Source organism: Microbacterium altimontanum, from assembly GCF_058349865.2.
Map to the genome: position 1 here is coordinate 281,043 of NZ_JBYRJB020000006.1, position 54,729 is coordinate 335,771.

The following is a 54,729-nucleotide window of genomic DNA, read 5'->3' on the forward strand; positions in this document are numbered from 1 at the left end:
CTCGACGGCGCTCGACAAGGTCGCCGACTTCGGCATCGACACCGACAACGCCTTCGGGTTCTGGGACTGGGTCGGCGGCCGCTACTCGGTCGACTCGGCGATCGGCCTCTCGCTCGAGCTCGCGCTCGGCCCCGACGTGTTCGAGGACCTGCTGGCCGGGTTCCACGACATCGACGTGCACACCGCATCCGCTCCCCTGGAGCGCAACGTGCCGGCCCTCATGGGACTGCTCAACGTCTGGTACACGAACTTCCTCGATGCGCAGACCCACGCGGTGCTGCCGTACGCGCAGCTGCTGCACCGGTTCCCCGCCTACCTGCAGCAGCTCACGATGGAATCGAACGGCAAGTCGGTGCGGTGGGACGGCTCCCCCGTCACGACCGACACCGGCGAGGTGTTCTGGGGCGAGCCGGGAACCAACGGACAGCACGCGTTCTACCAGCTGATCCACCAGGGAACGCGGCTGATCCCGGCGGACTTCATCGCGTTCGTGAACCCCGCGTACCCGCTGAAGGACGGCGATCGGGATGTGCACGGGCTGTTCCTCGCGAACTTCCTCGCGCAGACGAAGGCGCTCGCGTTCGGCAAGACGGCCGACGAGGTCGAGGCCGAGGGCACCACCGGCCCGCTCGTCGCGGCGCGCACGTTCAGCGGCAACCGGCCGACGACATCGATCTTCGCCCCCGCGCTCACTCCGCGCGTGCTCGGACAGCTCATCGCGCTGTACGAGCACATCACGTTCACCGAGGGCACGGTGTGGGGCATCAACTCGTTCGACCAGTGGGGGGTCGAGCTCGGCAAGCAGCTCGCGCTGCAGATCGCACCCGCGATCGAGGGCGATGAGGACGCTGTGGCCGCACAGGATGCCTCGACCCGCGGGCTACTGGACTACTACCGCGCGCATCGGCGCTGAGGCGGGCATTGGGGCGTGATCCTGCAGCCCGCGCCGCAGGATCACGCCCCGAACGCAGGGATCCGCCCCGAACGTCTCGACAGCGCGGCGCCAGTAGGCTGACCGCCATGTACCCGCCGATCGAACCGCACGCATCGGGGTGGCTGGCGCGCCCCGACGGCGCGGAGATCTACTGGGAGGCGTCCGGCTCGCCCACGGGCATCCCGGCGCTGTACCTGCACGGCGGCCCGGGTGGCGGGCTCGGCGCCGGCGGCTACCGGCGCCGATTCGATCCGGAGAAGTACTTCATCGTCGGCGTCGATCAGCGCGGGTGCGGCCGCAGCCGCCCGACCGTGATCGACGACCTCGCGCACCTCGACGCGAACACCACGCCGGCGCTCATCGACGATCTCGAAGCGGTGCGGCAGCATCTCGGCGTCGACGGGTGGCTGCTGCACGGCGTCTCGTGGGGATCGACGCTCGCTCTCGCCTACGCCCTCACCCATCCCGAGCGCGTCACCGGCGTCGTGAACGCGGCGGTCACGACCACCTCTCGCGAGGAGGTCGAGTGGATCACTGAGACGGTCGGCGCGCTGTTCCCCGAGGAATGGGAGCCGTTCGCGGCGGTCCGCCGTCCCGGCGAGCGCGTCGTGGCGGCGTACGCGCGGCTCCTCCGCGACGCCGACCCCGACGTGCGCGCCGAAGCCGCCGCCGCCTGGGACCGCTGGGAGGGAGTGCACGTCGGCCTCGACCCGCTGCGACCGGCCGGGCCGCCGCATCCGGCCGACCCGAGACAGCAGCAGACGTTCGCGACGCTCGTCACGCACTACTGGGCGAACGACGGATTCCTCGAGGTGCCCATCATCGACCGGGCCGGGGAGCTGGCAGCGATCCCGGGCGTGCTCATCCACGGCCGCCACGACGTCAGCGGTCCGGCGGTGACGGCCTGGCGCCTCCACCGCGCGTGGCCAGGCAGCCGCCTGCATATCGTGGAGACCGAGGGTCACGGCGGTCCCGAGATGATGGACCTCGTCGCCCGAGCCACCGACGAGGCCGCGGTTACTTCACGCTTCCCGCGGTGAGTCCTCCGACGAGTCGCTTCTCGATCAGCATGAACAGGACGACGACCGGAACGATCGCGACGACCGACACCCCGAAGACGTACTGCCACGCGGCGTCGTACTGACCCACGAACTTCGTCAGGGCCACCGAGAGCGGCTGGTTGGCGTCGGTGGAGAGGATCACGAGCGACGCGGCGAACTCATTCCAGGACGCGACGAACGTGTAGACGATCGCGGTGACGATGCCCGGCCACACCAGCGGCAGCTGCACGCGGAAGAGCACCGTCCACTTGCCCGCGCCGTCGATCTGCGCCGCCTCGTCGACCTCCTTCGGCACGCCGGCGAAGAAGTTGTGCATGATCCAGATCGCGAACGCGAGATTGAACGCGGCGTTGATGAGGATCATCGCGAGCCACGTGTCGTTGATCCCGAGGGTCACCATCTCCTTGAACAGACCCGTCGCGAGCACCGTCGGCTGCAGCATCTGCGTCACGATCACGAGGAAGAGGAAGACGCCGCGACCCGGAAACCGGAAGCGCGCCGTGTAGTACGCCGCCGGCACGCAGACGATGAGCACGAGCGCCGTCGCGAACACCGAGATCACGATCGTCGAGATCATGTTCAGCGGCAGCGGGGTCTCGGGCGTCGACCACATCGTCAGGTAGTTCTCGGGATGCCACGTGGTCGGCAGATACGTCGGCGGAACGGCGAGGATGTTCGACCGGCTCTTGAACGAGCCGATGAGCATGATGAGGTACGGGATGAGGAAGACGAACGCGATGATGACGCCGGCGATGACGCGTCCGGTCATGCGCGCGGTCGAGACATCCCGCCCCCGCGGCCTGCGGTGTCCCCGGCGCGGCTCGATGAGCGTGGCGGTCGCGGTCATGACACGTCCTTCATCGGCTTGACGATCCACAGGTAGAGGCCGACGACGACCAGCACGATCAGGAAGTTGATCACGCCGAGGGCGCTCGACAGGTCGATGCGCTGCTCGTTCTGCAGCAGCTTGAACATGTAGGTGGTCGTCGTGTCGGCCCTGTATCCGGGGATCGACCCCGTCATGAGCTTGAGGATCGGCAGCGAGTTGAACACGTTGATGATGTTGATGAGGCTCGCCAGCGCGATCGCGTTGCGCAGGTTCGGCAGCGTCACCCCGAAGTAGGCGCGCACGGGGCCCGCGCCGTCCATCTTCGCGGCCTCCATCATGTCGATCGGGATGCCGGCATGGCCGGCGAGCAGCGTGTACGTCGTGAACGGCAGCGAGACGAACACCGCGATCGCGATCGATGAGACGAACGCCGGCAGCGGCTCCTTTGTGAAGCCGAGGGGCTCGGCGAGCAGGTGCACGTCGACGAGGAACCTGTTGATGATGCCGTAGTAGGGATCGAGTCCGTAGACGAACACGGTCGTCGTCATCACGACGCTCGATGCCCAGGGGATGATGATCGCCATGCGCACCCAGCGCCGGCCGGGGAAGTTCTTGTCGAGGAAGTTCGCGAGGGCGAGTGAGATCACGACCGTGAGGATGACGACAGCGCCGACCCAGACGAGGGAGTTCAGCAGGATGCCGGGAAGCTCGGGGCGTGCCAGCACGGCGAGGTAGTTCGCGAAGCCGACCGTGCCGTGGTCGACGCCGGCGACGGAGATCTTCCGCGTCGAGTTGAACACCATGTAGCCGGCGGGGAACAGCACGACGCCGAAGATCAGGATGAGTGCGGGAGCCGTCCATGGAACGGCGTGCCAGAGGTCGGCGCCGCCGGTGGTGCGATGCTGAGGGCCGCTGCGGCGGCCACGGCCCGAGACCGTGACCGCCGCGGCGGTGGGGGCGAGCTGCGTCATCGCGGCAGGATCACTGCCCGTCGGCCTTGGCCTGGATCGCCTTCAGCAGCGTCGCCGGGTCTGCCTTCTGGCCGAGCTGACCGATCTGCGCCTGGATCGCTCCCTGCGCGGCCGACCAGTTCGGGTTCGTCGACGGGTAGAACTTGGCGCTCGGCAGCAGTTCGAGGAACGGCTTGATCGCCTCATCCGATCCCATCTTCTCGGCGCCCGACTTCGTCGTGGGGAGGAATCCCTCCTCGGTCACCCACTTGGAGTAGACGTCGGCCGAGTAGAAGTAGTCGAGGAACTTGGTGATCGCTGCCTTCTTGTCGACCTTGTTCTTGAACGCCATGAGGTGGTCGGCGACGCCCAGAGTGAACGGTGACCCGTCCTTCGTGGCGATCGGCGCGATCGCGTAGTCGAGGTCGGGGTTCTTGTCCTTGATCTGACCCACGATCGGCGGCAGACCCACCTGCATGCCGATCTTGCCCTGGATGAAGACGTTCAGCAGGGGCGTGCGATCGGTCGAGCCCGGGTTCGCCTCGGTCCAGCCCTGGGTGATGAACTTCTGCATCTCGGTGGCCGCGGCGATGTTCTCCGGGCTGTCGATCGTGAGCTTCGACGCGTCGCCGTAGCCTCCGCCTCCGCCGTAGAACCAGATGGCCGTCTCAGCCTGCGCCTCCTCGCTCCCGAGCGGCATGCCGTACGGCGTGACGCCCGCCTTCTTGAGCTTCGCGGCGGCAGCCTCCATGTCGGCCCACGTCTTCGGCGGGTCGGTGATGCCGGCCTGCTTGAAGAGGTCCTTGTTGTAGAAGAGGGCACGCGCCGACGCGATGAACGGCAGGCCGTACTGCGTGCCGTCGATCGAGGCGTTCTCCACGAATGAGGGCTGGAAGTCGTCGAGCGTCGCCTTCGAGACGACGTCCTTGGCCGGATAGAGCAGGTCGTCGGAGGCGAAGCCCGCGAACGCGTCGATGTTCAGGATGTCGGGCTGCTTGCCGGCCTGCACCCGGGTCTTGATGACGTCGTTGATGTCGTTCCAGCTCTCGACGTCGAGGTTGACCTTGATGCCGTCGTTCTTCGCCTCGAAGTCCTTGATGATCTGCTGCCACTCGGCCTTCGTGTTGTCGGAGTAGCTCGCGACCATGAGCTCGAGGGTCTGTGCGTCGCCGCCGGCGTCGTTCTTGCCGCCGAAGCCGCATCCGGCGAGCGCTCCGACGGCGACCGTCGCCGTCGCGGCGACGGCGATCCACCGCAGGGATGTCTTCATTGAGATCCTCTTTCCCGAAGGTTTCGATCGCCTCAGGAGTGTGGACGACCGTGTCCGAGTGACTAATCCTGACTCAAAACGCGGTCCAACGTCCAGAACTTATCACCCGCTTGCATCATGGCGGCCGCTCACGCCGTCCGTCAAGCCCGACTCCAGGATCGTTACCCGACGTTGACGCGAGCGCCGCAGGGATCCGCCCGCGCCCCCGAGGAGGAGATTGGAAGGATCCCTAGCAAATTATGCACGCCACACTACCGGCCCAGCAGCGTCGTGCCAAGGCATCGTTCCGGCACTCCGTCACCCTCGCTGGGGACGCGGCGCGGATCAGGACGCCGAGGCCGGTCCGTAGAGACGCGCGATCTCCGCAGAGTTGCGTCCGACGGCGTAGGTGCCGTGCTGCGGCCATCCGTCCGGCACGTCCTGCCATTCCTCCTGACGGCCCCACGGCAGCAGGTCGACGAGTGCGAACGTGTGGCTCAGCTGCTCGACGCCCCGGCCATCCGTGTGCCATGTGCGATAGACGTCATCGCCGTCGCGGAGGAAGACGTTCACGGCGAAGCCGCCATCGACCGGGGCGCCCATATCGGCCCCGAAGTCACTGCCGGCGCTGGAATACCACTCCATCCGGTTGCCGACCTTCTCGCGATATGCGAGCGCCTCGTCGATCTCGCCCTGCGTGACGACGACGAATCGCGCGTCATACAGGTCGAGGAACTCCAGACGCGTGAACTGCGAGGTGAAACCCGTGCAACCCGGGCACTGCCACTCGGCGTCGGCATGCCACATGTGGTGATACGTGATCAGCTGGGAGCGCCCCTCGAAGACATCGGCGAGCCGGATCGGCCCCCGAGCGCCCGTCAGCGTGTAGTCAGGCAGCTTGACCATGGGAAGCCGCCGGCGCGCGGCCGCGATTGCGTCGAGCTCGCGGGTCGCCGCCTTCTCGCGCACGCGCAACTCGTCCAGGCGGGAGCGCCAGGTGTCGTGATCGACGACGGGCGGAAGTGCACTGGACATCGGGTCCCCCTCGAAGGTGCTACAGGCGATCTGCTGATATGTTGACAGCGTACACATCGGCTCGCGAGCGTCAAGAGGCAGGATGGTCAGCAGGACACGGGAGAGCTATCACCACGGCAATCTTCGCGAGGCGCTCATCGCCGCCGGGCTCGAGTTGGCGCGTGACGGCGGTGCTCGGGCCCTCACTCTGCGCGATGCGACGCGGCGGGCCGGGGTGTCACCGTCTGCGGCTTACCGCCACTTCGCGGACCGTGATGCGCTGATCGCCGCGGTCGCCTCCCGCATCCGTGAACGGATGGCCGCTCGGATGGCGTCGTTCGCCGGGACCGCGACGTCGGGGCGCGCCCGTCTGCGCGCCGTGGGACTGGGCTACATCGCGTTCGCGCGCGAAGAGCCGGGGTGGTTCGAGACCGCGTTCGCCGTGATCGACGCCCTGCCGAGCGGATCGGACACATCGTCGGAGACCGCGCCGGGTGACGCATCCGCTCCCCCGGCGCCGCTGGCAGCGCTGTCGGCAGCGCTCGATGCGCTCGTCGCCGAAGGGTCGCTGCCCGCCGACCGTCGGGCGGGCGCCGAATGGCCGTGCTGGTCGGCCGTGCACGGGTTCGCCCGGCTCGTGCTGCGCGGCCCGCTGCGCCGCCTGCCCGCAGCGGACGTCGACGCCGCCGCGCTCCGGACCGTCGACACGGTCATCGCGGGGCTCCTCGTCGAGCCGGCGGCGCGCTCCGCCAGGCGCTAGGCAGGCTGCGGCCAGGCCTGCACGATCTCCCGCCGGGCACCGTCGACACGGATGCGCGCGGACGCGCCGTTCAGGAGCGGCAGATGCGGCGGGACGTGCCCGATCTCCATGTCGAACACGATCGGGATGCCGAGGCCGCCGAGGGCGTCGAGTGCCGCCTCCTCCTGCGAGAGTCCGCCGTCGTCGTGCGACGCCGGCGCCTCCGTGCGAGCGATGAGGATCGCGCTCGCATGGTCGAACCATCCGGCGTAGCGCAGCTGGTGCAGGTAACGGCAGACGGTGAACGCCGGCTCTTCCGCGGTCTCGAGGTAGACGATCAGGTCGCCGTGCTCATCGGCGAACGACGGCACGTCGCCGTAGGGAGTTCCGGCGAGGCCGGCCATCATCTCGGTGCAGCCGCCGATGATCGTGCCGCTGACGTCGAGGGCCTGGGCGCCGTGCAGACGCCAGTTGCCGCTGGCCCGCTGCTTCCACGTCGTCGCGGCCGGCTCGGTGAGGGGATGCCAGTCAGCGATCATGCCGCTGGCATGCTGTGCGACGGGACCGACCGCGGTGGCGATCGCAAGCCAATGAGCGAGCGGTTCCGGCGCCGCGTACGGCGTGTCCATGAGGTTGTCGCCGTGAAGGGTGGGCAGGCCGGCACGGAGTGTGAGCGGCACCATCCAGCTCGACGAGTCGGAGAAGCCCACCACCCAGGTCGGCTCGGCGGCGCGGATCGCGTCGAAGTCGAGCTGGTCGAGGATGTCCAGCGCCGTCCCGGCACCACCCCACGGGGGAACGACGGCTCGGATGCCGGGATCCGTCAGCATCGCCTGAAGCTCCGCAGCCCGTTCGGCCTTCGGCGCGGAGACCCAGCGGTCGGCTGCCATGCAGTCCCCGACGACCACCTCGTATCCCCGGCCTCGCAGCCACTCGACGGCGAAGGCGAGCCGCGCTCGGCCCACGTCTCCCACGCCGGAAGCGGGCGAGGTCACGCCGATCATGTCGCCGGGCTGCAGCGGTGCGGGGAAGGAGAGCGGCATACGCACAGTGAAGCAGACTCTCGCTCGCGCTCAGGCGATGCCGAGAGCGGCGAAGCGCTCCTCGCCGCGGGCGGTGACCCGCAGTGCGCGGTCATCCCGGCGACGGGTGAGCCAGCCGCCGGCGAGCAGTGCCGAGAGCATCGCGGCGCCGAGCCGACCGGCGAGGTGCGCGCGGCGCGCCGTCCAGTCGGCGCAGCCGCGCACGAGCGGCCGGGGCGACTCGCGCACCTCGAGGCTCAGCCCGAGCCCCTCGGCGATGCGCTCGAGCGGAGCCGTGGCCGCGCCGACCTCCGGATCCAGCCAGCGCTGCGCGACGAGATGATCGGTGAGGGCGATGCCGAGATCGCCTGCGAGATGGTCGTAGCACGATCGCGCCCGGCGCATCGCGAGCCGGCGGTCGCTTCCCGACCAGGACGTCACGGTCGGCTCGCCGGTCATCCGCAGCAGCGCCTCCACCGCTTCTGCGACATTCGCATCGGCGATGCTCGCGAACCGGGCACGCCCGTGCTGTTCGACGCGCACCAGCCCTGCCTCCTGCAGGCGCGCAAGATGGCCGGTGACCGTCGACGGCGCCACCCCGATCCGCGCGGCGAGCGCGCCGGCGGGCAAGGGCACGCCGCCGAGCAGTTCTTGGAGCATCCGCAGGCGGCGCGGCTCGGCGAGGGCCTGCCCCAGCGCTTCGAGGGAGACCGGTTCGGTCATCGCAGTGCCTCCCGAGCGCGTTCGAGGTCGTCGACGACGATCACCTTGCGGTTGTCGTGATCACTGTACTGTGCGGTCACGACCAGGCCGGCGTCGGCCAGCGCGGTCATCATGCGCCCGAGCTCACCGGGGACGTCGGCGCGAAGCGGGACGACCAGCGCGGGCACGGCGACCGCCCCTCGCATTCCGGCGGCGTTCAGCGCCGCGACTGCCGTGTCGCCGTCCGCGACGAGGTAGTGGGCCTGGCCGCCCCAGACGCCGCCGCCCTCCAGGCCGACCCCGGCCGCTCCGAGCACCGCGCCGATGCGCGCGACGTCGGCGCCGACGTCGTTCACCGGAATCGTGAGGTCGTTCACGACAGCACCTCGACGACCGGCGTCACGACGACGTCCGCGGCCAGGGAGTTGGCGACGTAGCAGCCCTCGTGCGCCTCGTGCACGAGACGCGTCACCTGCTCGACGTCCGCGCCGCGAACCTCGATGCGCGGCGCGAGGTCGATGCGGGTGATGCGCATCGGCTGCACATCCGTCGGCATCGTGGCCGAGGCTTCGTCGCTGTACGACACGACGTCGACGCCAGCGAGAGCGGCAACCGCGAGGAACGACAGGAGCTGGCAGGAGCTCGCGGCAGCCAGCAGCAGCTGCTCGGGGTTCGGCAGCGAGGCGTCGCCGCGGAAGGCGGCATCCGCGCTGAGCGTGAGGATCTCGTCGGCGCACTGCACGTCGTGCGCGCGGTTGTAGGCAGCGTATCCGGGTGCGGTGGATCCGCTCCAGGCGAGGGTCGTCGTGTAGTGGTGATCGGTCATGCGGCCAGAGTAGGAGCGAGACGCTTCGGTGTGCGCCGAAGCGTTCGGCCGCCGAGGCCGCCGTCCGAATCTTATGAATACGGCCAGAGTCACAAAAAGATAACGTTCGGGGCTGGCGGCCGTTACCTTCCCGTTATAGAGTGATTCCTGCGGCGGTTGTTTTGCTGTGGCAGCCGCCGTCATGTGATTGCAGGACACTCTTGGTGCAAGGGAAAAGAGCCGGTCGGGAGCCTCTCCGACCGGCTCTTACTCTGTCCAGGCCGCGTTTCGACTCGCCTGCGGCTCGACCGGTGCGCGATCCACGAGCCTGCGTCACACGCCGCCGCCTCCCCCGCCTCCCCCGCCGCCGCCGGCCGACCCGCCGCCGCTCGAGCCGCCCGAGGTCGACGATGCCGAGGATGCAGCGGCCGACAGCGAACCGACGCCCGCCGAGAACGCGGCGGCGTTGAAGGCGGCCTGGCCCGCGTACCAGCTGGGCGACGAGCCCTCCGGGTACAGGGCCGCGAGCCGATCGGCCCACTGCCGCTCCTGACCGAACACGACGGCGTACGGCAGCAGCCGCTCGTAGATCTTGAGAATCTGGCGCGCGTCGTCCACATCGACCGGAACCCGCTCGGCGCCTGCCGGCGACTGCAGCATCCGGATCCGGTCCGCCTCGGCCCACTCGATGAACACCTGCAGGCCCTTGAGGTGATCCCTCACCTCCGCTCCGCGGGCCGTCAGGGGGCGGCGCACGGTGATGATCACGCAGACGACGAACGCGGCGATGCCGAGCATCATCAGCACGATCGGCAGGACCGGCTGCACGTACGCGGCGAGGGCCGCGATCCCGGCGACGACCGCCACCGCCGAGACGACCGCCGCGATGGCGATCGGCACCGCGCGATCGCGCCGGCGCACAGCCCGCCGCAGCCCGCGCCGCGTCAGGCTGCGGTCACCGAACTTCAGCATGCGGCGCGCCTGCGCGGCGAATCTCGTGTTGCTTCGACCGAATGTGAACAGCGCGCCGGCGGCGGCGTGTTCGCCGAACAGGCCACGCAGCAGCATCCGTCCGTCCTCATCGGCTCGGGAGGCGTCGACGAGCTCCGCCTGCAGCGTGTACCCGCCGAACATCCGCTTCCGGCCCTGCAGGATCCGGATGCTGCCGGCCAGCGCCTGCTCGAGCACCTCGGCCGGAATCGCCTTCGGCGTCTTGCCCAGCAGCACCGCTGCCTGCAGCGCATCCACGCCCTTCGGTGGCTCGTACTCGGCGACGATCGTCGGTCGTCCCGGTTCGTCCTTGAGCCGACGCATCCGGTTCACTATGGCGAAGATCACCGCGCCGATCGCCCCGAGCCCGGCGATCCCCTGCACCCAGTCCCACGGCGACGCGAGGTACGACGAGTCGAAGGGGACGAACGTCCCCTTCCGGAACCCGACGGCGATCGTCATCGTCTGCCGCGGCGCGAGGTCGGAGGCCCGTGCCGTCACGACGGCCGCCCCCGACGCATCCGTCGTGGCGCTGATCTCGCAGCGATCGGTCGCACCCTGCCCGCCCTGGTAGCACGCCTGCTCGCCGGTGAGCGCCCGCTCGAGCTCGCCCGGCACGTGCAGCGTCGCCGAGACGACGGCGAACGGCTGCGCCCAGTCGACGCCGTTGACGTCCCAGTAGAACTCGTCGGCATCGGTGTCGCCGAACGTCCACGTGACGTGCCGCAGCGTGTACGTGAAGACGTACGTCTGCCGCCCGTGCACGTAGCCGTCTGCCCGCGACGTCACGGTGAGACCGTCGTCGTCGGAGTCGGTCTCGAAGGGCCGAGGACGGCCCTGGCCGTCGGTCACCGAGAGCGCGGTCGGATCAAGCGGCTGTCCGTTGTACGAGTCGGGGATGACGCGCTTCATCCCCCGGTTCTGATCCGTCTCGGGGAACACGGCGACGAACGTCTCGACGACCTTCAGCGTGCTCGCCCCCTCGGCATCGCGGCCGATCGTGTAGTCGGCGTGCATGCTCCGGAAGGTGAAGTCGTCGACGTCGCCGGCCACCGGACCCACCGCTGCCGCGGGCGGTGCTGTCGTCGCGGCGACGGCGGGGAGGACGGGGACGGATGCCGCCACCACGGCGGCGAGCGCGATCAGCGCCCGGGTCAATGTGCGCATCCCTGTCAGCCTAGGGCTGACGCTACGCTGGTGCGATGACCGACCGCCGCCTCGCCGTGGCCGCCTGGGAGAGCCTGTTCCGCGCCCAGCACGAGATCTTCGCGCGCATCGCGGGAGACTTCGAGGGGTCGCCGCTCACGCAGGCGGAGTACGACGTGCTGCTGACGGTCACGCGCGCGCCGGAGATGACCGCACGGCTGCGCGACGTCACGGCGAACATGCTCATCAGCCAGCCGAGCGTCTCGCGGCTCGTCGATCGGATGGCGACGGCGGGCCTCATCGCCAAGTGCGCCGATCCGCAGGACGGCCGGGGCGCGCTGGTGCGCGCGACGCCGGAGGGCGCGGCACGCTTCCGCGCGATCGCGACCGCACACGCCCGGTCGATCGCGAGCCAGATGGAGCCGCTCGACGACGACGAGCTTGCGCGGCTGAAGGAGCTCACCGACAAGCTGCGCGGCTCGGTCGACTGAGCCGAATCACCAGCGGTTGTGGACGTCTTCGGCCCATCCCTCTATGCCGTCGAACGCGATCCGCTCCCCCGCCTCGGTCGTGAACGTGCCGGACCACGTGCCGAAGCACTGGTCGGTCCGCGACGACAGCACCCCGAGGTTCGTGGCGGACTTCTTGTCGTAGAACGGGGTGAAGGATGCATCGAGCCCGCCGCCGGTGATCGTCCACGGCGCGAGGAAGTCAGCGGTGTCGTAGCGCCAGTCGAGCTCTGCCTCGATCTTGTGCAGCACACCGTCGACGACGACGCCGTTCTCGGTCTGGCCAGTCCCGTCGGTCCACTTGGCGCCGACCTGCACGCCGATCGTGCGGCCGCCGGAGATTCCCGATCCGGCGCCCCAATTCCACCGGACGTCATAGGGCCAGCGGCCGCGCCCGTGGTCGAGCACCGCCCACGACGATCCCGCCGGAACGGGGTGGACGACGCCGTCCACGGTGACGCTCCCCTCCGCCGGCAGGGCGACATCCTTCACCGTGTACTGGAAGCGCCGCTCGCTCCACGGCACGACCACAGCGAGGCACTCGTGCCCGGCGGGCCGGGTGACGGTGACGTCGAACGACGCGTCGTCGATCCGCGCCTGCAGCCGCACCACGCGCGACGCGCCGTCCTGCAGGGCCCCGACCGGCTCGATGTCGATCTCGAGACCGTTCGCCCGCGCGCGGGCCGGTCCCGCATCGAGACGTTCCGGGAGGACGACGCCGCGAGGCGGGATCACCGTCGCATCGCGCGCCCACGAGCGCTGCATCGTCCGGTCGAAGATCCACAGCCCGTGCACGGCGGCGTAGTCGATCGACGACACCGTCAGCGACAGGATGTGCGTGGGCGTCATGACGCTCCAGTACTCCCACCGCTTGTTGCGGCCCCAGGTGCGGTGCGGACCGCGGCCGATGCCGGCGGTCTCGACGAGCGGATGCCGCGCCCAGCCGACGGCGGCAGCGTTGAGGCGCCCGTCGGGGCCGGTCAGCGAGACCGGTGCGGTCAGTTCAGTCATGCGTGTCCTCCCGGTCCTCGCCCGCCGCGGCGCGCAGACGGTCGTTCAGCGCGCGCATCGCCTCCTCGTCGACCTTGACGAAGCGGCGGTCGTACGTGACGAGGCCGTTCACCTCGTCTTCGACGTCTGCCAGCTGCGTGTAGACGAGCGCCGCCATCCCCTGCTCGATCGCACGCCGGATCTCGCCGTCGTGCAGGCGCTCGATGGCCGCCTGCAGCCGCATCCTGGAGCGGTACCGGCGATACCCGAACGTGCGCGGCCCCCACGTGTGGCCGGGTACCGCCAGGCTGTAGCCGCCGTACTCGGTGAGGGCGAGCACCCGCTCGTCCTGCCGACGCGGCGCGCGCACCGGGCGGAAGTACACGTGCAGGCTACGCAGGTCCCCGGCACCCTGGTCGTGCCATCCGCTGGCGTGGTCGACGGGCCGACCCGGGTCGAGCCGCTGTACGAGCGCCGCGATGCGTCGGGCGTCGAACTGACCCCATCCCTCGTTGAACGGCACCCACATCACGATGCTCGGCACGGATCGCAGGTGGTCGACCATCTCGACGAGCTCGGCCTCGAAGCGCTCGCGCCCCCGCGCCGACGACCGCCCGAACGCCGCGTAGCGTCGATCGCTGATCGATGGGGCGCCGAACGCCGGCAGCGTGATCACGCGAGGCTTGTACGCCTCGCCACCGTTGACGGCGTCCTGCCACACGAGCATCCCGAGCCGGTCGCAGTGGTGGTACCAGCGCATCGGCTCGACCTTGATGTGCTTGCGCAGCATCGTGTAGCCGAGGCGCTTCGCAAGCAGGATGTCCCACGCGAGCGCGTCGTCGCTCGGGGCGGTGTACCCGCCGTCGGGCCAGTACCCCTGATCGAGCAGGCCGACCGGCAGGTGCGGGCGCCCGTTCAGGAGCAGCCGTCGCACGCCGCGGGCATCCGTTCCGACACCGAGGGACCGCATCCCGATGTAGGAGCTCACGGTGTCGTCGCCGAGTGTGACGTCGACGTCGTAGAGGAAGGGGTCGTCGGGCGACCACGCCCGGATCGGCGTCGGCAGCGCGATCCGCGTCGAGGCCCCGATCAGGGCATCGGCGCTCGCGACGACGTCGTCGCCCGCACGCACGGTGACGGATGCCGCAGCTCCCGCCGCGGCGTTGTCACTGCGCACCTCCAGCTCGAGCTCGGCGCGCTCGAGGTGCGGTGTGAGGACGAGCGCGTCGACGGCCACGTGCGGCACCGTCTCGAGCCACACGGTCTGCCAGATGCCGGACTGGGGGGTGTACCAGATGCCGCCGCGGGTGCTCGATTGCTTTCCGCGCGCCAGCCACGACGCATCCGTCACGTCTCGCACGGCGACGACGATCTCGTGCGCCGGGCCGGCGCCGAGAGCGGCGGTGACATCGACGGTGAACGGGAGGTAGCCGCCGGTGTGCGCGGCGGCGCCTCCCGTGGAGCCGACCTCGACGCCGTCGACGGCGACACGGCACGACTGGTCCACGGCGCCGAAATGCAGCAGCACGCGCTCGCCGGCCGTCGGCGGATGCGCGAGGGCGATGCTGCGGCGGTACCAGAGGATGTCGTCGGCGTTCACCGTGCGCTCGACGCCCGAGAGCGGCGTCTCCGGCGAGAACGGCACGACGATCGGCCCGTCGAACGTTTCCGGCGTGCGGGTGGGATCGGCCACGGCGAGCGGATCGGCGTCGCGGAAGGGCCGGATCGCGTAGTCCCACTTCCCGTTGAGGTTCTGCCAGCGCACGCGCACCAGCTGCGGGCGCGGGTACTCCGGCAGCGGGGCCGCGGCATCCAGCGCCTCGCCCCAGGGGGTGAGCGCCGTCACGACGCCATGTCCGCGACATCCGGAGCCGGCGCCTTGCGCAGCAGCAGCACGGGGATGACGACGAACACCGCCACGGCCGCAGCTGCGAGGAAGATCCACGGGGTGGGCACCTGCTTGACGATGCCGAGATCGACATACGTCTCGTTCGCGCCGACGATCACCGACGCCCCGATGAACGGCCCGGCGACCATCGGGATCAGCACCATCGCGATCATCCGCAGCCCCTGCACCATGCCGACGCGATCGGCGGGCGTCACGTCGCGCACGCTCGCCGACAGCGCCGCCGTCGACAGCATGAAGCCGCCCATCATGATGGTGCCGGCGATGATCACCGGCACCATGTCGCGCACGACGAACATCCCGACGAGGCCGACGATCATGACGGCCGTCGCGGGGATGATCGCGCGCGTCTTGCCGACGCGGTCGATGACCCGGCCGCCGAGCACGCTGATGATCGCGGCGAGGATCAACGTGCTGCCCAGCACGATCGCGTACCCGTCGATGCGCAGATACCGCTGGATGTAGATGATGAGGTACGGGATGAAGACCTGGGTGCTCGTGCCCACGACGGCCCAGGCGGCGAGCAGGATGTACAGGCGCGGGTTCTCCCGCACCGTGCGCGGCTTCAGCCCGTTGATGACGGCGGCGAAGTAGCCGTCGGGCGGCGTGCGGGTCTCGGCCGGCTCGCGCACGAGGAACCACGCGATCACGCCGACCACCGCGGTGACTCCGCCGACGATGCCGAAGAAGAGCTTCCACTGTCCGTCGTGCGTGAGCCCGTCGAGCACGCCGAACACGATGAGCATCCCCATGAGCGGCATGATGGCGAGCACGCCGTCCACGCGTCCGCGGTTCGCGGGCACTGTGGATTCGGTGACCCACGCGTTGAACGCCGCGTCGTTCGCACCCGAGCCGAAGAATGACATGACGCAGTCGAGCACGACGATCGCGACGACGGCGAGGCCGACCGACTGCGCGGCGTCGACGCCCCCTGCCGGCTGCACGAAGCCGAACATCGCCGTCGTGACGCCCCAGAGCACGTAGCCGATGGCGATGAACGGCTTGCGGCGGCGCACGCGATCGGATGCGGCGCCGACGAGCATCGTCGCGAGGGTGGCGGCGATCGCCGAGAACGCGACGAGCAGGGCGATCACCGTCGGATCGGTGGAGATCGTGTCGTACACGAACACGTTCAGGTACATGTTCTCGACGGTCCAGGCGAGCTGGCCGACGAGCCCGAGCACGACGACCACGACCCAGGCGCGGGCCGGGAGCGGAGCGCTCGGGCGCGTGCGAAGTACGGACGGAGCGCGCGGGGGCGCGGCGGGTTCGGTGGGCATCGGCATCCTTGCTGAAACTGACCGCTGTTCGGGTTCTGAAATCCTAGCGGTTCAGCACTCGATGACGTTCACCGCGAGTCCGCCCTCGCTCGTCTCCTTGTACTTCGTGGACATGTCGATGCCGGTCTGCCGCATTGTCTCGACGACGGTGTCCAGCGGGACGTAGTGCGACCCGTCGCCGCGCAGGGCGAGCCGGGCTGCGGTGACGGCGGTGGAGGCGGCGATCGCGTTGCGCTCGATGCACGGGATCTGCACGAGGCCGGCGACCGGGTCGCACGTGAGGCCGAGGTGGTGCTCCATCGCGATCTCGGCCGCGTTCTCGATCTGCCGGTTGGTGCCGCCCATTACGGCGGTGAGGCCGCCGGCGGCCATCGCGCACGCCGAGCCGACCTCGGCCTGACATCCGCCCTCCGCACCCGAGATCGACGCGTTCGCCTTGAAGAGCGAGCCGAGGGCGGTCGCGGTCAGCAGGAACCGGCGGATGCCGCGGCGCCGGTTCGCCTCGGCCACGAGCGCGTCGTCGGCCTCGAGTCGCGCGCGGGCGGCGGCAGACGCATCCGTCTGGGTCTTCTCTCCGAAGCCGAGCAGCGCGCTGCCGACCAGCTCGCCGTGCGGGGTGACCGCGTTGCCGACGCCGAGGCCCGAATCGGCGAGGAACCGCCACCAGTACATCGCGACGGCGGGCAGGATGCCGGCGGCGCCGTTGGTGGGTGCCGTGACGACGCGGCCGCCGGCGGCGTTCTCCTCGTTGACGGCGAGTGCGAACGCGCCGAGCCATTCGCCGGGGATCTCACGGCCGTTGTCGGTCTCGGCCGCCTCGAGCTGTGCGCGGATCGCGCTCGCGCGGCGCTTGACCTTGAGGATCCCGGGGAGGATGCCGTCGGTGTCGAGCCCCGCCCGGACGCTCGAGGACATCGCGTCCCAGATCGCGTCGAGCCCGGCGGCGACCTCTTCCTCGCTGCGCAGCGCCTCCTCGTTGCGGCGAGCGGCCTCGGCGATCGTGAGGTGGTGCTCGTCGCAGAGGGCGAGCAGCTCGCCGGCGCTGTCGAACTGCAGCGGGAACGGATGCGTCGCCACCGCGGTCGGCTCGCCCTCGCGGCGGATGAACCCGCCGCCGACGGAGTAGTACGTCTCCTCGGCGACCGTCGCGCCGTCGGCGTCGAGCGCGGTGAGCGACATGGCGTTGGGGTGACCGGGGAGCCGCGTGCGGGCGGCGAAGGCGATGTCCTCCTTGCGGAAGGGGACGGGATGCGTGCCGTCGAGGGGCAGCTCCGCGCCGTCGGTCCAGTCGACCCAGGCCGCGCGCACCTCGGCGGGGTCGACGGTCTCGGGTTCCAGGCCGCGAAGACCCGCGACGACAGCGTCCGGCGTGCCGTGGCCGAGGCCCGTGGCGCCGAGGGAGCCGTAGAGGATGCCGCTGACCCGCGCCGTGCGGTCGAGGTCGCCGCTCGCGCGCAGGCGCGCGACGAAATCGCGGGCTGCGCGCATGGGTCCGACGGTGTGGGAGCTCGAGGGTCCTACTCCGATGGAGAACAGCTCGAACGCCGAGACGTATGCGCTCACCCCTCCAGGCTACGTCCTGCGCGACGGGGTTCGGTCGCGGGCGACTCTCAGGCGCGCTGGAAGGCGACGAGCCCCACGGTGTTCCCCTCGCTGTCGCGCACGAATGCCTGCCACTCCTCGTGGCCGGCGGGGCCGAGCAGATCGTCGTCGTGAGTGAAGATCAGCTGCGGCTGCGACACCACCTCGACACGGCCGTCGAGGCGCTCGAGCGTCGCATGCACGTTGTCGACCTTCAGATAGATCAGGGCGCTCGGCGCGCTGCGATCGAGCAGCAGTCGTACGTCGTCGAGGGCGAAGAAGAGCAGACCCGGTGGATCGAAAAGGGCGACCGGCTCCGTCTCGAGCAGGGACGAATAGAACTGTGCCGCACGCTCGAGATCATCCGCGTGCTGCGCGACCTGGACGAGTCTCATGCGACACAGGGTAGCCCCGCAGAAGCGTCCCGCACGGCGGGACGCTGATCACTACGACGACACAACGGCCCTCCTGCGACGGTCACTGCGCGGGATCCGACCCAAACTGGAGGATCATCCCCCGAAGCGTGTACCCGGCGACGAGCTGATCCCACCCCACCGCTGGCGGCGTGCGCATCGCGGGTCGCCGACGCAGCAGGTCGAGCAGGAACACGTCGGTCTCGGTGAGCGCGAGAGCGCGGCCCGGGCACCGATGCGCACCGTCGCTGAAGGTGAGGCCCGCCCGATCGACTCCCGCCGGGACGTCGCGGTCCGGACACAGCTGATGAGGCCGAGCGGGGAAGGTCTCCGCATCCGTGTTGGTACACCGCACCATCACGTCCACGAGGTCTCCCGCCGCCAGGGAGTGCGTTCGCCCGTCGTGCGTGATCTCGATCGGCTCCCGCACCCTGCGGTAGAGGTGCCCGACGACCGGCTCGAGGCGGATGATCTCCTCGAGGATCGCGAGACGCTCCGGCTGATCGGCCACCAGGTAGCGCTCGCGCAGCCGGTCGTCGTCCATCAGGTGCCAGCAGGCCATGACGATGAACTCGCGGGTGGTCACCATGCCCGCTGTGCCGTAGGTGACGCACTCGACCAGGATGTCGGCACTGGAGTAGCCCTCGGCGATCAGGTGGCTGACGACGTTCTCCCCAGGCTTGCGGCGCAGCGCCCGCACCGCGGGGCGCACATCGACGAGCCAGAACCGCAGCAGAGGCACCAGTCCGTTCCACGCCGCGCGCATCCACTGCCGGCGGGTGCGCCCGAGCCCGGGCCGGGTGAGGTCGAACGGAGGCTGGGTGAAGAACCGCTCCAGCCGCCGCGCCATCCCGCGCACCGACGAATGCTCGAGACCCACCGCCCGACGCGTGATCTCGACGGTGAACAGCAATGCGAGCTGGTCGAGGCGCGCGACTCCACGTCGTTGCGCATCGTCGAGCAGTGCTGTCGCACGGTCGTGCATGTGCTCCGTGTAGCGGCGGGCGACCACGGTGGGCGCGAAGAAGCGGCCGACCTTCTTGCGTTGTGCGTCGTGTTGCGGTCCGTCGGCGATCAGGATTGGCCGGTGCCGGAATCCTCGCTGAGGGATCGCCTCAGCGGTGAAGCCCGCTTGCGTGGTCTCCGTCCGCGCGCCGAGCACCTGCCGGGCCGCCGACAGCGAGCGGATGCGCCACATCCCGTCCTCGCGCGACACCCCCGGGTCGTCGCCCTCTTCCGCGCGGACGGCGCGTCGCGCGCCCGTGCCGTCGTGCATCGGCCACCTCTCGTCGGGCTCTAATCTAGGTGAGAACCGGAGCAGTCGGTGAGCAGGAGGCGACGATGGACCAGGCGCAGTACCTCCTCCTGATGGCGGGGTGCGTGGTGATCACCCTCCCGCTCGAGTTCCTGGTCGGCGTGCGCGTGTACCGCTCGCCACGTCGGCTGGTCGCGGCGCTGCTGCCGTCGTTCGTCCTGTTCGCGCTGTGGGATCTGTTCGGAATCCTGCGCGGGCATTGGAGCTACTCGCCGCGCTATGTCACCGGGATCCAGATCGGGCCGGTTCCGCTCGAGGAGTTCGTCTTCTTCATCGTCATCCCCGTCTGCGCACTGCTCACATACGAGGCGGTGGGCAAGATCCTGCGACTGCTGCACACCCCCGGCCGGCTGCGGGTGCGATGGCCCGACGGTCTCGTGCGCGAGAGCGCGGAGACGGCTCACGATGCCTGAGTACACGCTGCTGACCATCGTCGCGGTCGTGGCGATCGTCGCGCTCGAGGTGTTGTGGGCACGCACCGGCATCTTCCGCTCCCCGAGGTACTGGATCACGATGGCGATCGTGTTCGCCTTCCAGGTGCTCGTGGACGGGTGGCTGACCAAGCTCGACGCTCCCATCGTGATCTACCACCCGGGCCATTTCTCGGGCATCCGGTTCCCGTGGAACATTCCGATCGAAGATTTCGGCTTCGGGTTCGCGATGCTCGCCCTCACGATCATCTGCTGGATCCGGTTCGGACGACGAAAGGGCGCCGACGATGGCAGCGGGGGCTGAATCGCCGCACGCCGACGTGCACCGCCCGAACGCCGGAGTCCGCCTGAGCAGCTCCGACCGACCCGGCAGGGATCGCCGCGCCGTGCGGCACCGGGCACCCGGCGGTCTCGCCCGCATCGGCGCCGACCGTCGCGTGATCGTGGTCGGCGGCGGCATAGCCGGCCTCGCGGCGGCCGCTGCGCTGCGGGAGCGCGGCGTGGGCGTGACGCTGCTCGAGCAGACGCCACGGCTCGGCGGACGGGTCGCGGCATGGCCGGTCGAGGCCGACCGGACCATGAGCCGCGGGTTCCACGCGTTCTTCCGGCAGTACTACAACCTGCGGGGCCTGCTGCGCCGGGCCGACCCCGCCCTCGAGCGGCTGCGCCCGATCGGCGACTACCCGCTGCTGCGCGCGGACGGGATGCGCGACTCGTTCCGCCGGATCCCCCGCACGCCCCCGTGGAGCGTGCTGGAATTCGTGCGGCAGAGCCCCAGCTTCACGTTGCGTTCGCTCGCGCGGGTCGATGTGGCCGCGGCACTGGAGCTGGTGCGGGTGGCCTACCCCGGATCGTACGCACGGTACGACGGCGAGAGCGCGTCGGCGTTCCTCGATCGCTTGCAGTTCCCTGCCGCAGCGCGCGACCTCGCGCTCGAGGTGTTCGCGCGGTCGTTCTTCGCCGACCCGCGCCGGTTCGCCGCCGGGGAGCTCGTGGCGATGTTCCACACGTACTTCCTCGGCTCAGCCGAGGGTCTGCTGTTCGACGTGCCCGACGACGACTACGACACGGCGCTGTGGCGTCCCCTGGGGGCGCACCTCGCCGCGGAGGGCGTACAGGTGCGCACCGGCGTGCGCGTCGATGCTGTGCGCGTGGACGAGGACCGCGCCGAGGTCGACCTCGCCGGCGAGACGCTCACCGCCGACGCCGTCGTGGTCGCGGCCGATCCGCGCTCCGCCCGGGAGCTCATCGCGACCATGCGCCCCGCCGACGACGAGAGCTGGCATGTCGGCGTGGCCGCGACCGAGAACGCGCCGCCGTTCGCCGTGGTTCGCCTCTGGCTGGACGGCCTGGTCCGGGACGACCGGGCGGCGTTCCTCGGCATCAGCGGCTTCGGCCCGGTTGACAACGTGTCGGTGCTGGAGCGGTTCGAGGACGGAGCCGCGCGCTGGTCGCGGGACCACCGGGGCTCGGTCGTGGAGCTGCACGCGTACGCGTGCGACCCCGGGGTCGCGACGTCCGCCGCGGCCGCCGATGCGCTCGTTGACGAGATGGAGCGGCAGCTGCACCTCGTGTTCCCCGAGACGGCGAGGATGGCGGTGCGGCACCGCGAGGTGCTGATCGAGGACGACTGCACCCTGATCACGCCGGGCCCGTGGGAGGATCGCCCCGGTGTGGCGACGCCGTCGCCACGACTCGTGCTTGCCGGCGACTGGGTGCGCTGTGACTACCCGGTCGCCCTGATGGAGCGCGCCGCCACGACGGGGCTGCTCGCCGCGAACCGGCTGCTGGCGGACTGGGGGGTGGCGGGGCACGACGTGTGGTCGGTGCCGATGGCCGGTCTGCTGGCGCGCCGCAGGGGCGTGGCGCTCACGCCGACTGGCTGACCACCACGATCGCGTAGGCGGCGACGACGAGGCACACCATGACGGCAGCCGCGGCGAGCGGCACCCAGAACGCGATCATTCCGCGCCAGACGAGCGCGGCGCTCAGCACACCTCCGATCACCGCCACGACCCACACCCCGACAGCCCCCACCGCGGCAAGGGTGGTGACGAGCGCGCCACACCCCTCCGAGCAGGTTCCGGACGCTGCGGCAGCCACGGGCAGCTCCCTCCCGAACGAGCTCACCAGCATTCCGAAGAGAACCAGCGCGACGAGCAGCACGACCGTCACGACGATGTCGACGCGGTTCCGGGCGCGCACGGTCACAGCACCGGGTCGTCGCCGGTCGCGGCGAGGGCATTGAGGAACTGGGCGACGGTCTCGCGCTCGGTGGAGCTGAGAGCGGCCGCGACCTGGAACCGTCGCGCGTGCATGTGGCCGACCGTATCGCGGACCTGGCGGTGCGTGTCCTGAGTGATCGTGACCACGAGCGCCCGCCGGTCGTTGGGGTGCGGAGCGCGCTCGACGTGGCCCGCCGCCGCGAGCCGGTCGAGCAGTTTGGTGGTCGACGCTGACGAGATACGCAGATGCTCGGCGAGCAGACCGGGCGTCACGACGCGGCCGTCGTTCTTCGCGGCCACGAGGTAGCGCAGCGCCCTCATGTCGGTCTCGTTGAGCTTCATCTGGTTACGCGAACGCAGGCTCATCCGCTGTTCGGACTCTCGCCAGTTGCGGATAGCCTGGAGCACCTTCACTGTCTGACGGATGTCCTCGTCGGACATCCGGGCGTAGTCCACGACCTCACCCGCAGGGTCGAGAACCCGGGGGTCGAGCATCCGGTCGAGACGCTCGTCTTCTCCGGGGAGGAGGGGTTCCATAGAAGCGATCCTACGCCGTCGTCAAGAATCATGCTAGGCTAGTTATCTGCCGAGCTAGCAGAAGGGTCCACGGGATGAGCAACGATGCCGACCTGGCGACGGACACGCTGCCTCACCGCGCCGGCTTGAGCGATCGCCTGCATCGCGTCCTCGAGCGGGTGCGGGCCCGCTCCAAGCCGCACGCGAGAGCGTACGACCAGCTGTTGGACGAACTGGCCCGTGCCCTCGAGGGAGGCAAACGCATCCGACCGGACCTCGTCCTGCGCACGCACGACGAACTGGGTGGCCAACAGGACGAAGCGGCGCTGGACGTCGCAGCGGCGTTCGAGCTGCTGCATACAGCCTTCCTGCTGCACGACGATGTCATCGATCAGGACACGACCCGCCGTGGCGCGCCCAACGTCATCGGTGCGTTCGCGAAGGCCGGACGCAGCCGCGGCGGCGACGATGTCGCGTGGGGGCAGGCGGCCGGAATCCTCGGAGGAGACCTGCTGGTGCAGGCGGCCAACGGCGTGATGGCACGACTGGTCCTCGACCGGCCGCGTCACGATCGCCTCCTCGATCTGTTCGAGGAGACCGTGGCAGTCACCGTCGCCGGCGAGCTGCAGGACGTCGGCCTCACCGCCGGCGTGGTGGCGCCCGTGCTGCCGGACGTCCTGGCCATGACACACGGCAAGACCGCGCACTACAGCTTCCGCGCGCCGGTGCGAGCCGGCGCCATCCTCGCCGGGGCCGGAGAGGCCACGCTGGTCGCACTCGACGAGTACGGACGCAACGCCGGGATCGCCTTCCAGCTTCGCGACGACCTGCTCGGAGTCTTCGGCGACTCGGCGCAGACGGGCAAGAGCACGAGCACCGACCTGCGCCGGGCGACGATGACGCCCCTCGTCGCCTACGCGCTGCAGACCGACGTGCGGGACGAGCTGCGGGCGGCGCTCGGGATGGACGCCGCTGCCGCCGACCACGCCCGCGCCCGCGACCTCCTCGAACGGTGCGGGGCCCGCGACGCCGTGCACGCGCTGATCGCCGAGCACGTGGAGGCCGCTCGCATGGCGCTCGCCAGTCCCGATGTACCGCCCCGGCTGGGCGAGCACCTGATGGCTCTGGCGACCATCGCCGGGGAGCGCGCGCGATGAGCCGCCCCGAGGCCGCTGACGCGGGCGACCTGCAGCAGTACACGCGCGTGGCACAGGACGGAACGGCACGTGTGATCGGGCGCTACTCGACGTCGTTCGGAATGGCCACGAGGCTGTTCGACAGTGCGAGCCGCGCGCACATCCGGAACGTGTACGGGCTCGTGCGCATCGCCGACGAGATCGTCGACGGCGCGGCCGGCGCCGCCGGGCTCGACCTCGACGCGCAGCGCCGGATCCTCGACGAGCTGGAGACCGACACCGAGCGGGCAATCCGCGGCGGCTACAGCGCCAACCTCGTCGTCCACGCATTCGCCTGGACGGCGCGCACGACCGGGATCGACGCATCCCTGACCCGGCCATTCTTCGCATCGATGCGGCGGGACCTCGACGAGGCGCCGTTCACGGCGGACCAGGTCGGGACCTACATCTACGGCTCGGCGGAGGTGGTCGGCTTGATGTGCCTACGCGTGTTCCTGCACGGCGAGGACTGCACGGCCGCACGCCGGGCGCTTCTTGAGCGGGGAGCCCGGAGCCTGGGCGCCGCGTTCCAGAAGATCAACTTCCTGCGCGACTTCGGCGCCGACTGGCGAGGGCTGCACCGCAATTACTTCCCGCACGTGGACCCGGAGGCCTTCACCGACGCCGAGAAGGCGGCGATCCTGGACGACATCGACGACGATCTGCGACACGCCCGTCAGGCGATTCCGGATCTTCCCGACGGATGCCGCACGGCGGTGCTGGCGGCGCACGACCTGTTCTCCGCGCTCAGCGCCGCCGTTCGCGCCACGCCTGCCCGCGACATCCTCACCACCCGCATCAGCGTGCCCGCTGCGCGGAAAGCACAGATCCTGTTGCGCGCGCAGCTGTCCGGTGCGTTCAGGGGGCGGCGATGACGCGCGCAGTCGTGATCGGGGGCGGCATCGCGGGGCTCGCGACGGCGGCCCTGCTCGCGCGTGAGGGCGTGGCCGTCACTCTGGTCGAGGCCCGCGACGAGCTCGGCGGCCGCGCTGGTGTGTGGGAGAAGGACGGCTTCCGCTTCGACACGGGGCCGTCGTGGTACCTCATGCCCGAGGTGTTCGATCACTTCTTCCGTTTGATGGGCACGAGCGCCGCCGAGCAGTTCCCGCTCGAACGGCTGGATCCTGGGTATCGGGTGTTCTTCGAAGGGCACGAGGAGCCCGTCGACGTGCGCTCGGGGCGCGCCGACGCCGTCGCGCTGTTCGAGAGCCTGGAGCCGGGTGCCGGCGCCGACCTGGAGCGGTACCTCGACTCGGCGGAGGAGACCTACCGGATCGCGCTGCAGAGCTTCCTGTACACAACGTTCGCCGCCTACCGCCCCCTCATGACGCGCGCGGTGTTGCGCCGCGCCGGCCGGCTCGTACGCATGCTGCGCGAGCCGCTCGCCGACCACGCGGCACGCTCGTTCGCGGACGAGCGGCTGCGGCAGATCCTCAGCTATCCCGCCGTGTTCCTCGGCGCCGACCCGCGCACCACGCCGAGCATCTACCACCTGATGAGCCATCTCGACCTGGACGACGGCGTGTGGTACCCGCGGGGCGGGATCGCCACGGTCATCGCGAGCGTCGCTGCCCTCGCCCGGCAGGCGGGTGCCGCGGTCCACACGAATGCACGCGTCACGGCGATCGAGACTGTCCGCACGGGCAGACGCGGCCGGGTCCGTGGCGTGCGGATCGCGGGGGCGGACGGTGCAGAGACGATGATCCCGGCGGACATCGTGGTGTCGGCGGCCGACCTGCACCACACCGAGACGCAGCTGCTGCCGTCCGAGATGGCGACCTACCCTCCGCCGTGGTGGGAACGCCGCGACCCCGGACCAGGGGCGGTGCTGGTGTACCTGGGCGTCCGCGGCGGGCTCGACCGGCTCGCGCACCACAGCCTGTTCTTCACGGCCGACTGGGACGCCAACTTCTCCGCCATCTTCCGCGTCCCACCCCGTATCCCGGATCCCGCATCGGTGTACGTGTGCCGCCCGAGCGCCACCGACGATTCCGTCGCACCGACCGGGCATGAGAACCTGTTCCTGCTGGTGCCGGTACCCGCCGACCCTGCGACCGGCGCGGGCGGCGAGGGCGGGCGGGGCGACGCCGCCGTCGAGGCGGTCGCCGACGCCGCGATCGCGCAGGTCGCCGCCTGGGCGGGCATCCCCGATCTCGCCGAGCGCATCGTCGTGCGCCGCACCGTCGGACCGGCCGATTTCGCCGACGACCTCAACGCCTGGCGCGGCGGAGCGCTGGGTCCCGGCCACACGCTGCGGCAGAGTGCGTTCCTCCGGGCGGGAAATGCATCCCGGCGAGTCGATGGCCTGTTCTACGCGGGCGGCGGCACGATCCCTGGCATCGGGCTGCCGATGTGCCTGATCAGTGCCGAGCTCGTCGTGAAGCGTCTCCGCGGCGACGTCTCGACCACACCTCTGGAGGTCTGACTGTGAACGAGCCGGTACGCAGGGCGGACCGCGTCCGTCAGGTGGTCGTTGCCGTCCTCGCCGTGATCGGGATCGTCGGCGCCACGATCGCGGAGCCGCACTCGACCCCCGCGGCCATCGCGGCCCTGGCGGTGGGCGTTCGGCATCAACATCCCGCTGGTCGCGGCGAGGGCCGCGCCTACGGCTGGTGGCTCGGCGATGCGCATCACGCTCCGCGGATCGGCGGCTGGGAGTGGCCACTCACGGTCTCGCCTGTCCCATTCGCATTCGCGCTCGCAGTCATGGCCGGTGCCGCGTTCGTGCGGCGGGGCAGGCTCCGCGAGCGCGCTGGCCGGCCGTCTCTGCTGGCGTTCACCCTGTTCATCATCCCTTCCTTCGGCAGCGCGATCCCGGGGCTCGTCGCTCGGGACCGAGCGGTCGGCGACGCCGCCGGTGCGGCCTTCAGCGACGGCACGCGCGCCTCGGCGTTCCTGTCCGCCGGCGTGCTGGCGATCGGGCTCATGGCGACCTTCCGCCTCGCCTCTCCCGGCCGGCCGGCCGAGCAGGACGCGTCGCCGGTGCGCGTAGCAGCGGACACGCCATGACCGCGACGACTTCATCCATCCTGCGGAGCCGCAGCGATGTGTTGAGCCTGTTCCAGGCAGTCATGGCCCTGGCTGCGGTGGCGGCGTCGGTCTGGATCTGGGTTGCGGCGAGCGACGCGATCATCCACGGCCATCCGGCATACGGCGTGTGGCTGGCGCTCACCTTCGTCGGCGGCGCGGTCGCTGTCGTGCCGATGCTGCGCCGACGGGCCCGGCCGCGGCGGGTGCTGCGGATCATGATGCTTGCCCTCGGTCTGGGGTGGATCATCCTCACGGTGTGGCTGCGCCCCTATGGCGTGGGTCCCGCGGCGCTGGCGGCGATGTACTCGGACGGCGCGGTCACGGTCAGCGAGACCCCGACTCAGATCGAGCTCGCGCCACGAGGGCACGCCTCCTCCACGGCGGTGTTCTTCCAGCCGGGTGCCCTCGTCGACGCCCGTGCGTACGCTGCGGTGCTTCGTCCGCTCGCGGAGGACGGCTACCCGGTCGTGGTGGCCAAGCAGCCGTTCGGAATAGCGTTCCTCGCGCTGGGGGCATTCGACTCCGCCCGTCGAGCCATTCCAGCGGCAGCGGATTGGGTCGTCGGCGGCCACTCGCTGGGCGGCACTGTCGCCGCGATCCAGGCGGAGTCGGCGCAGAACGATGCACGTGGCGCGGCCCGAGGACTGCTGCTGTATGCGTCATATCCGGCGTCGAACATGAGCGAAAGTCTGCATATCCCGGTGATGTCGATCTCGGGTGGTCGCGACGGTCTCTCGACGCCCGAGAAGATCGCGGCGTCCCGGTCGACGCTCCCGACGGATACTGAGTTCGTCGTCATCGACGGGGCAGTGCACGCGCAGTTCGGCGACTACGGCGTACAGCCGGGGGACGGGAGTCCCACCATCACAGACGGCGACGCCCGCGATCAGGTCGACCAGGCAAGTCTGCGATTCCTGAAGCGGATCGACGACAGCGAGGAGCGCGAGCGATGACCAAGGCCCTCGTCACCGGGGCGACCGGATACGTGGGCGGGCGGCTCGTCCCCGAGCTGCTGGACGCCGGGATCGACGTCCGCGTCTTCGTCCGCAATCCGAATCGGCTGACGGATGTGCCCTGGCGCAACGAGGTCGAGGTGGCGCAGGGCGACCTGCTCCAGGCCGGTGCATGCATGCGGGCATGCGAAGACGTCGATGTCGTCTACTATCTGGTGCACTCCATGGCTGCCCGAGGCGACTTCGAGAAGACCGAGCTTCAGGCCGCCCACAACCTCGCCGATGCCGCCTCTGCCCACGGGGCACGCAGGATTGTCTACCTGTCCGGTCTGCACCCAGGCGACGGGAGGCTGTCGCGCCATCTGCACTCGCGTGTCGCCGTGGGCCGGGTGCTCCTCGATGGTCCTGTGCCGACGGTTGTGCTGCAGGCGGGCATCGTGATCGGGTCGGGCTCGGCGTCGTTCGAGATGATCCGCCACCTCACGGACGTGCTCCCTTACATGCCGGCGCCCCGCTGGGTGCGCAACCGGGTGCAGCCGATCGCGATCCGCGACGTCCTGCGCTACCTCGTGGCGTGGGCGGAGCTGCCCGGCGAGGTCAACCGCACGTTCGACGTCGGCGGACCGGACGTCCTGCGCTACGGCCAGATGATGAACGCCTACGCACTCGAGGCGGGACTGCCGCAGCGGCCCATCGCCTCACTGCCGGTGTTCACGCCCTGGCTTGCTTCTCACTGGGTGAACCTCGTCACCCCGATCCCACGTAACCTTGCCGTGCCGATCATCCAATCGCTGCAGCATGACTGCGTGATGCGCGAGCACGACATCGACGATCTGGTTCCCCCGCCCCCGGGAGGTCTCCTCGGGTACCGTGCGGCGGTACGGCTGGCACTGCGACGCGAGGCTGAGGGCACCGTGCGCACCAGCTGGCGCGATGCCTCGGTCCCGAGCGCCTCGAGCGACCCCATTCCCTCTGACCCTGAGTGGGCGGGCTACACCGTCTACGTGGACGAGCGCAACGTCGATTCCGCAGCCGATCCCGAACACGTCTGGAGCAGGATCGAAGCGATCGGCGGCGAAAACGGCTGGTACTCCTTCCCGTTGGCATGGGCCGCGCGCGGCTGGCTCGATCGGCTCTCGGGAGGGGTCGGTTTGCGTCGAGGACGACGCGACGCGAACCGGCTGCACACCGGAGACGCACTCGACTTCTGGCGAGTGGAGTCGATCGAGCGAGGGCGGCGCTTGCGGTTGCGAGCCGAGATGCGGCTCCCGGGCCGTGCATGGCTCGAACTGCAGGTGGAACCGGCGCCTCACGGGAGCCGCTACCGGCAGCGCGCGGTGTTCTTCCCGCGCGGACTCGCCGGACGACTGTACTGGTGGTCGCTCAAGCCCTTCCACGGCATCATCTTCGCCGGCATGGCCTCTCGCGTGGCCGCTCCCGTGGCCGGGAACGCGCAACGATAGCGCAAAGACCCCGGTCCGCCGGGACCGGGGTCTTCTACTGTCTCAACACAGTGCGCGCTCGAAGGGACTCGAACCCCCAACCTTCTGATCCGTAGTCAGATGCTCTATCCATTGAGCTACGAGCGCTCGTGCACGTTCCCGCGCACAGTCATCCATCCTAACCGACGAACGGCGCCACCGCGAATCGCGCCTACTCGAGCTCCGAGAGGTCGATGCCGGCGATCTTCTGCGGCTTGTCGGACGTCTGGGCGTCGTGCAGTTCGCCGGCCGCGCCCTGGGCGTTGCGCCGCCGATGCGCCGCGAGCCGCGGCAGATCGACGAGGCGCAGCGACTGCATGCGCGCCTCGCGCAGCTTCTCGTAGTCGGGCTCGAGGTCGGGCCGCGCGGCCTCGATGCGCAGAGTGCTGTCGATGTTGCGCTCGACATCCGACCACGCGGCTTCCCGCGCGCTCTCGACCAGCGTCCGCAGCTCCTCGGGATCGTCGGCACGCTCGCGCAACTCCTGCGCGACGCGCTCCGACTGGTGCTGGCGCTTCCGCAGGTTCCGCACATCGCGGCTGCGATAGTCGTGGGTTCCGAACGAATCGCTGTGCCGCCGGCTCGCCCTCTTGCGTGCGGCCTCGACGCGCCGCGCATCCTGCTCCGCCTCGTTCGCGAGGCTCAGCAGGGTGTCGCGCGCCTCGGGGATGAAGCGCTCGACATCGAAGTCCTCCCCACTGCCGAGCGTGTCGACGAGGATGCGGTTCTTCAGCGCCAATCGGGTCGCGGCCGATGCGACGTAGACTCCCTCGGCCACCATGTCGGCGACCCGGACGCCTTTCGTCCGCCGCCAGAACGGCACGTCGGGCGCCGCGTCGTCACGCTTCGTCTTCGCCACTCGTGCTCCTCGCGGCCGGGTCCTCTCCCCCAAAGATAACGGGATGCCGCGGCCGACTCGACATCATCCCGTCCGGGTGAGCGGACCCGGCTTGCGTCGACGAACCGGTCGAGAGGACCCGGATGCGCCGCCGTCAGCCGATCGCGGCGATGCGCCACTGTGCCGTGGCCGGGACGCCGGGCTCCAGCACGATCAGGCCGGTGTCATACGCGTACTTCCCGGCGTTGAAGGCATCGGGCGCGCACGTCATGGGCTCGAGGGCGAGACCGGCACGGTTCGCCGGGTCGGCCGCTCCCTGTGGCTGGTCGGACGTGAACACCTGGACCCAGGGGCACGACGCTTCCCACACCATCTCCACGCCGGTGCCGTCGGCCGCCGTGACCCGTGCCGTCGTGGTGCCGTCGGCATCAGCTGTCAGCCCGGTGAAGGCGTGATCGAGCTGCACGGCACCGATCGGGCGCGCGACGCGGAAGTCGAAGCGCGCGGCGTCGACGTCGACGGGATCGAGACCGTCGGGGATGAGTCGGTCGGGGGTCGCCTGCAGCACCTGCGACGCCGGGAGCTCGAGCGTCCAATCGTCGACCGTGCCGGCTCCGGCCACGAGGTACGGGTGCGCCGAGGTGCCCCACGGCGCCGGCTCGCTCGACTCGTTGACCGCCGTCACCGACTGGGTGAGACCGTCCGCGTCGAGTGTGAACGAGGTGCGGACGACGACCCGCCACGGGTACCCCTTCTGCGCCTCGATCACGGCCTCGAGCGTGACGTGGCTCGAGTCCTTGTCGACCGGGTGGAACTCGATCCACGAGCCCAGCCCGTGCAGCGCGTGGCCGCGAGCAGGCTCCGTGAGCGCGAGCTGGTAGTCCGCGCCGTCGAACGTGTAGCGGCCGTCGACGACGCGGTTCGGCCACGGCACGAGGGTCGCACCGCGGTGGCCCGGACGCACTTCGTCGGCGTCGAACCCGAGCGTCAGGTGACGCCCGCGGTAGGTGAGGCAGCGCAGCGAGGCGCCGACGCCCGCGATCACCGCTTCGTAGTCGCCCGCCCGGAGGGCGTGCTGAGTGCCGGACAGAGGAGTGCGTGCCATGTCGGAGCCTTCTGCGCCACCGGGGGGCCCGCGCCGCGGCGGGCGCAGCGCCGGGGCGGTTCGCGCCGCCCGGGAACGTGCGGCACAAACCGCGATTCTACTCGGATCGACCGCTCCAGCCGAAGGCCCCCCGGCACGAGGCCCGCCGCCGGGACCGCGGCGTTACGCTCGAAGGGACGGGAGGTCGACATGCCCGACGATCCACGTGAGGCCGCTGCACGGTACCGGCTCGAGAAGGAGCTGCGCGAGCATCCCGAGCAGGCGGAGGCCACCGCACCGCCGTCGACGCCGCGGCCGATGACCGAGACCGAGCGCTGGGCATATGTCGAGACAGCGATCCAGCAGGCGGCACGCCGCGGCGAGTTCGACGATCTGCCGGGAGCCGGCAAGCCCCTCGAGGGTCTCGGCGACCACCACGACCCGGACTGGTGGATCCGCCGCAAGATCCAGACGGAGCAGCTGAGCGGGCTCGGCCCACCGGCGCTCATGCTGCGGGTCGAGCACGAGCGCATGGAGGCGACGCTCGACGCGCTGCAGCGAGAGGACGACGTGCGCGAGGTGCTCGAGGACTTCAACCGGCGGGTCCGTGAGGCCCGACGCCAGCTCCTCGGCGGTCCGCCCGTCGTCACGCCGTTGCGCGACGTCGACGAGGAGGTCGCCGCGTGGCGTGCGCGGGCGCGGGCACGAGCGGATGCCGCTGCCGCCGCCCGCACTCAGGCCGACGCATCCGCGCCCCGGCGCCGCGGGTGGCTGGGCCGCAGACGCGCGTGAACGAGCCTGCGGCTCAGGCCGGGATGCCCGCGCGCAGCTCCTCGAACACCGCCGCCGCGTCGTCGCGGACCGCGAGCCCGGCCGCCTGTCCGGCCCACAGCGACTGGTAGTCGCCGAGCCCGCGACGCCCCGCCTCGGCGCGGAATTGCCCGGTCAGCCAGTTCTGTGCCGGGAAGGGCGCGATCGCACCGCCGGCCTCGAGCTGCCGCATCGCATGGTTCGGGATGCCCCGGGCAAGGCGCCCGCTCATCGCACGCGTGAGCACCGTGGTGGTGTCGGATGCCCCCGCGATGGCCGCGCGATGGGCGTCCGAAGCGGCGGACTGGGTCGTTCGAAGGAAGGCCGTGCCCACCTGCACTCCCGAAGCGCCGAGGGCGAACGCCGCGGCGACGCCGCGCCGGTCGGCGATCCCGCCCGCGGCGATCACGGGCACCGACACGGCGTCGACGACCTGCGGCACCAGCGCGAACGTGCCGACGAGGGACTGGTCGGCCGCGGCCAGGAACGACACGCGATGGCCGGCGGCCTCCGCGCCCGTCGCGACGACCGCGTCGACGCCGGCCGCTTCCACCGCCACCGCCTCGGCGACGGTCGTGGCAGTGCCGACCACTCGGATCCCTCGACCGTGGAGGGTGGCGACGAGCTCTCGGGACGGAGCGCCGTAGACGAGGCTGAGCGCCGCCGGCGACGCATCCAGCACCGCCTCCAGCTGCTCCTCGACCGGCGGAAGGAAGCGGGCGGGAGGATCGGGCACCGGTACGCCGAGCTCCTCGAACAGCGGCGCGGCGGCCGCGGCGGCGGCGGTCAGGTCGGCCTCGCTCGGCGTGACCTCCTCGCCGGTCGGCAGCCAGAGGTTGACGGCGAACGGGCGGGCGGTGGCGGCGCGCAGCTCCTCGATCGTCTGTGTGATGCGCTCGGACGCGTAGCCGTACAACCCATACGAACCGAGGCCGCCGGCATCGCTCACCGCCGCCGTGAGCTCGACCGAGGAGAGCCCGCCGAACGGGCCGAGGACGATCGGATGCTCGATGCCGAGCACCTCGCGCAGCGTGTCGCTCATGCGTTTCTCCTATGTCAAGTCAGGCGGCGAGGGGGAGGCTGGCGGGGAGGTGAGCGGGTTGTTGATCGGAGTGGAGGGCGTGGAACACGACGCGGCAGAGTCGGCGTTTCAGGCAGCGGAGGGCTTCCACGGTGGAGTCGCCCTGGCCGAGGCGTTTGCGGTAGTAGACGCGTCCGAGCCCGTCGAGGCGGATCTGGGTGACCGCGATGCGGTGAAGTGCTGCGTTGAGCTGTCGGTTGCCGGTGCGGCTCATCCGGACTCTGCCCCGGGTGTTCCCCGACCAGACCGGCAGGGGTGCGACGCCGGCGTTCATCGCGAAGCACGCTTCGGAACGGAACCGATCGACATTCGCGGTCTCCCCAGCGATCTTCGCCGCCGTCAGGGCGCCGCATCCGGGGATCGCGAGGAGGTGAGGATAACGGTCCTCCACCAGCGCAGTGATCCTCTTCTCGAGCTCGTCGATGCGGGAGCTGCCCGTGTCGATATCGGCAAGGATGTCGCGGGCCAGCTCCGCGACCAGCCCGTCGCGACCGTCCAGCCAGTCCGCGACCCGTCGACGTTGCTTGCCGATCGCGAACCCCTTCACCGGAACGTCGAACTCGGGATCGAGTTCGTGCAGATGCCAGCGCAACCGGTTGATCTGACGGGTTCTCTCGCTGACCAGGTCTTCTCTGCGGTCGACCAGCAGCTTCAGTTCCCGGGTCGACTCGTCATGCGACGCGACCGGGAGGTCGGGTTCGCGGAGCACCGCCCGGGCCACGGCCATCGCGTCGATCGGGTCGGACTTGCCCCGCTCCCGGCTCGACGCGCGGGACTGGGCCATCAGCTTCGGCGGCACCCGCACCACCTCCTGCCCCGCCGCGAGCAGATCACGCTCGAGCCGTGCCGACAGGTGACGGCAGTCCTCGATGCCCCACCGCAGCTGGTCGCTGAACTGCGTCCTCGCCCACCGCAGCGCAGCCTCGTGACCGCCGGTCGTGGCCTTCACGGTCCTCTCGCCGACCTTGCGGCCCACCCCGTCGACCGCGACGAACGTGTGAGTGGCCTTATGGACATCCGCGCCGATGACGATCACCATGGGAATCGTCTCCTTCCTGATACCGAATGGGACAGGTTGGGCCGGTCGGCGGACAAACCTCAGTCGGGGGCGATGCCACGCTCCTATCAAGTCACGCCGGCCGGTCCATCACACCCGACGCCGGCAAAACGCATGAACGCCAACCCGAAGGCGGCAGCCAGCCTAAGAGCCAGACACCAGGTGATCAGGATCCAACCACCGCGAAGCGGCACTGTCACCCTGACACTGACTCGACGCTACGCCTTCTCCTTGCGCGGCGGCGTTGCGTGTCGCCAATCCGGGTGGCGGCCGCCGACGAGCGGAGAGACGATGGCGTTCTCGAGTAAGGGGGCCCGTCGTGCCCGATGCACGTTCCACCACCGAGGTCATCCAAGACCACCTCAGCAACCGTCTGCGCCGCGACGCGAAGACCGATCTGCGCAACTACGCCGACGACGTCATCCTTCTCACCGGATCGGGTCGCTACGATGGCCACGACGGTCTGAGCGCCGCGGCCGCCGAGCTCAAGCGTCTGGTCGGCGACGGCGCCCAGTTCACCTACAACGAGACGCTGATCGCCGGGCCGTACGCGTTCCTGCAGTGGTCGGCGTACGACGAAGGCGAGGAGCGGGTGACCGACGGCGCCGACAGTTTCGTCGTGCACGACGGCCTGATCGTGCTGCAGACCATCCACTACACCCCGAAGTGACGGGGCGACGTGGGGTGTTCCGCCGGGGCACCGTGGTCTTCTGAGCGATGGAAGGGAGAGGCATGCGGATCGCTGTCACCGGATCATCGGGCAAGCTCGGCTCCGTCGTCGCGCGGGAGCTGCGGACGGCCGGGCATGAGGTCATCGGATTGGACGTCGCGGGCGCTCGCGGGCCGGGCTTCGTGCAGGTCGAACTGACCGACTACGGGCAGATGGTGGATGCGCTGACCGCCGTCGGGGATCGGCACGACGGTTTCGATGCGCTCGTGCACCTGGCGGCGATCCCGGCGCCGGGGATCCGCAGCGACGTCGCGACGTTCCACAACAACATGATCGCGACGTTCAATGCGTTCTGGGCGGCGACGAGGGTCGGCATCCGGCGCATCGTCTACGCCTCGAGCGAGACCGTGCTGGGGCTGCCGTTCGACGTTCCGCCGCCGTACGTGCCGGTCGACGAGGAGTACGAGCCCCGGCCGGAATCGGTGTATTCGCTGGTGAAGGTGCTTGAAGAACGGATGGCCGCCGAGCTGGTGCGCTGGCACCCGGATGCCTCGATCACGGCACTGCGCTTCTCGAATGTGATGTGGCCGGAGGACTACGCGCACTTCCCCGCGTTCGACGCGGACCCCTGGGCGCGGAAGTGGAACCTCTGGGGCTACGTCGACGCCCGCGACGCTGCGCAGGCGGTGCAGCGCGCACTCGAGAACGCACCGGCGGGGTTCGACCGGTTCATCGTCGCGGCGGCCGACACGGTGATGAGCCGCACGAACGAAGAGCTGCTCGAGGCGGTCTTCCCCGACGTGCCGCGACACGGGCCGGTGGGCGAGCACGACACCCTGCTGTCGATCGCGAAGGCCCGACGACTGCTCGGCTACGAGCCGCGCTTCTCGTGGCGCGACGAAGCCGCTCGGCGCGACTGACGCTCAGCCGAGCAGGCGCCGGACGAACGGGTTGCGGAAGCGCGCCTGGGGATCGAGGCGCTCGGCCAGCGCACGGAAGTCGACCAGGCGCGGGTAGCGCTCCGGCACGACGCCGTCGGCGTCGAGGTACACCTTGCCCCAGTGCGGCCGTGCGCCGAGCGGCATCAGCGCCGCCTCGAGGGCGGGCAGCACGCCTTCGACTCCGGCAGCGTCGCGGATCCAGGTGAAGTGCAGACCGACGACATCCGTCCCATATGCCGGCGACAGCCACAGGTCGTCGGCCGCCACCGAGCGGATCTCGCCGATCTGCAGCAGTCCGCGCAGCACCGGCCCCAGCGCGCGCACGGCCTCGATCGCTTCCACCGCGCGAGCGCGCGGCACGAGGTACTCCGACTGGATCTCCGCGCCGTTCGACGGCGTGAACTCCAGCCGGAAATGCGCCAGCCGCTCGCTCCACGGCCCCGCGACACCCAGCTGCTCCGTCGTGTTCGCGACATCCATCCCCGCGATCATGTGGCGAGGGGATGCCTCGGCCACCGCTCCGAAGAAGTCCTCGCCGACGCGCGACGGCTCATCGACCCGCTCCTTGATCCAGGCGAGCGAGACCGCGGGCTCATCCCACACGGTGAACAGCGACACGCTGTAGGCCGTCGCCATGATCTCGTCGAACCGGTCGGAGACGACATCCCACGACAGACCGCCGAACAGGCGCTGCCGCACGGCGAACGACGGCTCGATGTCGAGCGTCACCTCGACGACCGCGCCCAGGGCGCCCAGCGACACGACGGCGCCCTCGAATCCGTCATCGCCGCGACGGAGGTCGATCGTCTCACCGGCTCCGGTGACGAGGCGCAGCGCACGCACCGCGGTCGCGAGGTTGCCGTTGCGGTCGCCCGATCCGTGGGTGGCGGTCGCGATCGCCCCGGCGACCGAGATGTGCGGGAGGGATGCGAGGTTGTGCAGCGCCCATCCCGCTTCCTGGAGCGCGAGGGCGAGCTCGCCGTAGCGCACCCCGGCGCCGACGGTCACCGTGCGGGCGGCCTCGTCGATCTCGATCGGGGCGGGCAGCCGGGAGACGCCGATGAGGAGTTCATCGCTGTCGGCGATGTCGTTGAAGGAGTGCCGCGTGCCCAGCATCCGCACCGCATGCGCTCCTGCGATCAGAGCGCCGAGCTCCTCGGTGCTCTCGGGCTCGACGTAGCGCTGCGCCCGGTAGCGGTGGTTGCCGGCCCAGTTCGTCTCGGTGCGCACAGCGCCATCATCCCACCCGCGTATCGGCCGCCGCTCGTCCCCGGTGTCCGCGAACACCGGGGACGGAAGCCACGTCAGCCTTCGAGCACCACGAGGCGCCCCGTCGCGCGGGTCATCGCGACGTACCGGTCGACGGCACCGGTCACCCCGTCGGCGAACACGCCCGGTGAGACGAGGAGCACGAGGTCGAACTCGAGGCCCTTCACGTGTTCGGGGGCGAGCGAGCGTACGCGGTCCGTTCCCACGTAGGCGGGGTCGCCGATCACACACGCGGTGCCCTCCGCTTGCGCGGCGAGCCACTCGTCGAGGAGCGCATCGCGGTCGGTGAGCGGCCGATACGCGACCGGGACGCCGCTGCGCCGCACCGACGTGGGAACGTTCGCATCGGGCAGCACCGCACGGATCACGGGGGCCGCGGCATCCATCACCTCCTCCGGAGTGCGGTAGTTGATCGACAGCTCCCGGCGACGCGCGCCACGGATCCCGGCGGCGGCGAGGCGCTCCTCCCAGCTCTGCGCGAACCCGTGCCGCGCCTGGGCGCGGTCGCCGACGATCGTGAAGCTGCGCGACGGGCAGCGCCGCAGCAGCATCTGCCACTGCGCGTCGGTGAGCTCCTGCGCCTCGTCGACCACGATGTGCGCGAACGGACCGGCCAGCAGATCGGGGTCGAGCGGCGGCAGGGCCGCCTGGTCGTCGAGCGCGTTCTGCAGATCATCGCCACGCAGCATGGAGACGAGGTCTTCGCCGTCGTCGGCGGAGGCGATGAGGTATTCGGCGATGTCTGCCCGGTACTGGCGCTCGGCCGCGGCCGCCGCCTCTCTCTCGCGCTTCACGCGCGTCGCACGCGGGTCGCCGAGCCGCATCCGTGCGGCGTCGAGCAGCGGCAGGTCCTCGAGGGTGACCGGCGCGTCGGCGGAGCGCTGCAGCAGCTCCACGTCGGCGACGCCGAGCCAGGGAGCGCAGCGGCGCAGGAACGCCGGCACCGTCCACAGGTCCGTGACGACGACGGATGCCTCCACCAGCGGCCACGCCCGCGCGAAGGCCCGGGTGAGAGCGACGTCGCTGCGCAGCGCCTGAGCGAACAGCCGGGGCGGCACGTCATCCTCGCCGAGGCGCTCGTACAGGATGCCCACGATCGTCTCCCACACCTGGTCGCGAGCCTCGTTGTGGGCCGTGCCGGGCTCGGGCGCCGCGAACGCGTCGGCCCAGTCGCCGGCGTCGAGCACGAGATCGGCCCACGGGGTGGCCACGACGAGCTCGGCGGTCGGCGGCTCCTCGTAGAAGCGCACGGCGCGCTCGATCGCCTGCTCCCAGCGGACGTCGGACTTCACCGCCGCGATCCTCCCCGAATCCCCTCCACGCATCGCTGTCGCGCTGCGCGGAGCCTCCGGATCCGTGGGCCCAGCCTCGGGCGCGGCATCCCGACCCTCGCGCACGAGGTCGGCGATCGTGCACGTGCGCACGCCGTCTTCGCCGAGGCTCGGGAGCACGTCGGCGACATATGCGAGATACGGTTCGTGCGGCCCGATGAACAGGACGCCGCCGCTTCCACCCTTCAGCCGCGCGTCGTTGTACAGGAGATAGGCGGCGCGGTGCAGCGCGACCACGGTCTTCCCGGTGCCGGGTCCGCCGTCGACGACGAGCGGGCCGCGGGCGTCGGCGCGGATGATCGCGTCCTGGTCGGACTGGATCGTCGAGAGGACGTCGCGCATGCGCTCCGAACGGCTCGTGCCGAGACTCGCGATGAACGCCGACTGATCGTCGGGCGACAGCGTGGGAGCACTCGAACCGGTGGTGAGCACCTCGTCCCAGTAGTCGGTGATGCGCCCCCTCGTCCAGCGGTAGCGGCGGCGACTGCGCAGCCCCTGCCGGTCGGCCCCGGTCGCGGCGAAGAACGCGGCGGCGGCGGGCGCGCGCCAGTCGACGAGCAGCGGCTCGCCGTCGGCGTCGACCAGGCCGATGCGGCCGATGAAGACCGGTTCGCCGTCGTCGGGGTCCATCCGGCCGAGGCAGATGTCGAGGCTGAAGCGCTGCAGCAGGCGCAGCCGCGATTCGATGCGCCGCACCTCGACGTCGCGTTCGATCGCGTACTGGCCGTAGCCGGCGGGAGAGGCGAGCCGCGCGGCGAGGCGCTCGCGCAGCGCGCCGGTCTCTGCGGCGATGGAGGAGGCGATCGCGGCGAACTGCCGCCGGTCGGCATCGATGAGGGCAGGAGCCGCCTTGAACGCGAGGCGGTCGGGGAGGGCGAAGACGTCGAGGGACGTGGTGGGCATGGGTCTCCAGCGGGATGCGGTGAGGGGAACGTCGATTATGTTCCCTGACCGGGCCCTTGCGGCAAGCCCCCACCCCGTCGATACAATGGAGAGGGAAGGATGCCGCAGCTGCGACATCCTTCTTCGCCTTCCCGCACGCGCCCGCCGCCGGATCGGTCCCGACCTCGACCACCGCTGAGCGCGAGCGGCCGTCGGGGTCGTCAGCGGCGCGGCCCTGCTGCCTTGGTGGATGCGTCGGCTGCGGATTCGTCAGCCGCGCGGCTCGTACCGCACGGGCGGATGCGTGCGGGCGACGAGGGCGCGCAGGTCCTCGAGCGTTCCCTCGACGAATCCGGCGGCCCGCGCCTGGACGAGGACGTTCCCGAGCGCCGTCGCCTCGACCGGCCCGGCGAGCACGGGCAGTCCGGTGCGGTCGGCGGTCGCCTGGCAGAGCACGGCGTTGAGCGACCCGCCGCCGATGAGGTGCACGGCGTCGATCTCCCGGCCCGTGAGCCGACCCGCGGTGCTGACCGCGCGGGCGAACGCCGCCGCGATGCTCTCCACGATCGTGCGGGCGAACGCGGCGCGCCCCGCGGGAATGTCGGCACTCGTCGATCGCAGCACCGCGGCGATGCGCGCCGGCATGTCGCCCGGGGCGCTCAGTGACGCGTCGTTCGCGTCGAAGAGCGGCACGTCCCCGGTCTCGGCGGCCGCTGCGTCGAGCAGCGCGGGGAGGTCGATCGGCGCGCCGTCCTCGGCCTCCCACTGCCGCACGCTCTCGCTGAGGAGCCACATTCCGGTGATGTTGTGGAGGAAGCGGATGCGGCCGTCGACGCCGAGCTCGTTCGTGAAGTTCGCCGCGCGCGCCGCGCCGGTGAGCACCGGCTCCTCGAGCTCGACGCCCACGAGACCCCAGGTGCCGCACGAGATGTACGCGGCGTTCGGGCTCGACAGGGGCACGGCGGCGACCGCGGAGGCGGTGTCGTGCGAGCCGACGGCGATCACCGGCAGCGCCGCGCCGATGCGGTCGGCGGCCTCGCCGGCGACGTGGCCGAGGACCGTTCCGGGGTCGACGAGTTCGGGAAGGATGCGCGCGGGGATGCCGATGCGCGCCGCGAGCGCGACATCCCACCGTCGGTCGGTCACGCCGAGCAGCCCGGTGGTCGAGGCGTTCGTGCGCTCCGCGACGCGGGTGCCGGTGAGGCGGTGCGCGAGGAGGTCGGGGATCAGCAGCATCGTGTCGGCCTCGTCGCGGAGGTCGTCGGCGCGCAGCTGGTAGAGCGTGTTGAACGGCAGGAACTGCAGTCCATTGCGCGTGTACAGCTCGGCGAAGGGGACGGCCTCGTGCACTGCGGCGACGCCGTGTTCACAGCGCTCGTCGCGGTAGTGGAACGGCTCCGCGAGCAGCGTGCCGTCGCGCAGCAGCCCGTAGTCGACCGCCCACGAGTCGATGCCGATCGCCGCGATGCCGGGCTCGCGCCGCACGGCCTCGGCGAGTCCGTCGAGGATGCTCCGCCACAGCGCCTCGAGGTCCCAATGCAGCCCGTCGGCGCGCGCGACCGGCCCGTTCGGGAAGCGGCTCACGAGCTCGAGCTCGAGCGTGTCGTCGCCGACGCGTCCGATCATCACCCGCCCGCTCGTCGCGCCCAGATCGACCGCCGCGACGGCGCCAGGCCGGCGCGCGCTCACGCCGCCTCCCGCTGCCGCTGCGGCGAAGTCGTACGATCTCGCCGAATGCACATCAAACCGGCGCCAGATTGATGTGGTCTCGGCGAAATCGTACGATCTCGCCGAAGGGGCGACGGCGGCCGGCGGGTCATCGCAGGAAGGCGGCGGCGACGCCGGAGTCCACCGGGATGTGGAGACCCGTCGTGCGGCTCAGCTCGGGGCCGGTCAGCACGTACACGGCGTCGGCGACGTTCTCCGGCACGACCTCGCGCTTGAGGATCGTGCGGTTCGCGTAGAACTGGCCGAGGTCCTCCTCGTTCACGCCGTAGGTGGCGGCGCGCTGCGCCCCCCACCCGCCGGCGAAGATGCCCGACCCGCGCACGACGCCGTCGGGGTTGATGCCGTTCACGCGCACCCCGTGCTCGCCGAGCTCGACCGCCAGCAGCCGCACCTGGTGCGCCTGGTCGGCCTTCGTCGCCGAGTAGGCGATGTTGTTCGGGCCGGCGAACACGCTGTTCTTCGACGAGATGTAGACGACGTCGCCGCCCATCCCCTGCTCGATGAGCACCTTCGCGGCGGCCTTCGACACGAGGAACGAGCCCTTCGCCATGACGTCGTGCTGCAGATCCCAGTCCTTCTCGCTGGTCTCGAGCAGCGGCTTCGACAGCGACAGCCCGGCGTTGTTCACGACGAGGTCGACGCCGCCGAAGGCGAGCACCGCGGCGTCGACCGCCGCCTGCACGGCATCGGCGTCGGCGACGTTCGCCGCCACACCGATCGCGACGTCCGTTCCGCCCAGCTCGGCCGCGGCATCCTGCGCCTTCTGCAGGTCGAGGTCGGCGACCACGACACACGCGCCCTCCGCGGCGAGCCGCGTCGCGATCGCCTTGCCGATGCCGGATGCCGCACCCGTGACGAACGCGATACGGCCCTGGTGCGTCTTCGGCTTCGGCATCCGCTGCAGCTTCGCCTCCTCGAGCGCCCAGTACTCGATGCGGAACTTCTCGGCGTCGTCGATCGGCGCGTAGGTCGACAGCGCCTCGGCGCCGCGCATGACGTTGATCGCGTTGACGTAGAACTCCCCCGCGACCCGCGCCGTCTGCTTGTTCGCGCCGAAGCTGAACATGCCGACGCCGGGGACCAGCACGATGAGCGGATCGGCGCCGCGCATGGCCGGACTCTCGTCGGTCGCGTGCGCCTCGTAGTACGCCGTGTAGTCGGCGCGATACTGCTCGTGCAGCTCGGTGAGACGGGCGATGGATGCGTCGACCGGCGCGTCGGCGGGCAGGTCGAGCAGCATCGGCTTGACCTTCGTGCGCAGGAAGTGGTCGGGGCAGCTGGTGCCGAGCTCGGCGAGCGCCGGCGCCTTCTCGGACGCCAGGAAGTCGAGGACCACGGCGGAATCGGTGAAGTGGCCGATCATGGGCTTGTCGGTCGAGGCGAGCCCGCGGATCGTCGGGGCGAGCGCCGCGGCCTTCGCACGCCGCTCGGTCTCCGGCAGCGCTTCGAAGCCGGGCCGCACGCCGCCGAACGGCTCGGAAGCGCCGTTCTCGTCGATGTAGGCCTGCGCGGTGGCGATGATCCACAGGCTGTTCGCCTCGGCCTCGTCGCTCGTGTCGCCCCACGCGGTGATGCCGTGGCCGCCGAGGATGCAGCCGATCGCGGCCCGGTTCTGCTCCTTGATCGCGGCGATGTCGAGGCCGAGCTGGAAGCCGGGGCGACGCCACGGCACCCACACCACCTTGTCGCCGAAGATCCGCTCCGTGAGTGCGGCGCCGTCGGCGGCGGTGGCGATCGCGATGCCCGCGTCGGGGTGGAGGTGGTCGACGTGGGCCGCGTCGACGAGCCCGTGCATCGCCGTGTCGATCGATGGCGCGGCGCCGCCCCGGCCGTGCAGGCAGTAGTCGAACGCCGCGACCATCTCGTCGTCCTTGTCGAGCCACGGCCGGTCGATGCCGGCGTAGACGTCGACGAGCGCACGTACGCGGTCGAGCCGCAGCACCGCGAGGCCCTCGGGCTTCAGCGTGCCGAGGTCGCCGCCCGAGCCCTTGACCCACAGCAGCTCGACCGGCTCGCCGGTCACGGGATCGGTGTCGGTGCCCTTGGCCGACGTGTTCCCGCCGGCGTAGTTCGTGTTGGCCGGGTTCGCCCCGAGGCGGTTGCTGCGCGCGATCAGCTCAGCGACGGTCGTGTTCGTCATCGTGTCTCTCTTCGGTCTGTTCCCCTGTCGCGAATCGACGTCCGTGGCGCCCACGAAGGTCGATCTGCGACAGGTGAGCGGTTCGGTCAGGCTCCCCAGCCGGCCTGCACGCCGCCGACGCGCTCGGCCGCGATCTTCTGCTGGTAGCCGGATGCCGCGTAGGCGGCCATCGGGTCGGCCGGAAGTCCGCGCGACGCGCGCCACTCGGCCAGCGCGGGGCGCACATCCGTCTGGAACGCGTCCATGAACACCGCATTGGCGGCCAGCACGTCGTTCGCCTGCTGGGCGGCCGCGAGCGCGTCGCGGTCGAGGAGGAGGGCCCGCGCGGTCATCTCCTGCACGTTCAGGACCGAGCGGATCTGGCCGGGGATCTTGTCCTCGATGTTGTGGCACTGGTCGAGCATGAACGCCACGTCGGGGTTGTTCAGCCCGCCGCCGCGGATCACCTCGACGATGATGCGGAACAGCTGGAACGGGTCGGCGGCGCCGACGATGAGGTCGTCGTCGGCGTAGAAGCGCGAGTTGAAGTCGAACGATCCGAGCTTGCCGAGGCGCAGCAGCTGCATCACGATGAACTCGATGTTCGTGCCCGGCGCGTGGTGACCGGTGTCGAGGCACACCATCGCCTTGTCGCCGAGGGCTGCGACCTGGGCGTACGACGTGCCCCAGTCGGGGACGTCGGTGTGGTAGAACGACGGCTCGAAGAACTTGTACTCGAGCACGAGGCGCTGGTCGTCGCCGAGGCGCGCGTAGATCTGCTGCAGCGAGTCGGCGAGGCGGTCCTGGCGGGCGCGCATGTCGTTCTGGCCGGGGTAATTCGACCCCTCGGCGAGCCAGATCTTCAGATCGCGTGAGCCGATCGCATCCATGACGTCGATGCACTGCAGGTGGTGCTCGATCGCCTTGCGGCGGATGCGCTCGTCGTGGTGGGTGAGGGCCCCGAACTTGTAGTCCTCGTCCTGGAACGTGTTGGAGTTCACGGTCCCCAGGCGCACGCCGAGGTCTTCCGCATGGGCGCGCAGCGCAGCCCAGTCGTCGACCACGTCCCAAGGGATGTGCAGCGCCACGCTCGGGGCGAGAGCGGTGTACTTGTGCACCTGCGCGGCATCCGCGATCTTCTCGAAGGGATCGCGCGGGGTGCCGGCCGTGGTGAACACCCGGAAGCGCGTGCCCGAGTTGCCGAACGCCCAGCTCGGCAGCTCGATCGCCTGCTGCTCGAGCGCGGAGCGGATGTCGGGGGTGAGCGTCGTCATGATGCGGTGCTTTCTGCGTGGTCGATGTCGGATGCCGCGGCCCGGCCGTCGAGGTGGAACACCTCGGTGAGGGATGTCGCGGCCTGGTCGGCGCGCCCGTCGAGCGCGACGAAGAAGCGCGCCATGTCGGCCTCCCAGCGGGCGGCGATCGGGGAGGCGGCGAGGTGGGCCTGCGCCGCGGCGTCGTCGTCGGTCTCGTAGTAGCCGACGAGCCGGCCGCCGTCGGCGAGGAACAGCGAGTAGTTGCGCCGGCCGGCCGCCGCGATCTCGGCGAGCATCTCGGGCCACACCGCGCGGTGCCGCGCGACGTACTCGTCGACGAGCTCGGGGCGGATCTGCAGCTCGAAGCAGACGCGGGTCATCTCAGCCTCCGGGGTGGGCCCGGCCGACGCGCACGCCGGCCGGGCCGTTCGACTAGAAGTCGAACTTGTCGATGTTGTCCTTGGTGAACACGAACGGGTCGCCCAGCAGCACGGTGCCGTCGGCGCCGACCTTGTACTCGCCGAGCTTTCCGGCGGTGAACGTGTCGCCCTCCTTGCCGGTGATGTCGCCGGCGATGAGCGCCTTCGCAGCGTAGGCCGCGAGGTAACCGAGGTCCTCGGGGTTCCACAGCGCGAACTCCTGCACGGTGCCGTCCTTGACGTACTCGCGCATCTGGTTCGGCGTGCCGAGGCCGGTCAGCGCGACCTTGCCCTTGTACGACGAGGTCGACAGGTACCGGGCGGCGGCCGCGATGCCGACCGTGGTCGGCGAGACGATGCCCTTCAGCTGCGGGTGCGACTGCAGCAGCGCCGCCGTCTTGTCGAACGACTTCTGGTCGTCGTCGTCGCCGTACACGACGTCGACGAGCTTGATGTTCGGGTGGTCCGAGGCGAGGAGCGTCTTCATCTTCTCGATCCAGGCGTTCTGGTTCGTGGCGTTCGCCGCGGCCGACAGCACCGCGATCTCGCCGGTGTCGCCGATCTGCTTGGCGATCAGGTCGACCTGCACCTTGGCGATGCCGTCGGCGCTCGCCTGGTTGACGAACAGGTCACGGCAGGATGCGTCGGTGTCGGAGTCGAACGTGACGACCTTCACGCCGCTCTGGCGCGCCTGGTTCAGTGCGTCGCAGATGGCCTTCGGGTCGTTCGCCGACACGACGAGCGCGCCCACGCCCTGCTGCGTCGCGGTGTTGATGTAGCTCACCTGGGCGTCGGGCGAGGCCTGGGCCGGGCCGACCTGGTTGAAGGTGCCCTTGAACTCCTCGACGGCGGCCTTGCCGCCCTTGGCCGAGGTGTCGAAGTACGGGTTGCCGAGGTTCTTCGGCAGGAACGTGACCGCGAGGTTGTCGCTCGAGCCGCCGGCGCCGCCGGTCGGGGCGGTTCCGCTGCCGGTGTCGGCGCAGCCGGCGAGGGCCAGCACCGCGGTGATCGCGACGGCGACGACGGCGCCGGCACGCTTGCGTGCAAACTTCATTGTTCTGTTCCTTTCGGGGTGGATGCCGCGACGAGCGTCGTCGGCGGAAGCGGCCTGGTCATCCTGCTGTGGGGGCCGCGACGGATGGGATCGACGGCGGCCTGCGGCGCGCCTTCTGCAGCCACGCGAGCACGCTCGACGCGACGACGGAGATGACGAGCAGGACGCCGGTGATGATGTTGATGACGTCGGAGGTGACGTTGGCGAGGCGCAGCGCGCTGGACAGGGCGCCGATGAGCAGCACCGCCGCGACGACACCGTAGATCTTGCCGCGGCCGCCGAACACCGAGACTCCGCCGAGCACGACGGCGGCGATCACCTGGAGTTCGAGTCCGGTCGCGTTGTCGCCGCGTGCGCTGCCGAACCGCAGCGTGTAGAAGATGCCCGCGAAGGCCGAGACGATCCCCGTCAGGATGAAGAGGATGAACTTCGTGCGCTCGACGTGCACGCCCGAGAAGCGCGCGGCGTCCTTCGACAGGCCGATCGCGTAGATGCCCCGGCCGAACGACGTGAAGTGCAGCAGGACGGCGAAGATCGCCAGCAGCACGAGGAACGGGATCATGATGTACGGGATCGTGGTTCCCGCGATCTTGGCCTGCGCGAGCGCGGTCCACTCGTGGGGGAACGTCGTCACGGCCGTGGTGCCGAGCGTGCCGACGGCGATGCCGCGGAACAGCGCGAGCGTGCCGATCGTGACGGCGAGGGAGGGAAGTCCCACGACGGTGACGAGGAAGCCGTTGACCGCTCCCCCGACCACGCCGACGACGAGCGCCGCGATCGCGGCGAGGCCGAACGGCCAGTGCGCCTGCACGAGCGCTCCGGTGACGACGCTCGACAGGCCGACCATGCTGCCGACCGACAGGTCGATCTCGCCGGTGACCATCACGAGCGTCATCGGCAGGGCGATGAGCAGGATCGGGGTGACGTCGAGGAGCAGGAACGTGAGGGTGATCGGCTGGCTGAATCCGCGCACGCCGACGGCGGCGAGGACGGCGACGATGATCAGGAGGGCGACGATGGCCGACTCGCGCGAGACGATGAGGCGCCGCCAGAACGGCTGGGTGTAGTCGCGGTAGGTGCGCACTGCTGCCGTGGTCATTCTTCGTCCCTCGCTTCGATGAGGCGCCGTCGCTGCCGCACGGCGAGCACGCGGTCGAGCACGATCGCGCCGATGATGAGCGCGCCGACGACGGCTCCCTGCCAGAAGTCCGGGATGCCGAGCACGGGCAGCGCGCGGTTGATCGTCATGAGGAGCACGGCGCCGAGCGCGGCGCCCCAGACGGTGCCGACCCCGCCCATGATCGCGACACCGCCGATGACCGCGGCGCCGACGGCCTGCAACTCCCATCCGGAGCCTGCCTGCGAGTCGACCGTGCCGTAGCGGGCGGCGTAGAAGATGCCCGCGAGTCCGGCGAGGGCACCCGACATCACGAAGGCGAGCAGCACGCGGCGCGTCACGCGCAGACCGTACAGATGCGCGGCGGCCGGATCGGAGCCGATCGCGTAGTGCTCGCGGCCGCTGCGGGTGTTGCGCATGTACCACGCGGCGACGGCCAGGACGACGAGGGCGACGATCGCGAGCACCGGGATGCTGAGCACCTGGGCCGTGCCGAGGCCGAGGAACGACGGCGGCATGTCGGAGGCGTTCACCCGGCTGCTGCCGGCCCACACGACGTTGATCCCGCGGTAGGCGTAGAGCGTGCCCAGGGTGACGACCATCGACGGCACGTTGGCGAAGGCGACGATCGCGCCGTTGATGAGCCCGAGCGCCGCACCGAGCGCGATGGCCAGCACGACCACGAGCACGATCGGAATGCCGGGGATGTCGCTGAACAGGCGCCCGGTGAGGTAGGCGGTGAGCCCGATGACCGAGCCGACCGAGAGGTCGACGTTCCGGGTGATGATGACGATGGCCTGGCCGATCGCGACGAGCACGAGGATCGACGGGGTCAGCAGCAGATCGCGCCATCCGTCGGCCGTGAACAGGAACGCCGGGTTCTTGATCGTCGCCGCCGCCACGACGAGCAGGACGGCGAGGAGGATGCCGAACTCCCGGGCGCGTCCGATGGCGCCGACGGTCTTGGTGAGCGCCGACGTGCGGATGATGTTGGTGGTCGTCACGGGTGCAGCTCCGTTGCATGAGTGGCGGCGAACATGACGTTCTCGGAGGTGGCGTCCGCTCGTGCGATGTCGGCGGTCAGCCGCCCTTCGCGCATGACGAGCACCCGGTCGGCCATCCCGAGCACTTCCGGCAGCTCCGAGGAGATCATGAGGATCGCCATTCCCTGGCCGGCGAGCTGCGAGAGCAGACGGTGCACTTCGGATTTCGTGCCCACGTCGATGCCGCGGGTCGGCTCGTCGATGATGAGAACGCGCGGCTTCGTCGCGAGCCACTTGGCGAGCACGACCTTCTGCTGATTGCCGCCGGAGAGCGTCGCGGCCACGGTGTCGAGCGCGTGCGCCTTCACCTCGAGGCGGCTCGCCCACTCCTTCGCCGCGCGGTTCTCCACCCCGGTCGTGATGAGGCCGAAGCGGGACAGCTGACGGCGGATCGCGAGAGTGATGTTCTCGGCGACGCCCGACTCCGTCACGAGTCCCTGCTTGCGTCGATCCTCGGGAACGAGCGCGATTCCGGCGGCCATCGCGTCGGTCGGCTGGCCGCGGCGGATGGTCCTCCCCGCGACGCGCACGGTGCCCTCGCCGTACGGGTCGACGCCGAAGACGGCACGCGCGACCTCGCTGCGTCCGGCGCCGACCAGTCCCGCGAGGCCGACGATCTCACCGGCGCGCACGGTGAACCTGATGTCGTGGAAGACGCCCGCGCGGGTGAGGCCGTCGACCTCGAGGAGCGGCTCGCCGATCGGAACCTCCTCCTTCGGGAACAGTTCCGTCACCTGGCGACCGACCATGAGCCGCACGATCTCGTCGACGCTCGTGTCGGCGATCGCGTCGGTCGCGATGTACGCGCCGTCGCGCATCACCGTGACGGTGTCGCAGAGCGCGAAGACCTCGTCGAAGCGATGCGAGATGAAGATGAGCGCGCGGCCCTCGTCGCGCAGGCTGCGCGCGATCGTGAACAGCCGCTCCACCTCGGTGCCGGAGAGGGCGGCCGTCGGCTCGTCCATGATGAGCAGCGAGGCGTTGAGCGACACGGCCTTCGCGATCTCGATGACCTGCTGGTCGGCGATCGAGAGGCCCTCGGCGGGACGGTCGGGATCGATCACGACGCCGAGCCGGGTGAACAGCCGCTCGACCTCGTGGCGCATGCTCTTGCGGTCGATCCGCCCGAGCCGGCCGATGGGCTGACGGCCCATGAAGATGTTCTCGGTCACGGACAGATCAGGGAACAGCGTCGGCTCCTGGTAGATCACCGCGACCCCGGCGGCCTTCGACTGCGCGGTGGAGGTGAAGTCGACGTCCTCGCCGTTCAGGCGGAACGTGCCGCCGTCGCGCTGGTACAGGCCCGAGACGATCTTCACGAGAGTCGACTTGCCGGCGCCGTTCTCACCGACCAGCGCGTGGATCGATCCCGGGTCGACGCTGATGGTGCCCGAGCGCAGCGCGATCACAGCGCCGAACGCCTTCTGCACATCGGCGAGTTCGAGCACGGGCGTGCTGGTCATCTGCGTACTGCCCTCTCCGTTGAAGGAATGAATCGTTTCATTTCGGGTGAGCATCACACTAGAATGGCGAGGGTCGACGTGTCAAGCGGAACCGTCCCTCGTGGACGATCTGTGATTGATTCGTTTCATACGGTCGGCTTCATACGTTGCCGCCCCAGCGCCGAGGAGTTCTGATGACAGTGAGCGTCCGCGATGTGGCGGAAGCGGCCGGCGTCTCCGTGGGCACGGTGTCCAATGTGCTCAATCGGCCCGAGAAGGTGTCCAGTGGCACGGTGGAGCGCGTGCAGTCGGCGATCGAGCGTCTGGGCTTCGTGCGCAACGACGCAGCGCGGCAGCTGCGGGCCGGCCACAGCCTGGCGATCGGGCTCGTCGTCCTCGATCTTCGGAACCCGTTCTTCACGGATGTCGCACGCGGCGCGGAGGAGCGGGCGGCCGAGCAAGGGCTGTCGGTGTTCGTCGCGAACAGCGACGACCGCGCCGAGCGGGAGCGCGCGGCACTCGACCTTTTCGAGCAGCATCGCGTGTTCGGCGTGCTCGTCACACCGGTGGCGGAGGACCTCCCCCGGCTGCAGCAGCTGCGCGAGCGCGACATCCCCGTCGTGCTCGTCGACCGGGAGGCGCAGAACGGGGCGTTCTCGTCGGTCGCCGTCGACGACGTCGAGGGAGGACGGCTCGCCGCCGAGCACCTGCTCTCGATCGGACGGCGCCGGCTCGCCTTCGTCGGCGGACCGACGTCGATCCGCCAGGTCAGCGACCGACTGGCGGGAGCCGAAAGCGCGGTCGCGGCGGTCGACGACGCGACTCTCGAGTTCGTCGGCACCGCCGGGCTCACCGTCGAGGAGGGGAGGCGTGCCGCCGAGCGCATCGCGCAGCGGCCCGCGTCGGCGCGGCCGGAGGCGATCTTCGCCGCGAACGACCTGCTCGCGATGGGTCTCCTGCAGGGCTTCGTGATGACGGGTTCCCTGCGGGTGCCCGACGACATCGCGCTCATCGGCTACGACGACATCGACTTCACCGCTGCGGCCGTGGTGCCGCTGAGCTCGGTGCGGCAGCCGGCCGCGCAGATCGGGTCCACGGCGGTCGAGCTGCTCATCGGCCAGTCCCGTGACCCCGGCGGCGAGCGGCGGCATGTGCTGTTCCGCCCCGAACTCGTCGTGCGGCAGTCGACCGCCGGCTGACGACAGCACCTCCTGTCACCGCCGGGCGCCCTTCGCCCGTCGGGCCCTACCGATCCGGCTCCATCGCGTCGCGGAGCTCCTGGTTCTCGTCCTGGAGGTGCAGGATGCGCCGGATGCCTTCGACGTTGACCCCGTCGTCACGCAGGTCTGCGATCCTGCGCAGCCGGGCGACGTCGTCCTCGCTGTAGCGGCGCGTGCCGCCGGCGGTGCGGGACGGCGTGAGGAGCCCCTTGCTTTCCAGCAGCCGCAGCGTGGGCTCGGGAAGGTCGACGAGTTCGGCCGCCACGGCGATGCCGTACAGCGGGGTGGACGAGTCGCGCGTTGCCATCCTGCAAGTTTCCTTAGAGCTGTTGCACGTTGGGTCGGGATCAGGTACAACAAATCTACAGCAACAAACACAGATTATCTCCGTCATACGTTACCGGTTCTCCACGAGCAGGTGGACAGTCGAAAGGAGGTGATTCCGGTGATGGCGGAAGCCGAGATCGTGCTGCGCGAGACGCCGTCCGCCGATGACCTGCGCGACATCGATCAGGAGCTGATCGACGAGATGTTCTTCGACATCATCCGCTGGTCGTTCCCGCACCGCATCGAGACGTGCCCCACAGCGCCGACGGACTCCGCACGAGCACTGCCCGTGTGCCGCCGGCCCTCTGGGTCGCTCCCGACGACGCCCGCCCTTCCGCTCGCGCGCGTGCGCTCCCCTCCGGCGGCGTGACCCTGGCGTTCCGCATCTCGGTCTGTTGTTCATTCGAGGACGAAAGGAAGGAAACGACATGACGATGACCTCCGATGCCTTCACCGAGTTCGACCGTCTCGCTGCGTCGATGCTGGACTCCATTCGCGCTCCTCGGCTGATGCCGGTGGACCTGTTCCGCGAAGGCGACCAGTACGTGCTCCACGCCGACATGCCCGGGATCGACCCGGGATCGATCGACGTGGACGTCGACGGTGGGCAGCTGTCCATCCGCGCCCAGCGGACGGCGGACACGCGGGAGGGGGTGAAGTGGCTCGCGCGAGAGCGCGGCGGCAGGTCGTTCCTGCGCCAGTTCACGCTCGGCGACGGTGTCGACGTCGATCGCATCAGCGCCTCGTACGACAACGGCGTGCTCTCCGTGATCATCCCGGTCAGCGAGCGCGCCAAGCCCCGCAAGATCGCCGTGGGCAAGGCCGCCCAGGAGACTCACGCGATCAACGCGTGAGTCGGCCCTGAACCGGATGCGTCGGCCGCCGCAGTCGCGCGGCCGACGCATCCGCTTGCCCCGATATACACATCCACACTGCTTCTCGAGAGGAGACCCCATGCACATCTCCGACACCCTCACCCGGTTCCTCGCGGAGATGGAGTACCCGGCGACGAAGGACGACCTGCTGCGCGAGGGCATCAGGGACGATCTGCCGTGGCACGACCTGGAACACCTCGAGACGCTGCCCGACGGCAGCTATCAGAGCGGCTGGGTCGTGCGCCGCGAGCTCGGCGCGATGCGCCTCGTGCGCGCCGCCGGTGACGCGCTCGCCCGCGGAGCGCTCCAGGGCGCTGTCGCCTGATCCGGCATCCCTCGACTCGGCCTGCCCGTCGACGCGGCGCGCCGGCGTCAGAGCGCGGCGAGCACCGCGTCGACGACGCGGTCGGGGTCGGCGAGGGGATTCGCCGCCACCGACCGCAGCCAGGTCTGGCCGCCGATGGTCGTGGTGCTGACCCAGGCGTCGGTCGTCCGGTCGCGCACCGACGCGACGTCGCCGTCGCGCATCAGGTCCGGTCGGGGGCGCCATGCCACGACGCCGGTGGCCGGCCGGGCGAACAGCTCCAGCGCCGGTTCCGCGACGACGCGGTCGGCGAGGCGCTCCGCGAGCGCCATGGCGGCGTCGATCCGCACCCGCAGTCCGTCACGACCCCAGGCGAGCAGGGTCGCGGCGAGCGGGAGCGCCGCCGCACCGTGCGAGCCCAGCAGACCGACGTTCGGCGCCGCGAGGTAGGCGCCGCCCGTGCTGACCGCCGCGTGCGCGGGTGCCGTGTCGGCGAAGAGGACGAGCGCGCTCTCCTTCGGCTGGTAGAGCCACTTGTGCGCGGAGACCGCGACCGAGTCGGCGCCCTCGATGCCGTCGAGCACCCCACCGTGCGACGAGAGCCGCAGCGGGCCCGCCCACGCGGCGTCGATGTGACGCCAGCCGGCGCCGGATGCCGCCTCCAGCGGATCGACGGCACCCGACGCCGTCGTCCCGGCGGTGAGCACGACGATCGCGTCGTCCAGGCGGCTCGGCAGCGCGTCGAGACGCATCCGCTCCGCTTCGTCGACGGGAACGGCGTGGTACTCGAGGCCGAGGATGCGCGCAGACTTCGCGACGCTGAGATGCGCGGCGGATGTCGCGACGACCCGCCGGGCGCCGGTGAGTTCGCGCGCCGCCCACAGCGCGGTGAGGTTCGCGACGGTCGACCCGGGAACGAGATGTCCGCCGTCCATGCCGAACGCCGGCGCGAGCCACCCGACCACGAGGCGCTCGAGCTGCCGGGCCGCCGGAGCCGTGTCGGGGTGCAGCAGGTTCTGGTTCATCGCGACCGCCCACTGCGCAGCCGCCCACGTGACCCACGGCGTCGGCGGGTCCATGTGGGCGAAGAAGCCGGCGTGATCGAGGCGCGTCGGCCTGTCGAGCGCGGTACTCGCGAGGGCGGCGAGCGCCGCTCGCGCGCCCATCCCATCGTCGGGCCAGCGCCGCGGCAGCGCGAGGCCGGCGCGCGGGTCGCCGTGCGGCGTTCCCGGCATCCGCTTCGCCTCGATCAGCGCTCGCAGAGCCTCATGCAGCCCGTCGTCGTCCGGACGGAAGTCCGCCGCGAGGGCCGCGGCCGCATCGGCCGCCTCTGCTCCAGCCCGCTCCATTCCGGTCACGGTAGCAGGCCCAGTGTTCGGGCTCCTGCGGGCGTGCGAACCCGTGAGACGCTGCCGGACCCACCAGACTGGCGTGGTGGATCGCACCTTCCAGCACCTCGACATCGGGGACCTCGCCTTCCGGGTGGTCGCCGGACCTCAGCCGCACGGCAGCGGCCGGCCTCCCGTCGTGCTCGTGCACGGCATCGGGATGTCGCACCGATACCTGTCCCGGCTGCACGACGCGCTCGCCCAGGAGCGGCCGGTGTGGTCGGTCGATCTCCCCGGCCACGGCGGCCTTCCCACCCCGCCGCACGACGTCGACATCGCGCAGATGGCCGCGGCGCTGGGCGACGTCGTCGCCGGGTCGAGCACCGATCCCGTCGTTCTCGTCGGCCACTCGATGGGCGCTCAATGGGCTGTGGAGCTCGCGGTCCAGCGGCCGGAACTCGTCGCTCATGTCGTCGCCATGGGCCCCGTGGCCGATGCGCAGCACCGCACACTCCTCGCGCAGTTCCGCGCACTGGCCGTCGAGACGCTGCTCGAGTCGTGGACAGCCAACGCGCTCGTGCTCGCCGACTACATCCGGTGCGGCCCGACGTGGTATCTCACGCAGGCGCGCCACATGGTGGCGTATCCGATCGAGGAGCGCGTGCCGCTGCTCGAGATGCCGCTGCTCGTGATGCGCGGGGCGCGCGACCCGATCGCCGGCCGCACGTGGTGCCGACTCCTCCGCGACCGTGCCCGCGACGGCGCGCTCGTCGAGATCCCGCATCGTCACCACGTCGTCCAGCACACGGCTCCGCGCACCGTGGCCGCCGCGATCCGCGCGACGACCGTGCCACAGTGAGCCTCACAACGCGGCGAGCATCGCCTCCGCGGCTCCTCGCGAACGCTCCATCCGGGCGGGGTCGGCGTCGAAGTCGCCGAGGAACACCGAACCCAGCGCGCAGGTGAGGATGCCGTACGCGATCGTCGCACAGGCATCGCTCGCGGCGTGCGGCTTGGCGGCGGCGACCAGCTCGGCGAGCTGCTCACGGGTCGCGGTGTACGCGGTCGTGAGCACGTCCGCGATGTCGGGCGTCGTGCGCGAGAGCTCGACGAGCCCCAGGACGACGGCGTTCTCCCGATCGGGCGAGTTGAACTCCGGCCCGAACAGGTAGTCGAGGGCTCCCCCGATGTCGGTGACGGCAGCCGGGAGGATCGACCCGACCTCGTCGTTCTCGTCGGCGAACACCGCCCGCGCGGTGTCCAGCAGCAGCCGGTCGCGGTTGCCGAC

55 protein-coding genes and 1 tRNA gene (2 of these 56 running past the window's edge) are annotated in these 54,729 nt (G+C 70.5%); 21 read left to right on the forward strand and 35 right to left on the reverse strand.

From position 1 onward, the window contains the following. Window positions 1-913: the 3' portion of a glucose-6-phosphate isomerase gene (gene pgi / locus AC3RX1_RS12885; protein ID WP_491501640.1), read on the forward strand. 764 nt of this gene lie to the left of the window's left edge; 913 of the gene's 1,677 nt are visible here — the last part of the coding sequence; its start codon lies off the left edge, out of view; the stop codon is at window positions 911-913. A 107-nt stretch (window positions 914-1,020) separates the two neighbouring features. After that, window positions 1,021-1,974, forward strand: coding sequence for an alpha/beta fold hydrolase (locus AC3RX1_RS12890; protein ID WP_491501641.1), 954 nt, complete (start codon window positions 1,021-1,023; stop codon window positions 1,972-1,974). Here the strand turns inward: AC3RX1_RS12890 and AC3RX1_RS12895 are convergent. The 4 genes from AC3RX1_RS12895 to AC3RX1_RS12910 all read right to left on the reverse strand — a co-directional run bounded on the left by AC3RX1_RS12895 (window position 1,952) and on the right by AC3RX1_RS12910 (window position 6,058). Beyond that, complete coding sequence (locus AC3RX1_RS12895) at window positions 1,952-2,842, reverse strand: carbohydrate ABC transporter permease (RefSeq protein ID WP_491501642.1); 891 nt, start codon at window positions 2,840-2,842, stop codon at window positions 1,952-1,954. The genes AC3RX1_RS12890 and AC3RX1_RS12895 overlap by 23 nt on opposite strands. Further along, complete coding sequence (locus AC3RX1_RS12900) at window positions 2,839-3,795, reverse strand: carbohydrate ABC transporter permease (RefSeq protein WP_491501643.1); 957 nt, start codon at window positions 3,793-3,795, stop codon at window positions 2,839-2,841. The genes AC3RX1_RS12895 and AC3RX1_RS12900 overlap by 4 nt, the downstream gene beginning before the upstream one ends. A gap of 10 nt (window positions 3,796-3,805) precedes the next feature. Next, window positions 3,806-5,044, reverse strand: a complete 1,239-nt coding sequence (locus AC3RX1_RS12905; protein ID WP_491501644.1) for an extracellular solute-binding protein — start codon at window positions 5,042-5,044, stop codon at window positions 3,806-3,808. 324 nt (window positions 5,045-5,368) lie between these two features. Then, on the reverse strand, window positions 5,369-6,058 hold the full coding sequence (locus AC3RX1_RS12910; RefSeq protein ID WP_491501645.1) for a DUF899 domain-containing protein: 690 nt from the start codon (window positions 6,056-6,058) through the stop codon (window positions 5,369-5,371). A gap of 82 nt (window positions 6,059-6,140) precedes the next feature. Here AC3RX1_RS12910 and AC3RX1_RS12915 point away from each other — a divergent pair, with 82 nt between their 5' ends. After that, a complete protein-coding gene (locus tag AC3RX1_RS12915; protein WP_491501646.1) occupies window positions 6,141-6,797 on the forward strand; it encodes a TetR/AcrR family transcriptional regulator in 657 nt (218 codons plus the stop codon). On the opposite strand, the gene AC3RX1_RS12920 is transcribed toward AC3RX1_RS12915, so the two are convergent. The 5 genes from AC3RX1_RS12920 to AC3RX1_RS12940 all read right to left on the reverse strand — a co-directional run bounded on the left by AC3RX1_RS12920 (window position 6,794) and on the right by AC3RX1_RS12940 (window position 11,462). Then, the gene (locus AC3RX1_RS12920) at window positions 6,794-7,819 is read right to left on the reverse strand and encodes a S66 family peptidase (RefSeq protein ID WP_491501647.1); all 1,026 of its coding nucleotides are present in this window, start codon (window positions 7,817-7,819) and stop codon (window positions 6,794-6,796) included. The genes AC3RX1_RS12915 and AC3RX1_RS12920 overlap by 4 nt on opposite strands. Before the next feature lie 30 nt (window positions 7,820-7,849). Continuing rightward, window positions 7,850-8,521 (reverse strand): ArsR/SmtB family transcription factor, encoded by a 672-nt coding sequence (locus AC3RX1_RS12925; protein ID WP_491501648.1) that lies wholly within the window; start codon window positions 8,519-8,521, stop codon window positions 7,850-7,852. Further along, on the reverse strand, window positions 8,518-8,877 hold the full coding sequence (locus AC3RX1_RS12930) for a hypothetical protein (protein WP_491501649.1): 360 nt from the start codon (window positions 8,875-8,877) through the stop codon (window positions 8,518-8,520). Before AC3RX1_RS12930 ends, AC3RX1_RS12925 begins: the two co-directional genes overlap by 4 nt. Next, the gene (locus tag AC3RX1_RS12935) at window positions 8,874-9,326 is read right to left on the reverse strand and encodes an OsmC family protein (protein ID WP_491501650.1); all 453 of its coding nucleotides are present in this window, start codon (window positions 9,324-9,326) and stop codon (window positions 8,874-8,876) included. Before AC3RX1_RS12935 ends, AC3RX1_RS12930 begins: the two co-directional genes overlap by 4 nt. Before the next feature lie 312 nt (window positions 9,327-9,638). Continuing rightward, on the reverse strand, window positions 9,639-11,462 hold the full coding sequence (locus AC3RX1_RS12940; RefSeq protein WP_491501651.1) for a DUF2207 family protein: 1,824 nt from the start codon (window positions 11,460-11,462) through the stop codon (window positions 9,639-9,641). 35 nt (window positions 11,463-11,497) lie between these two features. Here AC3RX1_RS12940 and AC3RX1_RS12945 point away from each other — a divergent pair, with 35 nt between their 5' ends. Further along, the gene (locus AC3RX1_RS12945; protein ID WP_491501652.1) at window positions 11,498-11,932 is read left to right on the forward strand and encodes a MarR family winged helix-turn-helix transcriptional regulator; all 435 of its coding nucleotides are present in this window, start codon (window positions 11,498-11,500) and stop codon (window positions 11,930-11,932) included. Window positions 11,933-11,938: 6 nt separating this feature from the next. On the opposite strand, the gene AC3RX1_RS12950 is transcribed toward AC3RX1_RS12945, so the two are convergent. The 6 genes from AC3RX1_RS12950 to AC3RX1_RS12975 all read right to left on the reverse strand — a co-directional run bounded on the left by AC3RX1_RS12950 (window position 11,939) and on the right by AC3RX1_RS12975 (window position 19,396). Further along, entirely contained in the window at window positions 11,939-12,961 is a 1,023-nt protein-coding gene (locus AC3RX1_RS12950) for a DUF2804 domain-containing protein (protein WP_491501653.1), read from the reverse strand. Continuing rightward, window positions 12,954-14,786: a glycoside hydrolase family 2 protein gene (locus AC3RX1_RS12955; RefSeq protein ID WP_491501654.1), complete on the reverse strand. Its 1,833-nt coding sequence runs from the start codon at window positions 14,784-14,786 to the stop codon at window positions 12,954-12,956. The genes AC3RX1_RS12950 and AC3RX1_RS12955 overlap by 8 nt, the downstream gene beginning before the upstream one ends. Next, complete coding sequence (locus AC3RX1_RS12960; RefSeq protein ID WP_491501655.1) at window positions 14,783-16,126, reverse strand: MFS transporter; 1,344 nt, start codon at window positions 16,124-16,126, stop codon at window positions 14,783-14,785. Before AC3RX1_RS12960 ends, AC3RX1_RS12955 begins: the two co-directional genes overlap by 4 nt. Window positions 16,127-16,177: 51 nt before the next feature. Continuing rightward, a complete protein-coding gene (locus AC3RX1_RS12965) occupies window positions 16,178-17,689 on the reverse strand; it encodes an L-serine ammonia-lyase, iron-sulfur-dependent, subunit alpha (RefSeq protein ID WP_491501656.1) in 1,512 nt (503 codons plus the stop codon). A gap of 47 nt (window positions 17,690-17,736) precedes the next feature. Beyond that, entirely contained in the window at window positions 17,737-18,102 is a 366-nt protein-coding gene (locus AC3RX1_RS12970; RefSeq protein ID WP_491501657.1) for a VOC family protein, read from the reverse strand. Window positions 18,103-18,184: 82 nt separating this feature from the next. After that, window positions 18,185-19,396 (reverse strand): cytochrome P450, encoded by a 1,212-nt coding sequence (locus AC3RX1_RS12975; RefSeq protein ID WP_491501658.1) that lies wholly within the window; start codon window positions 19,394-19,396, stop codon window positions 18,185-18,187. 65 nt (window positions 19,397-19,461) lie between these two features. Here AC3RX1_RS12975 and AC3RX1_RS12980 point away from each other — a divergent pair, with 65 nt between their 5' ends. Genes AC3RX1_RS12980 through AC3RX1_RS12990 form a run of 3 tightly spaced genes read left to right on the forward strand, consistent with a single transcriptional unit; the run spans window position 19,462 to window position 21,752 of the window. Further along, window positions 19,462-19,848 (forward strand): lycopene cyclase domain-containing protein, encoded by a 387-nt coding sequence (locus AC3RX1_RS12980; protein ID WP_498239453.1) that lies wholly within the window; start codon window positions 19,462-19,464, stop codon window positions 19,846-19,848. Then, window positions 19,841-20,170 carry a lycopene cyclase domain-containing protein gene (locus AC3RX1_RS12985; protein WP_491501660.1) on the forward strand — a complete coding sequence of 110 codons (330 nt, stop codon included), beginning with the start codon at window positions 19,841-19,843 and terminating at the stop codon, window positions 20,168-20,170. The genes AC3RX1_RS12980 and AC3RX1_RS12985 overlap by 8 nt, the downstream gene beginning before the upstream one ends. Then, a complete protein-coding gene (locus AC3RX1_RS12990; RefSeq protein ID WP_491501661.1) occupies window positions 20,154-21,752 on the forward strand; it encodes an FAD-dependent oxidoreductase in 1,599 nt (532 codons plus the stop codon). The genes AC3RX1_RS12985 and AC3RX1_RS12990 overlap by 17 nt, the downstream gene beginning before the upstream one ends. Here the strand turns inward: AC3RX1_RS12990 and AC3RX1_RS12995 are convergent. Together AC3RX1_RS12995 and AC3RX1_RS13000 are read right to left on the reverse strand one after the other, a co-directional pair. After that, the gene (locus AC3RX1_RS12995; protein ID WP_491501662.1) at window positions 21,736-22,077 is read right to left on the reverse strand and encodes a hypothetical protein; all 342 of its coding nucleotides are present in this window, start codon (window positions 22,075-22,077) and stop codon (window positions 21,736-21,738) included. The two genes, AC3RX1_RS12990 and AC3RX1_RS12995, sit on opposite strands and share 17 nt — an antisense overlap. After that, window positions 22,074-22,628: a MarR family winged helix-turn-helix transcriptional regulator gene (locus tag AC3RX1_RS13000; RefSeq protein WP_491501663.1), complete on the reverse strand. Its 555-nt coding sequence runs from the start codon at window positions 22,626-22,628 to the stop codon at window positions 22,074-22,076. Before AC3RX1_RS13000 ends, AC3RX1_RS12995 begins: the two co-directional genes overlap by 4 nt. A gap of 74 nt (window positions 22,629-22,702) precedes the next feature. On the opposite strand from AC3RX1_RS13000, the gene AC3RX1_RS13005 reads away from it, so the two are divergent. The 6 genes from AC3RX1_RS13005 to AC3RX1_RS13030 are packed head-to-tail and all read left to right on the forward strand — an operon-like array spanning window position 22,703 to window position 29,228. Beyond that, window positions 22,703-23,764 carry a polyprenyl synthetase family protein gene (locus AC3RX1_RS13005; RefSeq protein ID WP_491501664.1) on the forward strand — a complete coding sequence of 354 codons (1,062 nt, stop codon included), beginning with the start codon at window positions 22,703-22,705 and terminating at the stop codon, window positions 23,762-23,764. Further along, window positions 23,761-24,657, forward strand: a complete 897-nt coding sequence (locus AC3RX1_RS13010; protein ID WP_491501665.1) for a phytoene/squalene synthase family protein — start codon at window positions 23,761-23,763, stop codon at window positions 24,655-24,657. Before AC3RX1_RS13005 ends, AC3RX1_RS13010 begins: the two co-directional genes overlap by 4 nt. Then, window positions 24,654-26,207 carry a phytoene desaturase family protein gene (crtI, locus tag AC3RX1_RS13015; protein ID WP_491501666.1) on the forward strand — a complete coding sequence of 518 codons (1,554 nt, stop codon included), beginning with the start codon at window positions 24,654-24,656 and terminating at the stop codon, window positions 26,205-26,207. The genes AC3RX1_RS13010 and crtI overlap by 4 nt, the downstream gene beginning before the upstream one ends. A 41-nt stretch (window positions 26,208-26,248) precedes the next feature. Beyond that, window positions 26,249-26,791, forward strand: a complete 543-nt coding sequence (locus tag AC3RX1_RS13020; protein WP_491501667.1) for a hypothetical protein — start codon at window positions 26,249-26,251, stop codon at window positions 26,789-26,791. Next, the gene (locus tag AC3RX1_RS13025) at window positions 26,788-27,765 is read left to right on the forward strand and encodes an alpha/beta hydrolase (protein ID WP_491501668.1); all 978 of its coding nucleotides are present in this window, start codon (window positions 26,788-26,790) and stop codon (window positions 27,763-27,765) included. Before AC3RX1_RS13020 ends, AC3RX1_RS13025 begins: the two co-directional genes overlap by 4 nt. Further along, window positions 27,762-29,228, forward strand: coding sequence for an SDR family oxidoreductase (locus AC3RX1_RS13030; protein ID WP_491501669.1), 1,467 nt, complete (start codon window positions 27,762-27,764; stop codon window positions 29,226-29,228). Before AC3RX1_RS13025 ends, AC3RX1_RS13030 begins: the two co-directional genes overlap by 4 nt. Window positions 29,229-29,281: 53 nt before the next feature. Here AC3RX1_RS13030 and AC3RX1_RS13035 read toward each other — a convergent pair. The 3 genes from AC3RX1_RS13035 to AC3RX1_RS13045 all read right to left on the reverse strand — a co-directional run bounded on the left by AC3RX1_RS13035 (window position 29,282) and on the right by AC3RX1_RS13045 (window position 31,189). Next, window positions 29,282-29,354, reverse strand: a tRNA-Arg gene (locus AC3RX1_RS13035). A 64-nt stretch (window positions 29,355-29,418) separates the two neighbouring features. Further along, window positions 29,419-30,105, reverse strand: coding sequence for an asparagine synthase (locus AC3RX1_RS13040; protein WP_491501670.1), 687 nt, complete (start codon window positions 30,103-30,105; stop codon window positions 29,419-29,421). Between the two features lie 133 nt (window positions 30,106-30,238). Then, window positions 30,239-31,189, reverse strand: coding sequence for an aldose 1-epimerase family protein (locus tag AC3RX1_RS13045; RefSeq protein WP_491501671.1), 951 nt, complete (start codon window positions 31,187-31,189; stop codon window positions 30,239-30,241). 189 nt (window positions 31,190-31,378) lie between these two features. Between AC3RX1_RS13045 and AC3RX1_RS13050 the strand changes: the two genes are divergently transcribed. Next, window positions 31,379-31,960 (forward strand): DnaJ family domain-containing protein, encoded by a 582-nt coding sequence (locus AC3RX1_RS13050; RefSeq protein ID WP_491501672.1) that lies wholly within the window; start codon window positions 31,379-31,381, stop codon window positions 31,958-31,960. Window positions 31,961-31,973: 13 nt separating this feature from the next. Here AC3RX1_RS13050 and AC3RX1_RS13055 read toward each other — a convergent pair whose 3' ends face one another. Beyond that, window positions 31,974-33,020 carry an NAD(P)H-dependent flavin oxidoreductase gene (locus AC3RX1_RS13055; protein WP_491501673.1) on the reverse strand — a complete coding sequence of 349 codons (1,047 nt, stop codon included), beginning with the start codon at window positions 33,018-33,020 and terminating at the stop codon, window positions 31,974-31,976. A gap of 19 nt (window positions 33,021-33,039) precedes the next feature. Then, window positions 33,040-34,098, reverse strand: a complete 1,059-nt coding sequence (locus AC3RX1_RS13060; RefSeq protein ID WP_491501674.1) for an IS110 family RNA-guided transposase — start codon at window positions 34,096-34,098, stop codon at window positions 33,040-33,042. A gap of 337 nt (window positions 34,099-34,435) precedes the next feature. On the opposite strand from AC3RX1_RS13060, the gene AC3RX1_RS13065 reads away from it, so the two are divergent. Both AC3RX1_RS13065 and AC3RX1_RS13070 read left to right on the forward strand, forming a co-directional pair. Beyond that, window positions 34,436-34,786 (forward strand): nuclear transport factor 2 family protein, encoded by a 351-nt coding sequence (locus tag AC3RX1_RS13065; protein ID WP_491501675.1) that lies wholly within the window; start codon window positions 34,436-34,438, stop codon window positions 34,784-34,786. Between the two features lie 62 nt (window positions 34,787-34,848). Beyond that, window positions 34,849-35,706 (forward strand): NAD-dependent epimerase/dehydratase family protein, encoded by an 858-nt coding sequence (locus AC3RX1_RS13070; protein ID WP_491501676.1) that lies wholly within the window; start codon window positions 34,849-34,851, stop codon window positions 35,704-35,706. A 3-nt stretch (window positions 35,707-35,709) separates the two neighbouring features. Here AC3RX1_RS13070 and AC3RX1_RS13075 read toward each other — a convergent pair whose 3' ends face one another. The 10 genes from AC3RX1_RS13075 to AC3RX1_RS13120 form a co-directional block, all read right to left on the reverse strand. Beyond that, window positions 35,710-36,957 carry an FAD-binding protein gene (locus AC3RX1_RS13075; RefSeq protein WP_491501677.1) on the reverse strand — a complete coding sequence of 416 codons (1,248 nt, stop codon included), beginning with the start codon at window positions 36,955-36,957 and terminating at the stop codon, window positions 35,710-35,712. 74 nt (window positions 36,958-37,031) lie between these two features. Then, window positions 37,032-39,230 (reverse strand): RNA polymerase recycling motor ATPase HelR, encoded by a 2,199-nt coding sequence (gene helR, locus AC3RX1_RS13080; RefSeq protein WP_491501678.1) that lies wholly within the window; start codon window positions 39,228-39,230, stop codon window positions 37,032-37,034. 249 nt (window positions 39,231-39,479) lie between these two features. Then, window positions 39,480-40,898, reverse strand: coding sequence for a rhamnulokinase (locus AC3RX1_RS13085; RefSeq protein WP_491501679.1), 1,419 nt, complete (start codon window positions 40,896-40,898; stop codon window positions 39,480-39,482). 127 nt (window positions 40,899-41,025) lie between these two features. Beyond that, window positions 41,026-43,077 (reverse strand): bifunctional aldolase/short-chain dehydrogenase, encoded by a 2,052-nt coding sequence (locus AC3RX1_RS13090; protein WP_491501680.1) that lies wholly within the window; start codon window positions 43,075-43,077, stop codon window positions 41,026-41,028. Window positions 43,078-43,163: 86 nt separating this feature from the next. Continuing rightward, window positions 43,164-44,330 carry an L-rhamnose isomerase gene (gene rhaI / locus AC3RX1_RS13095; protein WP_491501681.1) on the reverse strand — a complete coding sequence of 389 codons (1,167 nt, stop codon included), beginning with the start codon at window positions 44,328-44,330 and terminating at the stop codon, window positions 43,164-43,166. After that, the gene (locus tag AC3RX1_RS13100; RefSeq protein WP_491501682.1) at window positions 44,327-44,692 is read right to left on the reverse strand and encodes an L-rhamnose mutarotase; all 366 of its coding nucleotides are present in this window, start codon (window positions 44,690-44,692) and stop codon (window positions 44,327-44,329) included. Before AC3RX1_RS13100 ends, rhaI begins: the two co-directional genes overlap by 4 nt. 52 nt (window positions 44,693-44,744) lie before the next feature. After that, window positions 44,745-45,785 (reverse strand): rhamnose ABC transporter substrate-binding protein, encoded by a 1,041-nt coding sequence (gene rhaS / locus AC3RX1_RS13105; protein WP_491501683.1) that lies wholly within the window; start codon window positions 45,783-45,785, stop codon window positions 44,745-44,747. Between the two features lie 58 nt (window positions 45,786-45,843). Continuing rightward, window positions 45,844-46,884, reverse strand: a complete 1,041-nt coding sequence (locus AC3RX1_RS13110) for an ABC transporter permease (protein ID WP_491501684.1) — start codon at window positions 46,882-46,884, stop codon at window positions 45,844-45,846. After that, window positions 46,881-47,906: an ABC transporter permease gene (locus AC3RX1_RS13115; RefSeq protein ID WP_491501685.1), complete on the reverse strand. Its 1,026-nt coding sequence runs from the start codon at window positions 47,904-47,906 to the stop codon at window positions 46,881-46,883. The genes AC3RX1_RS13110 and AC3RX1_RS13115 overlap by 4 nt, the downstream gene beginning before the upstream one ends. Continuing rightward, window positions 47,903-49,408: a sugar ABC transporter ATP-binding protein gene (locus AC3RX1_RS13120; protein WP_491501686.1), complete on the reverse strand. Its 1,506-nt coding sequence runs from the start codon at window positions 49,406-49,408 to the stop codon at window positions 47,903-47,905. The genes AC3RX1_RS13115 and AC3RX1_RS13120 overlap by 4 nt, the downstream gene beginning before the upstream one ends. Window positions 49,409-49,581: 173 nt before the next feature. Between AC3RX1_RS13120 and AC3RX1_RS13125 the strand changes: the two genes are divergently transcribed. Continuing rightward, window positions 49,582-50,586, forward strand: a complete 1,005-nt coding sequence (locus AC3RX1_RS13125; protein ID WP_491501687.1) for a LacI family DNA-binding transcriptional regulator — start codon at window positions 49,582-49,584, stop codon at window positions 50,584-50,586. A 46-nt stretch (window positions 50,587-50,632) separates the two neighbouring features. Here AC3RX1_RS13125 and AC3RX1_RS13130 read toward each other — a convergent pair whose 3' ends face one another. Next, window positions 50,633-50,914 carry a MerR family transcriptional regulator gene (locus AC3RX1_RS13130; protein WP_491501688.1) on the reverse strand — a complete coding sequence of 94 codons (282 nt, stop codon included), beginning with the start codon at window positions 50,912-50,914 and terminating at the stop codon, window positions 50,633-50,635. A 138-nt stretch (window positions 50,915-51,052) separates the two neighbouring features. Here AC3RX1_RS13130 and AC3RX1_RS13135 point away from each other — a divergent pair, with 138 nt between their 5' ends. The 3 genes from AC3RX1_RS13135 (at window position 51,053) to AC3RX1_RS13145 (ending at window position 52,134) form a co-directional block, all read left to right on the forward strand. Beyond that, window positions 51,053-51,304 carry a hypothetical protein gene (locus AC3RX1_RS13135; protein WP_491501689.1) on the forward strand — a complete coding sequence of 84 codons (252 nt, stop codon included), beginning with the start codon at window positions 51,053-51,055 and terminating at the stop codon, window positions 51,302-51,304. A gap of 58 nt (window positions 51,305-51,362) precedes the next feature. Beyond that, the gene (locus AC3RX1_RS13140) at window positions 51,363-51,788 is read left to right on the forward strand and encodes an Hsp20/alpha crystallin family protein (RefSeq protein WP_491501690.1); all 426 of its coding nucleotides are present in this window, start codon (window positions 51,363-51,365) and stop codon (window positions 51,786-51,788) included. Window positions 51,789-51,888: 100 nt separating this feature from the next. Then, complete coding sequence (locus tag AC3RX1_RS13145; RefSeq protein WP_491501691.1) at window positions 51,889-52,134, forward strand: DUF2795 domain-containing protein; 246 nt, start codon at window positions 51,889-51,891, stop codon at window positions 52,132-52,134. Window positions 52,135-52,181: 47 nt separating this feature from the next. Here AC3RX1_RS13145 and AC3RX1_RS13150 read toward each other — a convergent pair whose 3' ends face one another. Beyond that, window positions 52,182-53,462 carry a pyridoxal phosphate-dependent decarboxylase family protein gene (locus AC3RX1_RS13150; RefSeq protein WP_491501692.1) on the reverse strand — a complete coding sequence of 427 codons (1,281 nt, stop codon included), beginning with the start codon at window positions 53,460-53,462 and terminating at the stop codon, window positions 52,182-52,184. Between the two features lie 85 nt (window positions 53,463-53,547). Here AC3RX1_RS13150 and AC3RX1_RS13155 point away from each other — a divergent pair, with 85 nt between their 5' ends. Next, window positions 53,548-54,300 carry an alpha/beta fold hydrolase gene (locus AC3RX1_RS13155; RefSeq protein WP_491501693.1) on the forward strand — a complete coding sequence of 251 codons (753 nt, stop codon included), beginning with the start codon at window positions 53,548-53,550 and terminating at the stop codon, window positions 54,298-54,300. A gap of 3 nt (window positions 54,301-54,303) precedes the next feature. Here the strand turns inward: AC3RX1_RS13155 and AC3RX1_RS13160 are convergent, their stop codons facing one another. Continuing rightward, a protein-coding gene (locus AC3RX1_RS13160; protein WP_491501694.1) for a TetR family transcriptional regulator crosses the window boundary here: on the reverse strand, window positions 54,304-54,729 show its 3' portion. The gene runs 147 nt beyond the window's last position; the window shows 426 of its 573 coding nt (coding positions 148-573); its start codon lies beyond the right edge, outside the window; the stop codon is at window positions 54,304-54,306.

What these genes read in the sequence shown, in the direction of transcription:
- AC3RX1_RS12890 (WP_491501641.1), top strand. Translation starts at nt 1,021, where the DNA reads ATGTACCCGCCGATCGAACCGCACGCATCGGGGTGGCTGGCGCGCCCC.
- AC3RX1_RS12895 (WP_491501642.1), bottom strand. Translation starts at nt 2,842, where the DNA reads ATGACCGCGACCGCCACGCTCATCGAGCCGCGCCGGGGACACCGCAGG.
- AC3RX1_RS12900 (WP_491501643.1), bottom strand. Translation starts at nt 3,795, where the DNA reads ATGACGCAGCTCGCCCCCACCGCCGCGGCGGTCACGGTCTCGGGCCGT.
- AC3RX1_RS12905 (WP_491501644.1), bottom strand. Translation starts at nt 5,044, where the DNA reads ATGAAGACATCCCTGCGGTGGATCGCCGTCGCCGCGACGGCGACGGTC.
- AC3RX1_RS12910 (WP_491501645.1), bottom strand. Translation starts at nt 6,058, where the DNA reads ATGTCCAGTGCACTTCCGCCCGTCGTCGATCACGACACCTGGCGCTCC.
- AC3RX1_RS12915 (WP_491501646.1), top strand. Translation starts at nt 6,141, where the DNA reads ATGGTCAGCAGGACACGGGAGAGCTATCACCACGGCAATCTTCGCGAG.
- AC3RX1_RS12920 (WP_491501647.1), bottom strand. Translation starts at nt 7,819, where the DNA reads ATGCCGCTCTCCTTCCCCGCACCGCTGCAGCCCGGCGACATGATCGGC.
- AC3RX1_RS12925 (WP_491501648.1), bottom strand. Translation starts at nt 8,521, where the DNA reads ATGACCGAACCGGTCTCCCTCGAAGCGCTGGGGCAGGCCCTCGCCGAG.
- AC3RX1_RS12935 (WP_491501650.1), bottom strand. Translation starts at nt 9,326, where the DNA reads ATGACCGATCACCACTACACGACGACCCTCGCCTGGAGCGGATCCACC.
- AC3RX1_RS12940 (WP_491501651.1), bottom strand. Translation starts at nt 11,462, where the DNA reads ATGCGCACATTGACCCGGGCGCTGATCGCGCTCGCCGCCGTGGTGGCG.
- AC3RX1_RS12945 (WP_491501652.1), top strand. Translation starts at nt 11,498, where the DNA reads ATGACCGACCGCCGCCTCGCCGTGGCCGCCTGGGAGAGCCTGTTCCGC.
- AC3RX1_RS12950 (WP_491501653.1), bottom strand. Translation starts at nt 12,961, where the DNA reads ATGACTGAACTGACCGCACCGGTCTCGCTGACCGGCCCCGACGGGCGC.
- AC3RX1_RS12960 (WP_491501655.1), bottom strand. Translation starts at nt 16,126, where the DNA reads ATGCCCACCGAACCCGCCGCGCCCCCGCGCGCTCCGTCCGTACTTCGC.
- AC3RX1_RS12970 (WP_491501657.1), bottom strand. Translation starts at nt 18,102, where the DNA reads ATGAGACTCGTCCAGGTCGCGCAGCACGCGGATGATCTCGAGCGTGCG.
- AC3RX1_RS12975 (WP_491501658.1), bottom strand. Translation starts at nt 19,396, where the DNA reads ATGCACGACGGCACGGGCGCGCGACGCGCCGTCCGCGCGGAAGAGGGC.
- AC3RX1_RS12980 (WP_498239453.1), top strand. Translation starts at nt 19,462, where the DNA reads ATGGACCAGGCGCAGTACCTCCTCCTGATGGCGGGGTGCGTGGTGATC.
- AC3RX1_RS12985 (WP_491501660.1), top strand. Translation starts at nt 19,841, where the DNA reads ATGCCTGAGTACACGCTGCTGACCATCGTCGCGGTCGTGGCGATCGTC.
- AC3RX1_RS12990 (WP_491501661.1), top strand. Translation starts at nt 20,154, where the DNA reads ATGGCAGCGGGGGCTGAATCGCCGCACGCCGACGTGCACCGCCCGAAC.
- AC3RX1_RS13000 (WP_491501663.1), bottom strand. Translation starts at nt 22,628, where the DNA reads ATGGAACCCCTCCTCCCCGGAGAAGACGAGCGTCTCGACCGGATGCTC.
- AC3RX1_RS13005 (WP_491501664.1), top strand. Translation starts at nt 22,703, where the DNA reads ATGAGCAACGATGCCGACCTGGCGACGGACACGCTGCCTCACCGCGCC.
- AC3RX1_RS13010 (WP_491501665.1), top strand. Translation starts at nt 23,761, where the DNA reads ATGAGCCGCCCCGAGGCCGCTGACGCGGGCGACCTGCAGCAGTACACG.
- crtI (WP_491501666.1), top strand. Translation starts at nt 24,654, where the DNA reads ATGACGCGCGCAGTCGTGATCGGGGGCGGCATCGCGGGGCTCGCGACG.
- AC3RX1_RS13025 (WP_491501668.1), top strand. Translation starts at nt 26,788, where the DNA reads ATGACCGCGACGACTTCATCCATCCTGCGGAGCCGCAGCGATGTGTTG.
- AC3RX1_RS13030 (WP_491501669.1), top strand. Translation starts at nt 27,762, where the DNA reads ATGACCAAGGCCCTCGTCACCGGGGCGACCGGATACGTGGGCGGGCGG.
- AC3RX1_RS13045 (WP_491501671.1), bottom strand. Translation starts at nt 31,189, where the DNA reads ATGGCACGCACTCCTCTGTCCGGCACTCAGCACGCCCTCCGGGCGGGC.
- AC3RX1_RS13050 (WP_491501672.1), top strand. Translation starts at nt 31,379, where the DNA reads ATGCCCGACGATCCACGTGAGGCCGCTGCACGGTACCGGCTCGAGAAG.
- AC3RX1_RS13055 (WP_491501673.1), bottom strand. Translation starts at nt 33,020, where the DNA reads ATGAGCGACACGCTGCGCGAGGTGCTCGGCATCGAGCATCCGATCGTC.
- AC3RX1_RS13060 (WP_491501674.1), bottom strand. Translation starts at nt 34,098, where the DNA reads ATGGTGATCGTCATCGGCGCGGATGTCCATAAGGCCACTCACACGTTC.
- AC3RX1_RS13070 (WP_491501676.1), top strand. Translation starts at nt 34,849, where the DNA reads ATGCGGATCGCTGTCACCGGATCATCGGGCAAGCTCGGCTCCGTCGTC.
- helR (WP_491501678.1), bottom strand. Translation starts at nt 39,230, where the DNA reads ATGCCCACCACGTCCCTCGACGTCTTCGCCCTCCCCGACCGCCTCGCG.
- AC3RX1_RS13090 (WP_491501680.1), bottom strand. Translation starts at nt 43,077, where the DNA reads ATGACGAACACGACCGTCGCTGAGCTGATCGCGCGCAGCAACCGCCTC.
- rhaI (WP_491501681.1), bottom strand. Translation starts at nt 44,330, where the DNA reads ATGACGACGCTCACCCCCGACATCCGCTCCGCGCTCGAGCAGCAGGCG.
- AC3RX1_RS13100 (WP_491501682.1), bottom strand. Translation starts at nt 44,692, where the DNA reads ATGACCCGCGTCTGCTTCGAGCTGCAGATCCGCCCCGAGCTCGTCGAC.
- rhaS (WP_491501683.1), bottom strand. Translation starts at nt 45,785, where the DNA reads ATGAAGTTTGCACGCAAGCGTGCCGGCGCCGTCGTCGCCGTCGCGATC.
- AC3RX1_RS13110 (WP_491501684.1), bottom strand. Translation starts at nt 46,884, where the DNA reads ATGACCACGGCAGCAGTGCGCACCTACCGCGACTACACCCAGCCGTTC.
- AC3RX1_RS13120 (WP_491501686.1), bottom strand. Translation starts at nt 49,408, where the DNA reads ATGACCAGCACGCCCGTGCTCGAACTCGCCGATGTGCAGAAGGCGTTC.
- AC3RX1_RS13125 (WP_491501687.1), top strand. Translation starts at nt 49,582, where the DNA reads ATGACAGTGAGCGTCCGCGATGTGGCGGAAGCGGCCGGCGTCTCCGTG.
- AC3RX1_RS13130 (WP_491501688.1), bottom strand. Translation starts at nt 50,914, where the DNA reads ATGGCAACGCGCGACTCGTCCACCCCGCTGTACGGCATCGCCGTGGCG.
- AC3RX1_RS13140 (WP_491501690.1), top strand. Translation starts at nt 51,363, where the DNA reads ATGACGATGACCTCCGATGCCTTCACCGAGTTCGACCGTCTCGCTGCG.
- AC3RX1_RS13145 (WP_491501691.1), top strand. Translation starts at nt 51,889, where the DNA reads ATGCACATCTCCGACACCCTCACCCGGTTCCTCGCGGAGATGGAGTAC.
- AC3RX1_RS13150 (WP_491501692.1), bottom strand. Translation starts at nt 53,462, where the DNA reads ATGGAGCGGGCTGGAGCAGAGGCGGCCGATGCGGCCGCGGCCCTCGCG.